Annotated in this window: 34 protein-coding genes; 23 read left to right on the top strand and 11 right to left on the bottom strand. The window is 71.2% G+C overall.

Annotated features, from left to right (window positions below; all coding sequences use genetic code 11):
- The coding region (locus IBX62_03505) for a serine/threonine-protein phosphatase (protein MBE0476148.1) at positions 1 to 638 on the top strand (638 nt) is incomplete at its 5' end.
- Positions 639 to 821: 183 nt separating this feature from the next.
- Here IBX62_03505 and IBX62_03500 read toward each other — a convergent pair.
- On the bottom strand, positions 822 to 2,111 hold the full coding sequence (locus IBX62_03500; protein MBE0476147.1) for a PAS domain S-box protein: 1,290 nt from the start codon (positions 2,109 to 2,111) through the stop codon (positions 822 to 824).
- A gap of 269 nt (positions 2,112 to 2,380) precedes the next feature.
- Between IBX62_03500 and IBX62_03495 the strand changes: the two genes are divergently transcribed.
- The 3 genes from IBX62_03495 to IBX62_03485 all read left to right on the top strand — a co-directional run bounded on the left by IBX62_03495 (position 2,381) and on the right by IBX62_03485 (position 6,584).
- Positions 2,381 to 2,554 carry a hypothetical protein gene (locus tag IBX62_03495; GenBank protein ID MBE0476146.1) on the top strand — a complete coding sequence of 58 codons (174 nt, stop codon included), beginning with the start codon at positions 2,381 to 2,383 and terminating at the stop codon, positions 2,552 to 2,554.
- Between the two features lie 152 nt (positions 2,555 to 2,706).
- Entirely contained in the window at positions 2,707 to 4,236 is a 1,530-nt protein-coding gene (locus tag IBX62_03490; protein MBE0476145.1) for a phenylacetate--CoA ligase family protein, read from the top strand.
- Between the two features lie 62 nt (positions 4,237 to 4,298).
- Entirely contained in the window at positions 4,299 to 6,584 is a 2,286-nt protein-coding gene (locus IBX62_03485) for a SpoIIE family protein phosphatase (protein ID MBE0476144.1), read from the top strand.
- 3 nt (positions 6,585 to 6,587) lie between these two features.
- Here IBX62_03485 and IBX62_03480 read toward each other — a convergent pair whose 3' ends face one another.
- Positions 6,588 to 6,956 carry a ChaB family protein gene (locus IBX62_03480; GenBank protein ID MBE0476143.1) on the bottom strand — a complete coding sequence of 123 codons (369 nt, stop codon included), beginning with the start codon at positions 6,954 to 6,956 and terminating at the stop codon, positions 6,588 to 6,590.
- A gap of 176 nt (positions 6,957 to 7,132) precedes the next feature.
- Between IBX62_03480 and IBX62_03475 the strand changes: the two genes are divergently transcribed.
- Positions 7,133 to 8,026 carry a DMT family transporter gene (locus IBX62_03475; protein MBE0476142.1) on the top strand — a complete coding sequence of 298 codons (894 nt, stop codon included), beginning with the start codon at positions 7,133 to 7,135 and terminating at the stop codon, positions 8,024 to 8,026.
- Positions 8,027 to 8,234: 208 nt separating this feature from the next.
- Here the strand turns inward: IBX62_03475 and IBX62_03470 are convergent, their stop codons facing one another.
- Together IBX62_03470 and IBX62_03465 are read right to left on the bottom strand one after the other, a co-directional pair.
- Positions 8,235 to 8,792 (bottom strand): DUF308 domain-containing protein, encoded by a 558-nt coding sequence (locus tag IBX62_03470; GenBank protein MBE0476141.1) that lies wholly within the window; start codon positions 8,790 to 8,792, stop codon positions 8,235 to 8,237.
- A 93-nt stretch (positions 8,793 to 8,885) separates the two neighbouring features.
- Positions 8,886 to 10,109 (bottom strand): M28 family peptidase, encoded by a 1,224-nt coding sequence (locus tag IBX62_03465; GenBank protein ID MBE0476140.1) that lies wholly within the window; start codon positions 10,107 to 10,109, stop codon positions 8,886 to 8,888.
- Positions 10,110 to 10,276: 167 nt separating this feature from the next.
- Between IBX62_03465 and IBX62_03460 the strand changes: the two genes are divergently transcribed.
- The 6 genes from IBX62_03460 to IBX62_03435 all read left to right on the top strand — a co-directional run bounded on the left by IBX62_03460 (position 10,277) and on the right by IBX62_03435 (position 23,735).
- Positions 10,277 to 11,680 carry an ATP-binding protein gene (locus IBX62_03460; protein MBE0476139.1) on the top strand — a complete coding sequence of 468 codons (1,404 nt, stop codon included), beginning with the start codon at positions 10,277 to 10,279 and terminating at the stop codon, positions 11,678 to 11,680.
- A 63-nt stretch (positions 11,681 to 11,743) separates the two neighbouring features.
- A complete protein-coding gene (locus IBX62_03455; GenBank protein MBE0476138.1) occupies positions 11,744 to 18,682 on the top strand; it encodes a GAF domain-containing protein in 6,939 nt (2,312 codons plus the stop codon).
- Between the two features lie 200 nt (positions 18,683 to 18,882).
- Positions 18,883 to 20,115 carry a DEAD/DEAH box helicase gene (locus tag IBX62_03450; protein MBE0476137.1) on the top strand — a complete coding sequence of 411 codons (1,233 nt, stop codon included), beginning with the start codon at positions 18,883 to 18,885 and terminating at the stop codon, positions 20,113 to 20,115.
- A gap of 54 nt (positions 20,116 to 20,169) precedes the next feature.
- Positions 20,170 to 21,819 carry an L-lactate permease gene (locus IBX62_03445; protein ID MBE0476136.1) on the top strand — a complete coding sequence of 550 codons (1,650 nt, stop codon included), beginning with the start codon at positions 20,170 to 20,172 and terminating at the stop codon, positions 21,817 to 21,819.
- A gap of 49 nt (positions 21,820 to 21,868) precedes the next feature.
- On the top strand, positions 21,869 to 22,087 hold the full coding sequence (locus IBX62_03440) for a hypothetical protein (GenBank protein MBE0476135.1): 219 nt from the start codon (positions 21,869 to 21,871) through the stop codon (positions 22,085 to 22,087).
- Between the two features lie 40 nt (positions 22,088 to 22,127).
- Entirely contained in the window at positions 22,128 to 23,735 is a 1,608-nt protein-coding gene (locus IBX62_03435) for an L-lactate permease (GenBank protein ID MBE0476134.1), read from the top strand.
- 77 nt (positions 23,736 to 23,812) lie between these two features.
- On the opposite strand, the gene ggt is transcribed toward IBX62_03435, so the two are convergent.
- Positions 23,813 to 25,480 (bottom strand): gamma-glutamyltransferase, encoded by a 1,668-nt coding sequence (gene ggt, locus IBX62_03430; protein ID MBE0476133.1) that lies wholly within the window; start codon positions 25,478 to 25,480, stop codon positions 23,813 to 23,815.
- Positions 25,481 to 25,571: 91 nt separating this feature from the next.
- On the opposite strand from ggt, the gene IBX62_03425 reads away from it, so the two are divergent.
- Positions 25,572 to 27,404: a cation:proton antiporter gene (locus IBX62_03425; protein MBE0476132.1), complete on the top strand. Its 1,833-nt coding sequence runs from the start codon at positions 25,572 to 25,574 to the stop codon at positions 27,402 to 27,404.
- A 12-nt stretch (positions 27,405 to 27,416) separates the two neighbouring features.
- Here the strand turns inward: IBX62_03425 and IBX62_03420 are convergent, their stop codons facing one another.
- The gene (locus IBX62_03420) at positions 27,417 to 28,544 is read right to left on the bottom strand and encodes an AI-2E family transporter (protein MBE0476131.1); all 1,128 of its coding nucleotides are present in this window, start codon (positions 28,542 to 28,544) and stop codon (positions 27,417 to 27,419) included.
- 118 nt (positions 28,545 to 28,662) lie between these two features.
- On the opposite strand from IBX62_03420, the gene IBX62_03415 reads away from it, so the two are divergent.
- Positions 28,663 to 29,772, top strand: coding sequence for a SpoIIE family protein phosphatase (locus IBX62_03415; GenBank protein MBE0476130.1), 1,110 nt, complete (start codon positions 28,663 to 28,665; stop codon positions 29,770 to 29,772).
- Between the two features lie 77 nt (positions 29,773 to 29,849).
- Positions 29,850 to 31,118 (top strand): arginine deiminase, encoded by a 1,269-nt coding sequence (locus IBX62_03410; protein MBE0476129.1) that lies wholly within the window; start codon positions 29,850 to 29,852, stop codon positions 31,116 to 31,118.
- A 153-nt stretch (positions 31,119 to 31,271) separates the two neighbouring features.
- On the opposite strand, the gene IBX62_03405 is transcribed toward IBX62_03410, so the two are convergent.
- Positions 31,272 to 32,513: a TIGR00300 family protein gene (locus tag IBX62_03405; GenBank protein ID MBE0476128.1), complete on the bottom strand. Its 1,242-nt coding sequence runs from the start codon at positions 32,511 to 32,513 to the stop codon at positions 31,272 to 31,274.
- A 187-nt stretch (positions 32,514 to 32,700) separates the two neighbouring features.
- On the opposite strand from IBX62_03405, the gene IBX62_03400 reads away from it, so the two are divergent.
- Complete coding sequence (locus tag IBX62_03400; GenBank protein MBE0476127.1) at positions 32,701 to 33,198, top strand: hypothetical protein; 498 nt, start codon at positions 32,701 to 32,703, stop codon at positions 33,196 to 33,198.
- Positions 33,199 to 33,207: 9 nt separating this feature from the next.
- Here IBX62_03400 and IBX62_03395 read toward each other — a convergent pair whose 3' ends face one another.
- A complete protein-coding gene (locus IBX62_03395; GenBank protein ID MBE0476126.1) occupies positions 33,208 to 33,972 on the bottom strand; it encodes a hypothetical protein in 765 nt (254 codons plus the stop codon).
- A 160-nt stretch (positions 33,973 to 34,132) separates the two neighbouring features.
- Between IBX62_03395 and IBX62_03390 the strand changes: the two genes are divergently transcribed.
- The 7 genes from IBX62_03390 to IBX62_03360 all read left to right on the top strand — a co-directional run bounded on the left by IBX62_03390 (position 34,133) and on the right by IBX62_03360 (position 41,526).
- Positions 34,133 to 34,816 (top strand): PASTA domain-containing protein, encoded by a 684-nt coding sequence (locus tag IBX62_03390; protein ID MBE0476125.1) that lies wholly within the window; start codon positions 34,133 to 34,135, stop codon positions 34,814 to 34,816.
- Positions 34,813 to 35,352 (top strand): L-2-amino-thiazoline-4-carboxylic acid hydrolase, encoded by a 540-nt coding sequence (locus IBX62_03385; GenBank protein ID MBE0476124.1) that lies wholly within the window; start codon positions 34,813 to 34,815, stop codon positions 35,350 to 35,352. Before IBX62_03390 ends, IBX62_03385 begins: the two co-directional genes overlap by 4 nt.
- 176 nt (positions 35,353 to 35,528) lie before the next feature.
- Entirely contained in the window at positions 35,529 to 35,732 is a 204-nt protein-coding gene (locus tag IBX62_03380; GenBank protein ID MBE0476123.1) for a cold-shock protein, read from the top strand.
- A gap of 261 nt (positions 35,733 to 35,993) precedes the next feature.
- On the top strand, positions 35,994 to 36,197 hold the full coding sequence (locus IBX62_03375; protein ID MBE0476122.1) for a hypothetical protein: 204 nt from the start codon (positions 35,994 to 35,996) through the stop codon (positions 36,195 to 36,197).
- Positions 36,197 to 39,637: a hypothetical protein gene (locus IBX62_03370; GenBank protein MBE0476121.1), complete on the top strand. Its 3,441-nt coding sequence runs from the start codon at positions 36,197 to 36,199 to the stop codon at positions 39,635 to 39,637. The genes IBX62_03375 and IBX62_03370 overlap by 1 nt, the downstream gene beginning before the upstream one ends.
- A gap of 79 nt (positions 39,638 to 39,716) precedes the next feature.
- Positions 39,717 to 40,625: a hypothetical protein gene (locus IBX62_03365; GenBank protein ID MBE0476120.1), complete on the top strand. Its 909-nt coding sequence runs from the start codon at positions 39,717 to 39,719 to the stop codon at positions 40,623 to 40,625.
- Between the two features lie 100 nt (positions 40,626 to 40,725).
- Positions 40,726 to 41,526: an amidohydrolase family protein gene (locus IBX62_03360; GenBank protein ID MBE0476119.1), complete on the top strand. Its 801-nt coding sequence runs from the start codon at positions 40,726 to 40,728 to the stop codon at positions 41,524 to 41,526.
- Here IBX62_03360 and IBX62_03355 read toward each other — a convergent pair.
- From IBX62_03355 to IBX62_03345, 3 genes are all read right to left on the bottom strand, one after another.
- The gene (locus tag IBX62_03355) at positions 41,523 to 41,789 is read right to left on the bottom strand and encodes an RNA-binding protein (protein ID MBE0476118.1); all 267 of its coding nucleotides are present in this window, start codon (positions 41,787 to 41,789) and stop codon (positions 41,523 to 41,525) included. The two genes, IBX62_03360 and IBX62_03355, sit on opposite strands and share 4 nt — an antisense overlap.
- Positions 41,790 to 41,890: 101 nt before the next feature.
- A complete protein-coding gene (locus IBX62_03350) occupies positions 41,891 to 42,670 on the bottom strand; it encodes a MerR family transcriptional regulator (protein MBE0476117.1) in 780 nt (259 codons plus the stop codon).
- A gap of 80 nt (positions 42,671 to 42,750) precedes the next feature.
- Entirely contained in the window at positions 42,751 to 43,704 is a 954-nt protein-coding gene (locus IBX62_03345) for an LCP family protein (protein ID MBE0476116.1), read from the bottom strand.
- Positions 43,705 to 43,834: 130 nt separating this feature from the next.
- On the opposite strand from IBX62_03345, the gene IBX62_03340 reads away from it, so the two are divergent.
- On the top strand, positions 43,835 to 44,731 hold an 897-nt coding region (locus tag IBX62_03340; GenBank protein MBE0476115.1), incomplete at its 3' end, for a hypothetical protein.

Genomic DNA, 44,731 nt, shown 5'->3' with positions numbered 1-44,731 from the left:
TCGAACTCGTGCTCGTGGCGTCCGACCTCATCGCCTGGACGAAGCGGCTGGGGCTGCCCCAGGTGATACAGGGAGTCCGCGTCTCCCACGGCTATCGGGCGTCCTCCGAGCTCGCCAGGATAGGAGGCGATTTCTACGACGTCTTCGGTGTCGGCGAACGGCGCATCGCGTTCCTGCTCGGAGACGTCTCCGGCAAAGGGCTCACTGCCGCGGCGACCACAATGCAGGTCAAGAGCACGATCCGGGCGCTCGCCCACGATGGTGCCGATCCTGGGGAGGTGTTGCGGCGGGCGAACGTCGTGCTGAGCCGCGACCTCGAGGAGGGCCAGTTCGTGACGGCCGTGCTCGGGGTGCTGGACACGACAGAAGGCACGGTCGCCCTCGTTTCCGCCGGCCACGAGCTGCCCGTCGTGTGCTCCGCGGGGGCTGCGGACTGGTCGGCTTGCCCGCCAACCTTCCGCTCGGGGTCGAACCGGATACCCTGTTCGACCTCGTCGAGCTACGGCTCGGACACGGGGAGGGGCTCGTTCTCTACACGGACGGCGTCGTCGACGCCACACGTGGCGGCGAGCCCTTCGGCCGGGAACGCCTGCGCCGGCTCGTCGAGCGCTCGGGTGCAGGGGACGCGCGCCGGCTGAGCGACGAGATCATGGCGGCGGTCCTCGAGTACGCCGCAGGACGGCTCGCCGACGACGTGGCGATCCTGGGTCTCGAGTACGTCGGGAGGGCCGAGGACGAGGGGCGCTAGGCTGGCCAGCGGTGGCGCCGGCTGCCCGCGCCGCCGCCGGATCGCCACATCCGGTGCCCCGCGCCTGCCGCGGTCACTCGCGCGCCATCTCCAGGACGACGGTGGTGTTGCCGGGTTGCGTGGTGAGCATCACCCGCTCGCAGAGCTCGAGCATGATCGTGAAGCCCATGCCCAGCGACGGCTTGGTGGAGAACCCCGCCGTCAGGGTCGCCTTCGGAAGGTAGCGGAAGTCGATGCCGGGTCCTTGGTCGAAGATCGAGACCTGGAGGCAGCCGTCCTGCCGGAGCAGACGGTACGTCCCGCCGCCGGCGTGCTTGACCGCGTTGGTGAGCGCCTCGCCGGAAGCCAGCACGACATCGTTCAGGGGGATCCCGGGGAAGGCGTCGCCGACGATCGCCCGTATGACGTGCCTGGACTCGGCGAGCTCCTCGAACGACCTCACTCGCATCCCCGGGGACAGCGGTTCCCCCAAGGAGCGCTCGACCTCGTCGGGCGTCATCAGCACGAGCCGTCCCCCGGTCACCGCCGCGATCACGTCGGTGTACGCGCGCCGGATCGCCCGGTCCTTCTCGCGCAACGCTTCCTCGGCTCGCTTCCTCCCGCTGACGTCGCGCACGGTGGCGACCACCCTGTCGCGCTCACCGAGCGCCACGTGCTTCAGGTTCACCTCGACCCAGAACTGTCGCCCGCTCCTGTCCTTGGCGAGCCACTCGAAGAGTTGCGGCTCGCCCGCGGCCGCCTTCCGGACGCGCTCGACCGCCCGTCCGATCGTGTACGGCGGCACGTCGGCGCTGAGATCCGCAACCGTGCGTTGGCGGGCCTCGTCCGGGGTGTAGCCGTACATCTCCGTCGTCTTCCGGTTCACGTCGAGGATCGCGCCGGTCTCGGCGTCGTGGACGAAGATGGCGTCGTTGACCGCGTTGAACAGAGCGTGGTAGTTCGCCTCGCTGCGCCGCAGCGCCTGCTGCGCGACCCTGTCCCGCGTGATGTCGCTGAACACCACGATCGCGCTCGTCACGACGCCGTCTTCGACGAGCGGCGTCACCACGAGCGACACGGGGAACGTCGAGCCGTCCTTGCGCACGAAGGTCTCGTCGTCGGAGCGGTACGGCGCGCCGCTGCGGGCGACCTCGAGCACCCGGCACTTCTCGAGCGCGGAGGGCACCGGCGGCTCGCCCGACTTGTGGATGACCTCGTGTACGTTCGTCGTGCCGAGGAGGTCGTCCTCCGTCCAGCCCAGCAGCCGCTCGGCGGTGGCGTTCATGAACACGAGCCGGCACGCGCCGTCCACGACGAAGATGCCCTCGTCCAGCGCCGAGGTCACCTCGCGCAGCGTATCCTCGCCGGTCGTGCGCCGATCCATGGGTCCCGCTCCCTCGGTCGGCCGGTCATCTGCCAATACCCCTCTTCGTCGCCGACCAACGGGGCGGTCCGTCGATGCCGGGCAGCTATGCGTGCCGGGTACCCGCACCCGGAGGGTAGGAAGCATCGACGGCATCCGAACCGGGGAGGAGGGCGCATGGCCAAGGACGAGCATCGCCCCAGGCGCGTCGGCGTGCTCGCTGCCGTGCTCGCGGCGCTCGCGTTGGCCGCCCCGCGCTGTGGCTCCGGCAACCTGCCGGCGCGCGGCTGGTGCAGGTCGAGTGCTACCGCTGTCATCGGCCGTCGGAGGTCCACGACGCGCGCAAGGACCGGCGCGGCTGGGAGTCCACCGTGCGCCGAATGGAGGCACACGGCATGGACGTGATGCCCGAGGAGCGGGAGACGATCGTGGAGTGGCTGGCGGAGACCCAGCCGCTCGAGTGAGGACGCGGCCCCGCGCCGCGGCCGATCCGCCGTCCCCGGTCGTGTGACGTCCGTCGCACAGTCTTCGCGCCGGCGTGCCGATTCCGACGTATGCCCGGGTTCGCCTGCGGGCGACTTCGGCATGCACCCACCCCGGGTGCAGGGAGGACGCCATGTCGGTCCGAAGGATCATCGCCTCGAACCCGGCCCTCACGCGCTTCGTCATGTCCCGCGTCTCCCCATCGGTGCATGAGCGCCGGGGGGCGGCCTACGCACGGCGCGTCCTGCGCAGTGCGCTGGAGCGGACTCGAGCCTACCCGGCGTTCCTCACGGACAACGGCGTCGACCCCGAAGCGGCGTCGTGGGAGCGCTTCGGCGACCTGCCGCTCACGACGAAGCGCACGTTCATCGACCGCTACTCCCTGGCGGACCGGTGCGTGGGTGGTCGGATCAGCCGCACGTACGTCATCGAGAGGAGCTCGGGGGTTTCCGGTGGCTGCTACTACTGGCCCAGGCTGCCCGAGCAGGACAGGGACCTCGTGTCCCAGGTGGACATGGGCTTTCGCATGTACTACCGGATCCATGAGGTCCCCACGCTGTTCATCTCGACCTTCGCGCTCGGGACGTGGGTGGGGGGCGTGAAGATGGCGACGATCCTCAGGGACATCGCGCTCTCGGGCAAGTACCCCGTCACGGCCATCACTCCCGGCGTCAACATCGAGGAGATCCTCCAGATCGTGCGAGACCTCGCCCCGGCCTACGAGCAGACGGTCATGTTCGGGTACCCGCCGTTCCTCAAGGAGGTGCTCGACCGGGGAGCGGCCACGGGGATCCGGTGGGAGCGCTACAACGTCCGCCTCGGCACGACCGGCGAAGGCTTTCCCGAGGAGTGGCGGGACCGCGTCGTGAAGATGCTCGGCAGGGACCCCGACACCGACCTCCTCGGGATCATGGGAGGCTACGGAGCGGCGGACCTGGGAGCGAGCGTGGCGCAAGAGTACCCGCTCACGGTGCTCGTCCGGCGGCTGTGCATGCACGACGTCCAGCTGTCCCGCGACTTGTTCGGTTCCGAGTCGCCCCCCGACCTGTTCCAGTACGATCCGGGCTCCGCGTACGTGGAGCGGATCGACGACGAACTGATCTTCACCGTCGACTCGGCGACCCCGCTGGTGCGCTACGCGATCCACGACCTCGGAGGCGTGATCCCGTACGAGAGCGTGACGCAGGTTCTCAGGGAGCACGGCTACGACCCGTGCGCGCTCATGGAGGAGCGTGGCTACTCGCGAGGAGACGTCTGGCGCCTGCCCTTCCTGTACTGCTACGGCCGGGCCGACGGGACGGTGGTCGTAGGCGGGGCGAACGTCTATCCCGAGAACATCATCGCGGTGCTGGCCGAGGTCGGCGACCGTGAGATCCTCGGCCACAAGCTGAGCGTCGTGGACGGGCGCTTCAGGATCGCGTTGGAGCACCGCGCTCCGGGCCTTAAGAAGAATGAAGCCGACGAAGCGGCGAAGGTGTATCATCGCGCAATAGTGGAGGGGCTTCAGCGGGTGAACAGCGAGTATCGCGATCAGTATCTCGCGAACCGGCGGATCGCGGACCCGATCGTGGAGGTCCACCCCGCGGGGAGCGGCCCCTTCGAGGCGGACGTAGGCCGACTGAAGCGGCGTTATACGACCGAGGAGCGGCCGGCCGCGGCGTAGGCATAGCCGGTGCCGGTTCGCGCTCGTCTCGCTCGGCCGCGGAGGGGGAGCGGTCTCTGCCGATGGTGAGCGCGGTCTCTTTGCTGCCGCTCGTCAGCACGGTTCTCAGCGCCGTGCTGGTGGTGGTCGCCGTCGTCGTCCCTGTCCGCCACACCCGGGTCACCGCCTTCTTCATCCTCCTGAACGTATCGGCCGTGGCATGGAGCGCCGGCTACTTCCTTCGTCTCAACGTGAGCCCGCGGCTCGACCCCGCGCTGGCGTCGCCGGGGTCGCAGGCGTACTTCGTTCTCGGCGCGCTGGTCTTAGGCGCCGCGGCGACGCCCACGTACTGGTTCCTGTTCGGGGCGGAGGCGGCGGGGTTGAGGCGCTGGACGCGCGGATGGCGGCTGGTCGCCGCGCACGTGCCGCTCGCGTTCACGTTGGCGGCAGCGCTCACGAACACGTGGCACCGGCTGTTCGTCGTCTCCCAGGCCGACACGGTGATCTACGGCCCGCTCGCCCGGATCCACCACGTGTCGGGTTCGGCGCTGGGCACGGTCGGCTTCCTGCTGTTCCTTTCGGTGCTGTGGAGGAGGCCGGAGGGACGCCAGGCCGACGTCCTCGCCCTCGGGATCACCGCGGCGATCCCGTACGCCGGCAGCGTCTTGTGGATGACGCGCGACGTCACGCATCTGGCTTCGGAGACCGTGGCCCAGGCGCTCGCCGCGCCGGCGCTGCAGCCGATAGGCAACCTCGTGCTCGTGATCCTGGTCTTCCGCACGGGGCTGGCGGACCTCATACCCGTCGGCCTCCTCCGGACCATCATGGAGAACACCGACGCCCACCTCGCCTATCTCGACGCGCGCCTCGACTTCGTCGCGGCGAACTCCACCTTCCAGGCCCGTGTCGGGCTCACCGAGGGACAACTCCGCGGGCGCCACCTGTCCGAGGTGGTCCGCAACGCGGATGTGCTCGCCACCGCCGAACGGGCGAGAGAGCTCAGATCTTCCGCGGAGTATCGGAGCTGGCCCGACGCGCTCGGCTGCGACGACCAGGCCGGCACGTCGTACTGGAACTGGAGCCTGCGGCCCGTCATGAACAAAGGCCGGCTTCGGGGCTTCGTCTTCTCGGTCGCCGACGTGACCGAGGAGGTGCTGCACGGCCGGTACGCCGCGGCACTGAGCAGCCTCACCCGGCGGCTCCATTCCACGTTCGACGCCGAGAGGGTACTGCCGCCGATCATCGCGTCAGCGGCGAAGCTGCTGAAGGCCGACGCCTCGGCGCTCGTCCTGGGCACCGAGCGCCGTTGGTCGTGGGTGCCGCGCTGCGAAGCGCGGCAGCCGGCGTTCGAGCCGTTCGAGCCGGCCGATTGGCCCCACATCCGCATGGCCGTGGAGCTGCGACGCCCGGTGGTGGTTCCCGACGCGCGACGGGACCCCCTCTTCGCCGAAGGAGGGATGGCCGCTCAAGGCATGCGCAGGATGCTGGCCGTCCCGCTGCTCGTGAACGGCTCGCTCGCCGGCGTGATAGCGTTCGCCGGCGCCGCTCCCGGGGACTACTCGCCGGCCCAGCTCGCCTTCGTGCACGAGCTCGCGCGGGCGGCCGCGATCGCCTTCCAGAACTCGAGGCTGTACCACTCGGAGCGGCGGATCGCGGAGACGTTGCAGGACGCGATGCTGCAGCCGCCGCAGCGGATAGAGGGTCTGGACATCGCCCACGGGTATCGCACGGCCAGCGAGCTGGCCCGCGTAGGCGGGGACTTCTACGACGTGTTCGAGACGGACGGGCAGGTGGCGTTGCTCATCGGCGACGTCTCCGGCAAGGGAGTGGAAGCCGCGGCGCTCACCTCGATGGTCAAGAACGTGGTGCGGTCGGAGACGATGGAGGGCGCCTCTCCCTCCCGCATCCTCGCTACCGCCAACGATTCCCTCAGGCGGCGCTTGGAGATCGGCTCCTTCGTCACGGTCTTCCTCGGCATGCTGGAGCTCGAGAGCGGCTCGTTGCGCTACGCCTCCGCCGGTCACCCCGGACCGTTCGTGCTGAGAGGGACGGGCGGCGTGGAGCGTCTCCAGAGGAGCGCCGGCCTGCTCGGGGTCTTCGAGGGGATGGAGTATCCCGGGCGGGAGACCGCCCTCGAGCGCGGTGACCTGCTGCTGATGTACACGGACGGCCTCGTGGAGACGCGCAGGTCCGGCGGTCCCGTCGAGGAGGACCTCGAGCCCCTGCTGGTGACACTGTCCGCGCAGGAACCTCGGGAGGTCGTGGACGCGGTGATGCGCCACGCCATAGACGCGTGCGGCGGTGAGCTCAAAGACGACGTGGCGGTGCTGGCGATCAGGCTCGGTCCCGCCGCGTCAGGACAGCAGTGAGCGTCACTGCCTCTTGGCGACCGCCGCGGCGAGCTGCTTCTTGCTCATGCTCGAGCGCCCCTTGACGCCGAGTTCCTTGGCGCGTTCGTACAGCTCGTCCTTGCTGCTGCCGTAGACGTCCACGCCGCCGTAGGTCCTGCCTCGGCCGCGCTTGCCCGCCGCTCCCGGGTCCGAGGGGCCCTTGCGCCCCTTGGGCTCCCACCTGTCGCCCACCTTCTCGAACGTGTGCTTGAGCGCGGCGTAGGCGGTCTGGTGCGCCCGCCGCCCCTCGCCGTAGGTCTCCACGGCGCTGTCGTGGGCCTTGCCCCACGTGTCCTGCGCCTTCTTGGACGAACGTTTGATCGTGTCCGGCATCTCCCGTCTCGCAGGCATCTTCCGTCCTCCCTCCGTCCTGGACGTGCGCGAGGTTCCTACCCAGGCTGGGGGCTGCGTTCGGTCCCCGCGCCTCGGTCGCCCCCGCGCTCGGTCGCCCGTCGCGAGTCCGGCGCTGGCAGCGGCGGTCCGTGTATCATTCGGTGTCGCCCCCGAGGAAGGACCTCCCCTTGCCGCTGCGGTCCCACGGATGGAGGCCGCTCGCCGCGGTCGCGTTCACGACGGTCGTCTGGGCGTCGGCCTTCGCGGGCATCCGGGCAGGGCTGGAGGCGTACGGCTGGGGCGAGCTGGCGCTCTTGCGCTTCACGGTGGCCGTGGCGCTGCTGCTCACCTACGCGGCACTCTCGCGGATCCGTCTGCCCGACGCGCGCGACCTGGGAGCGATCGCATTGGCCGGGTTCCTCGGCATCGACGTGTACCACCTGGGGCTGAACTTCGGGGAGACGCGCGTGGCCGCGGGCCCGGCGAGCCTGCTCATCTCGGCGGTGCCCGTGGTGACCGCCCTGCTCGCGTGGGTCTTCCTGAAGGAGCGGCTAGGCGCGTGGGGGTGGGCGGGCATGCTCGTCGGGTTCGCCGGCGTCGCGGTGATCTCGCTGTCGGCCTCCGGCGGAGTCCGGTTCGAGCCCGCGGCGCTCGCCATCATGGCGGCCGCCGTGGGCGAGAGCGTCTACTTCATCATGATCAAGCCGATGATGCGCCGGTACTCCGTGATGGAGCTGACCGTCTACACGTTCGTGGCCGGGTGGGTCTTCATGCTCCCGTTCCTGCCCGGGCTCGTGCGCGCCGTGCCCCGGGCCCCCGCGCACGCGACGCTGTCCGCGGTCTACCTCGGCGTCTTCCCGGCCGCGCTGGCGTACCTCGCCTGGAACTTCGCGCTCTCGCGCATGCCCACGGGCACGACGATGTCGTTCCTGTACTTCACGCCCGCCCTCGCGATCCTCATCGCCTGGGTATGGCTGGGTGAGCTGCCCGGCGTCCTGCCGGTCCTTGGCGGGGTGGTCGTGACCGTCGGCGTCGTGCTCGTGAACACGTTCGGAAGCGCGGCGACGCAGCTGACCGAGGAGCTCTGAGCGCGCCGGTGCGCGGGCGCTCGACCGCCTGCCGGGGAGCTGTTCGAGCCGATGGGGAGCGCCCGCGTCGAGGAGCGCATGTCCCCGACCCGCGAAGAGATCGGGGTGGCGGTGGCCATGGGGCCGAGCGCGGGGCATACCGAGGAGGCGGCGGGCCGCTAGGCGAGTGGCGTTCCCGGCGCCGGTCGTCCTCGGTCCGTCCCCGGCGCTAGATCGCCCTCACTCCCGGCGGATAACCGTGACGGGCCTGGAGGCCGGCCGCGATGAGCGCCACTCCCACGAAGAGCACGTCGATCCCGATGAAGATGCCGATGAGCACGAGCGTGGTGACGAACGGCTGCGTCAGCAGCAGTATCCCGAGGATGATGCTGATCACGCCGGAGACGCCTACCCATACCCGGCCGTCGACTCCCGGGACGAACGACACCACCAGCTTGACGAGTCCGGTCACGAGCAGGTAGGCGATCAGCACGATCGGCAGCGTCACGATGGCCGCGACCGGCTGGAACAGCAGCAGGAAGCCGGCCAGTATCGACAGCACGCCGACTATCAGCCGCCAGGTGATCGCGCCGGTGGACGGTGCCCTGGTGAGCGAGACCAGTTCCGAGGCGCCCTTGACGAACAGCGCGATGGGCAGGACCAGGGCCGCGGTCGCGGCGGCGACCAGCGGCGCGCCGATCGCCAGGATCCCGACGATCACGAGCACGACGCCGGCTGCGATCGCCCATCCGTCGGCCCTCGTGTCCCCCTCGTGATATGCGGACATCTCCGCCCCCTTCCGTCTGCGGCGTCTAGGCGCGGCGAGCACGCGCGCTCGCTGGCGAGGTACCTACCCAGGAGGCGGAAGGCAGTTGCGCGTTCACGGGACGATCATCGTGAGCAACTCCGCGACGAAACGCGCGGTCTCGGCAAGCAGCGCCGGGTCGGCGAGCCCCGGTAGGTCCTCGCGGGTGTGGGCGATCTCCTCGAGCACGCGCTGCGCCTCGGCCGAGGTAAGCGCGACCGCGGGCACTCCGCGCATCGCGAAGATCATGTGGTCGCTCTGCGGCCACGGGCGCCCCTCGGTCAGCAGCTCGCGCCGCGAGGCCGCGCGCGCGACGCCCTCGCGCAGCTCGTCGGGGCACTCGTAGGTGGACACGGCGGTGGGACCGCCGCGGAAGCCGGCGGCGTCGATGTTGACGGCGAGGCGGATCTCGCCGAACCGCCCCTCGTTCGCCCGTACGTACTCGACCTGGCCGGGGGAGGCGTAGTGGTCCTCGCCGTTGAACGGCAGCAGCTCCACGGCATGCGGCAGCGGCATGCCGTGGAGCAGCTCCGCCACGGCGAGCAGGCATGCGACCCCCGTGGCGTTGTCCAGCGCGCCGGGCGTGGCCGGTTTCGTGTCGATGTGCGCCGCCGCCACCACGCGCCCGGCACCGCCGGGCCGCCTTGCCACGAGCTGCTCGCAGCGCGCGGGTGCGCGCCTCGAGCCGATCCGCAGCCTCACCGTCCCTCCCGCGTGCTTCCGCAGCCGCTCGCCGTCCACGTCCCTCATGTACGCCGAGGGGATCCCCACGTCCCCGTCCTCGATGAGCGGGAACGGGTAGAGCGCGCCGGCCATCGGGTCCCTGCCCGTTGCGGCGATCACCGCCTCGGGCGCCGCGTGCTCTGTCGCCTCCAGGATCCGCGTGTGCTCCTCGAAGCGGTACCAGGGGTAGTCCCTCGGCGTGAGCTGCGAGGATGCGACGCTCCCGGTGAGCAGCAGCACGCGTCCGCGAGCGTCGAGGCTCTCGAGCTCCTCGACCGTGGATGCCGCGACGAGCTCGGCGACGCCCTCGTACGGGTTCGAGTACGGCCCCGGGAAGGCCTCGAACGCCTCGCCGCCCGCGGACAGCGCGACCTCGCCCGGCTCCCAGTCGATGCAGGGGAACCCCGTGCGCTCCACCTCGAACCCGTGGATGCGGACCGACTCGGCGAAGTACTCGTTGGCGGCTCGGTTCCCCTCGCTGCCGACGTGCCTGTCGGGGTGGCGGAGGCACAACGCCTCGACGTGCACTGCGATGCGTTCCGCCAGTGCGTCCTTCACGGGCTCACGCGCGGGCACTCGTTCACCTCCATGGGGTGGAGGGATGCGGACGGACGGAGTCCGGCGGGCCGGTACCTGCCGAGTCTAGCGCTCCGCTCCGACATCGGGCAGCGCCGCACGGGTACATAGAGGCGTCGGCGAGTCGGCCGCGCCGGCCGCACGCCCCGGACAGCGACGGTGACGACATGCCCCCTGCGACCGAGCAACGCAGGCGCAGCCCTAGCGAGATCGCACTGCGGATCGCGCTGTTCTACGCGCTCGCGGCCGCGCTGTGGATCCTGCTCTCGGACTGGGCGCTCGTCGCCCTGGAGCTCCCTTCGCAGGTGGAGCGGGTGCTCAACTCCGCCAAGGGTCTGCTCTTCGTGCTCGTGACTGCCACCGCGCTCTACACCCTCACTTTGCGCGCGACACGGCGCCTCTACCGCTCGGAGCTACGGTACAGGCGGCTGTTCGAGAACGCCCCCACCGACATCCTGCTCTACCGCGTCCTGACCGATGTGGAAGGGCGCCCGGGCGGCGTGGTCATCGAAGGCGCGAATCCCGCCCAACTCGAGCACGCGCGCGCCTCGCCCGAGGCCTTCATGGGAAGGATGGCCTCCTCGGAACGGCTGCCCGAGCAGCTTCGGCCCTACGGCGCCGAAGTGCTCGAGGCCATCGCCGAGGACCGTCCGGGCGGCTTCGAGATCGCCGTGGACGCCACGGACTCGCACTACCTGGTCTCGGTCTTCCCGCTGGAACCGGGCCTATGGGCCTCGGCCGCGGTGGACGTCAGCGAGCTGCGTCGTGCCCAGAGAGCGCTGGAGGGCCAGAAGGACGCGATCCGCCGTGCCTACATGGACGTGCTCGACGCGGTGAGCGGCGGCAAGCTCGTGCTGATGACAAGGGAGGAGATCGAGGCTGCGCTCGGGGAGGCGACGGGCCCCCCGCGGCCCATGGAGTCCTACCTGGACGTCTCGGAGGCTCGCCCGCGGCTGGCCGAGGAGCTCCTGCGCCTCGGTCTGGCGGTCGACGCCGACCTGTTCCTGCACCCCTTCGCCGAGGCCGCGACCAACGCCGTGAAGCACGCGGGTCGCGGCGAGTGGTCCGTGCGGGTCAAGGACCGCGCGGTGCAGGTGGTGGTGGCCGACCACGGAGGCGGGATCGACTTCCGCACCCTGCCCGCGGCCACCCTCGTGCCCGGCTACTCCACCGTGCCCACCCTCGGTATGGGGTTCACGATCATGCTCCAGTACGCCGACCGCGTCCTGCTCACGACCGAGTCGGGCCGGACCGTGGTCGCGCTGGAGGTGGCCGACGCCGTGGCGCCGGAGCGCGGCGCCGGGCCGGTCCCCGGAGAGCGAGCGCGTCAGCCGTCTCCGTCCGCCGGAGCGCCGGTGGCGCGGATGCCGCCGAAGGGCAGCTCTCCCGCATGCGCCACGAGCGAGAAGTGGCAGGCGTCGGTCGCGGGAGCGGCGCGTTCCTTTCAGTCATGCGTAGGGGCGCGCGACCAGCGCCCGGGCGCCGCCGTCCGGCGGCCACGACGCATGCGGACGGCAGAACCGAGGGGCGAAGCCGCGAGCCGCGGGCGGAGACAGCATCCCCGCCCCTAGCACTACGCCCCGCCTCTTCTCGTATACTCGGGGGAGCCCGTAACGCGCGCAACGGAAGGGCCCGTGAGCGGCAGCCGCCCATCCCGGAAGAGATCCCGGGCGAGAGACCGGCTCTCGTCCTGTCCGATCGTGGGCGTAGGGGCGTCGGCCGGCGGCCTCGACGCGTTCCGGCGCCTGCTGGGCGCGGTCCGGGCCGAGTCCCCGTTCTCGTTCGTGCTCGTGCAGCACCTCGACCCCGACCGGCCGACGCACCTCGTCGACCTGCTGGCCGACGTCATCGCATTGCCGGTGCGGTTCGCCGAGGACGGCCTCGCACCCGCCTCGGGGAACGTCTACATCATCCCCGAGGGCCGGCTGGCGACGATGGAGGAGGGCGTCTTCCATCTGCGCTCGAGGGACGACGAGTGCGCCGTTCAGCCGATCGACACGTTCTTCACCTCGCTGGCGCTGCACGAGCAGTCGGGGGCGTGCGCGGTCCTGCTCTCCGGCATGGGCTCCGACGGCGTCCAGGGCCTGCGGGAGGTGGCGGCCGCAGGCGGCCTCACCTTCGTGCAGCTTCCCGATACCGCCGAGTTCGACCCGATGCCGCGAGCGGCGATCGCGGCGCGCGCGGCGGACTTCGTCGGCTCGCCCGAGGAGATCGCCGAGCAGCTCCACGCGCGCTCGGCGCACCCGCACCTGCGCGACGTCATGGAGCAAGCCGAGGACGAGCGGGCCTTCACCGAGGTGCTGACCCTGGTGTTGCGCGAGGCGGGGATGGACTTCTCGCAGTACAAGCCCTCGACGGTGCGAAGGCGCATGGGGCGGCGTGCGATGCTGCGGAACGTGGAGAGTCTCGAAGCCTACCTCGACGTCCTGCGCGCGGAGCCCGCCGAGCTGGACGCGCTCGTCCGCGACCTGCTGATCAACGTCACCCAGTTCTTCCGCGATCCCGAGGTGTTCGAGCTGTTGCGCGAGCGCGTCTTCCCGGAGGTGCTGAGAGCCAAGGCTTCGGGCGACGCCGTCCGCGTCTGGGTGCCCGGCTGCTCCACCGGCGAAGAGGTCTACAGCATCCTCATCACGCTCCTGGAGGCGCTCGATGAGGCCGAGGCGGAGCCGAAGGTCACGGTCTTCGGCACCGACGCGAGCGAGACCGCCATACGCGCGGCGCGCGAGGGCGTGTACCCGGACAGCATCTGCGCTTCCGTGTCGCCGGAGAGGGCGGCGCGCTTCTTCGAGCGCGTCGAAGGCGGCCTGCGGGTGGTCAGGCCCTTGCGCGAGATGTGCATCTTCGCCCGGCAGGACATCACGCGCGACACGCCGTTCTCGCGGCTGGACCTCGTCAGCATGCGCAACCTCCTCATCTACTTCGAGCCCGCGCTGCAGAAGAAGGTGCTCGCCATCGCGCACTTCGCGTTGGCGCCGCAGGGGTTCCTCGTGCTCGGTACCTCCGAGACGCCGGACAGCCAGCGCGGGTTGTTCTCCAGCTTCGACAAGCAGCGCCACGTCTACCGGCGCAAGGACGTGCCGCCCCACCTGCCGATCGACGTGATGAGCCCGCTGCGGGTCTCCTTGGACGCGTTGAGCGCGGCGGAGGCGATCGGGGAACGCCCGCCCGGCCTCGACGTCGTCGCGGAGGCGGACGAGCTGACCCTGGCGGCGTTCGGCCCTCCGCGGGCGGTGGTGGACGCCGAGGGCCACATCCTGCACTTCTTCGGCGACACGGCGCCCTTCATGACCCTCGCTGAGGGGCGGGCCACGCTCGACCTCCTCCAGATGGCGCGGCTCGAGCTCGCGCTGGAGGTCAAAGACGCGTTCGAGGCCGCTCGCGAGACGAACGCCCCGGCGAGAAGGGAGGCCTCGTTCACCGTGGAGGGCCGGCAGCGCCGCGTCGCCATCCAGGTGCTGCCGCTCGCGTCGGTCGCGGGTTCGACGCACTTCCTCGTCGCGTTCCTGGAGCTGCCGCCCACAGCCGCCGGGATGGAACCGGCCGAGGTCGGCGCCGAGATCGCGAACCTCTACGAGGCGAGAGAGGAGCGCCTGAGGCGAGAGCTGGCCGCTCTGCGCGCACGCACGCGCTCGATCTCGGAGGAGAAGGACAACGCGAACCACGCGCTGCGGGCCGCGAACGAGGAGGTGCGCTCGAGCAACGAGGAGCTCCAGAGCATCAACGAGGAGCTCGAGACCGCCAAGGAGGAGCTCCAGTCCGCCAACGAGGAGCTGTCGACCGTCAACGAGGAGCTCCGCAACCGCAACTCGGATCTCGCCCGGCTCAACGACGACCTGACCAACTTCGCGGCGAGCACGGACATCCCCGTCGTGATGGTCGACTCGGAGCTGCGCGTACGCCGCTTCACGTCCCAGGCGGTCCGCGTCATGCACGTCGCCTCCTCCGACGAGGGACGCCTCCTGCACCACCTGCGCATGCGCGTGGACATGCCGGACATGGAGCAGGTCGTGCGGAGGGTGATCCAGGGCGGTTTCCCCGAGACGCGCGAGATACGCGACGACGCCGGGCGCTGGTACTCGCTGCGCATCCTGCCCTACCGGTCTTCGGCAGGGAACGTGAAGGGGGCCGTCCTCGGTTTCATCGACGTCGACGAGCTCAGACGCAGCCTGGACCGGGTCGAGTACCGCGCCCGCCTCGCCGCGGCACTGAACGACATCGACGCCGACATCTCCTCCAAGCTCCAGTTCGACGAGATCATGCGGCACGCGCTGGACGACGGGGTGCGCGCACTGGGCATGGACGTCGGGGCGATCGAGATCCGTGACGGCGGGGAGTGGGTCGTCCGGTACCAGAACGGGTTGCGCTCGAAGGACGTCGGGAGGCGTCTGGCAGACTCCGAGGCGCCGGTCGCGGCCCGGACCGCCCGGACGAGGGAGCCGGTGGCGGTTGGCGACATCGCCGCCGACGACGAGGTGAACGCGGGCTACCTGCGTTCCCGCGAGATCCGCGCGGTGCTGGCGGCTCCACTGGTCGTGCGCGCCGACGTCACGGGGTGCATCCTCCTGCTGTCCACGAGGGGCCCGCGCCGCTTCAACGCCGCGGAGGTCGACTTCATCCGGAGGCTGGCCGCGTCGGTCTCGCTCGCGCTGGAGAACGCGCGGCTGCTGGAGGACGAGCGCCGGGCGGCGCGCACCGCCAGGGCGCTCAACAAGGTGAACGAGATCCTGATGGCCGCCCTCACCCCCGACGACGTGCTCGCCCGCCTCGTCGGCGAGGTGTCCGAGGTGGCCGGGGCGGACAAGTGCCTGGTCATCGGAATCGCGGGCGACACGTTCACGGTCACCCACGCGCGCAACGTCGCCGACGGCCTTCTCGGCCGGTCCAAGCCCGCTTCGTTCTTCCCGGCGTTCGCGCTGGCGGCTCGCGAGCGGCGCCCGGTGCTCATCGAGGACAACTGGAGCGATCCGCGGACGAACAAGGACTTCGTCGTCCCCTACGAGCTCCGGGCGTTCCAGCTCATGCCGTTGAGGGTCGGCGAGGAGGTCGTCGGCGTGCTCGCGTTCGCCTACGACGCTCCTCGGCGGTTCCATGCCGAGGACGCCCGGTTCTGCGAGCAGATGGCCCGGGCGATGTCGCTGGCCCTCACGAACGCGCGGCTCTATGAGGCCGTGCGCGAGAGCGAGGCGAAGTACCGCTACCTCTTCACCAACCTCATCGACGGCTTCGCGCTGCACGAGGTCGTGCTGGACGAGGACGGGGAGCCCGTGGACTACATCTTCCTCGAGGTCAACGAGGCGTTCGAGAAACTCACAGGCCTGAAGGCGGCCGACATCGCCGGCAAGCGGGTGACCGAGGTCATGCCCGGGATCGCAGACGACCCCGCCGACTGGATCGGCACCTACGGGCGTGTCGCGCTCACCGGCGAGCCGATCCGGTTCGAGCGGTACTCGCAGGCGCTCGACAAGTGGTACTCGGTCTCGGTCTACAGGCCCGAGGAGAGGCGGTTCGTGACCGTCTTCGACGACATCACGGAGCGCAAGCGCGCCGAAGAGGCCCTCGCCGATACGACGGTCCGGATCCGGCTCCTGGCGGAGTCAGCACGCCTGCTGCTGATGACGGAGGCGCCGGAGAGCATGGTGCAGGCGATCGCCGAGGAAGTGATGCGATCGCTGGACTGCGACGTCTTCTTCAACTACGTGATCGAAGACGGTGACGGGCGGTTGCACCTCAACGCCTACGCCGGGGTGCCGGAGGAGGTCGCGGAGGAGATCGCGTACCTCGACCTCGGCGTGGGCGTATGCGGCTGCGTCGCCAAGGACGGGGTGCGCATCGTCGCGGAGGACGTCCAGAACAGTCAGGACGAGAGAACGGAACTGGTGAGATCGCTCGGTGTCCAGGCCTACGCCTGCCACCCTCTCGTCCACCACGGCAAGACGATCGGGACGCTCTCCTTCGGCAGCCGCGACCGCACCAGTCTCGGCAACGAAGAGCTCGGATTGATGCGGGTGGTGGCCGATCAGACTGCCACTGCGATGTCCCGCAAGAAGGCGGAAGACAGGCTGAGAGAGGCGCAGAAGGAGCTCCGGGGGGCCGTCGAGGACCTGAACCGGGCGCAGGCCGTCGCGAAGGTCGGGAGCTGGCGACTGGACACCCGCCGCGACGAGCTGACGTGGTCCGAGGAGACGCACCGAATGTTCGGCATCCCCCTCGGCACGCCCATGACCTACGAGAAGTTCCTCTCGACCGTCCACCCGGAGGACCGGCAGCTGGTCGACGAGAGGTGGGAGGCGGCGCTGAAGGGCGAGCCCTACGACGTGGAGCACCGCATCGTCGTCGGCGGCGCCGTCAAGTGGGTCCGCGAGCAGGCCGAGCTCGAGTTGGACGAGGCCGGCGAGCTGCTCGGCGGGTTCGGCACCGTGCAGGACGTCACCGAGCGGAAGGATGCCGAGGCGCAGCGGGAGGAGTATCTGTTCCGCCTCGTCACGCTGCTGGAGGTGTCGACCGACGTGCTGGCCGCCGGCGACACGGAGGACATGCTCCGGCGGGTGGCCGACGCCGCCCGGCAACTCGTGGGAGCGAGGCTCGCCGTGGCGGGGCACGGTTACGAGCAGGACGATTTCCGCCTGGGCGTGGTGTCGCGCGCCGAGGACGCGCCCCCCTGCATGGAGGGCGCCGAGTTCGCCGTGGAGCGGGGCGGGACGTACCTGGAGCTGGTCGAGAGCGTCGAGTCCCTCCGCCTGACCGAGGAGCGGCTGCGAGCGCACCCGCGCTGGCGGGGGCTGCCCGAAGGGCACGTCCCGCTGCGCGGGCTCCTGGGCGCGCGACTCTCCGACACGGAAGGACGCCCCGTCGGCATGATCATGCTCTCGGACAAGGAAGGCGACTTCACGCCCGAGGACGAGGTCCTGCTGCGGCAGCTCGCCTCCATCGCCTCCCTCGGGCTGCAGCACATCGAGTCCAGGAACGAAGCGGAGTCCGAGCGTTCACGCCTTCGCACGATCATCGACACGATCCCCATCGGCTTCAGCCTGCTGGGACCGGACGGCGCCGTGCTCGACATCAACGAGGCGACGAACCGGATCTGGGCCGGGGAACTGCCCAAGGCCGCCGACATCGAAGGCTATCGCGTCTACAAGGGCTTCCACCGGGACACGGGCGAGCCCGTCCTGGCGCACGAGTGGCCCGCCCCGCGGGTGGTCGCGACGGGGGAGCGCGTGGAGGAAGTGATCGACATCGAGCGGTTCGACGGCAGCCGCGCGACGGTGCGCGTGGACGCCATCCCGCTGGCCGACGACGCGGGCCGGGTCGGGCAGATCGTCGTGGTCACGGAGGACGTGACCGAACAGGTCCGCCGGCAGGAGCTGAACGAGGAGCTCAACGGCCTACAGGCGGCTATGTCCGCCACACTGGACACCGGGGAGATCCTGCGCGCGATGATCGAGCGGGCCCGGCGCGCGGTGCGGGCCGAGTGCGGGTGCGTGGCCGTGCGACGGCCGGACGGGTGGGTCGTCCACGCGGTGTCGGGGGACGGAGGGCCCGCCGTCGGTACGGTCCTCGGCGAGGAAGGGGTGCCGGTTGTGGAGCTGGCGGTCCGGGAGCGCCGTCCGGTCGCCGTAGGCGACGTGGAGAAGCCCCCGCTCGGGGGCAGCCGGCCGGCCGAGCCGCCCGGCCTGCGGTCGCTGATGGCCGTCCCGCTCATCGCCCAGGGCGACGTCGTCGGCGTGGCGTGGTTCGGGCACCGAGGGTCGCCCGCGACCTTCACCGACCCGGAGACGGAGTTCGCGTCGCGGCTCGCCGACGTCGTCTCGCTGGCCCTGGACAACGCGCTGCTGTACGAGCGCGAGCGTACGATCGCCGACACGCTGCAGGAAGCCGTCCTGACACCCCCCGAACAGGCGGAGGGGATCGAGGTCTCCTACCTCTACCGGCCGGCTTCGAGCACCGCGAACGTCGGGGGTGACCTCTACGACGTGTTCCCCATCGACGCCGATCGCGTCGGCATCGTGATCGGCGACGTCTCGGGCAAGGGGCTCGAGGCGGCTCGCCTCACGTCTCTCGTGCGCGACGGGATCAGGGCCTACTCGTACCAGCGGCCGGACCCCGGCGAGGTCCTCGAGCAGCTCAACCGCCTCCTCTATCGCTCCTCCCCTGTGGAGGCCTTCGCGACCGTCTTCCTCGTCGTGCTCGACAGGCACTCGGGGCGGCTCCGCTACTGCGGAGCGGCCCACCCCTCCGGGATCGTGCTCGGCGCGGAGCGGCTCGAGGTCCTGGAGGAGTCGGGCGCCGGGCCGGTGGGGGCGTTCGGCGAGACGCGCTACGCCTCCAGCGACTCCGAGCTGATTCCCGGCGAGACGCTCGTGCTCTACACGGACGGCATCACCGAGGCGCGGCGAGACGGAGAGATGTTCGGCGAGGACCGCCTGGTGACCGCCCTGGACGAGCTGCGGAACGCACCGCTCGAGGACCTGCCCGGGAGGCTCCTGGCCGAGGTCCTCGAGTTCTGCGGGGGCTCGCTTCGCGACGACACCGTCGTGATGTGCGTTCGCTGGACGGGTTCGAAGCCCGACGAGTAGACGGCCCGAGGAGCGAGCCGCGAAGCCTCGCGTGGGGGCCGGCGCCGCCCGCAGCCGCGGCCCCGTGCTACACTGAGCGGGTCCCACCCCTAAGACTCGGTCGTCCTGTGCCGCCGCCGGCACGCTCCGTTCGCGGATCGACTGCGTCTGCCAACGCAGTGCTTCGCGACGAGAGCGGCGCACGGTACAGGAGAACCCATATGTCGTTCCACTCGCTCGGCCTCGAGCCGCGCCTGCTCGCCGGCGTGTCCGCCATGGGCTACGCCGATCCCACCGCTGTCCAGCGCGAGGCGATCCCGCACGTGCTGGCCGGCTCCGACCTCGTCGGCGTCGCACAGACCGGCACCGGCAAGACTGCCGCCTTCGTGCTGCCGATGCTCCAGCGCATACCTCCGCGCCGGGGCGTCCGCGCGCTGATCGTCACGCCCACCCGCGAGCTCGCGCTGCAGATCGCCGAGGTCGTGAGGGCCGCATCGCACCGGACCGGGCACCGCGCCGCCGTCATCATCGGCGGCGTCGGGATGCAACCGCAGGTCGACAGGCTGCGCCGAGGGGTCGACGTCGTCATAGCGTGCCCCGGCCGGCTGCTGGACGTGCACTCCCGCGGCGCCGTCGACCTCTCGCGCGTCGAGACGCTGGTGCTCGACGAGGCCGACCGGATGCTCGACATGGGCTTCTGGCCGGACGTCCGCCGCATCCTCGCGCTTCTGCCGCCCCGCCGCCAGAACCTGCTGTTCTCGGCGACGATGTCGTCCGACGTCCTCGGCGTGGTTCGCGACACGCTGCGTGACCCGGTGCGCGTGCAGGTCGCCCCGCCCGCCACGCCCGTGGAGAGCGTCGAGCAGGTGCTCTACCCGGTCTCGGCCAGGCAGAAGACCGAGCTCCTCGCCGAGATGCTGAAACGCGGCGACCACCGCCGCACGCTCGTGTTCACGCGCACGAAGAGCCGCGCCGACCGGCTGCACCGGCAATTGGAGCGCAGGGGCGTGGCTTCGGCGCCCATCCACGGCGGGCGGTCGCAGGGCCAGCGCCAGCGCGCCCTGGAGGCGTTCAAGGCCGGACGCTCCCGGGTGCTCGTGGCCACCGACGTGCTCGGCCGGGGCATCGACATCGACGACGTGAGCCACGTCGTCAACTACGACCTCCCGCACACTCCCGAGGACTACGTCCATCGCATCGGCCGGACCGCACGGGCGGGCGCGAGCGGCACGGCGATCAGCCTGCTGGCCGCCGAGGAGCTCGAGACGCTGGCGGCCATCGAGAAGGTCCTCGGCGCGGCGCTGGAGTGCCGCGACGTCGACGGCTTCCGTTACGAAGAGCGCGTCGTGCCCGCCGCCGACCGCCGCGTCACCCCCGCGCCGCGCGGCGAGACCCCGCGAAGCCGCACCGGGCGTCGCGGCGGCCGGGGGCGCGCCGGGGCGCGCCGGCGCTAGAGGCGGCCGTCCCGGAGCGCGGATCCGCCCCCTTCCCGGGTTCCCTCGACGGCGATGAGGGAATGTAGCCCCGTCCTCAGCCGATGCCGGGGGGTGGTGACGGTGGACGGCGTGCCGATCACGGTCGGCTACTGGCTCGTCGCGCTCGTACCGCTGGCGACGCTGCTCGTGCTGCTCGTCTGGCTGCGCTGGACGGCGGCGCAGGCGGGAGCGGCGGGGTTCTTCGTGGCCGCCGTGCTCGCGTGGCTCGTGTTCCGCGCGGACTTCCAGACCCTCGCCGTGGCCACCGGCAAGGGCATCTGGGACGCGATCTTCATCCTGGCGGTGGTGTGGCCCGCTCTGCTGCTCTACGAGATGATCGAGCGCGCCGGCGCCTTCGACGTCTTCCGCGACAGCATGGAGAGCTACACCAAGAGCAAGCTGCTGCTCGTGCTCGCCTTCGGTTGGGTGTTCGCCTCGTTCCTCCAGGGTATCGCGGGCTTCGGCGCTCCCATCGCGATCGTGGCTCCGTTGCTGGTCGGGATCGGCGTGAGACCGCTGATGGCGGTCGTGGTGCCGCTCATCGGCCACGCGTGGGCGAACATGTTCGGCACCCTCGCGGTCGGCTGGCTGGCCACGATCCAGGTCATCGAACTGGACGACCCCACCCAGACGGCCGTGGTCACGGCGGTCATGCTGTGGGTGCCCAACCTGCTCTCCGCGCTGACCATCGCGTGGCTCTATGGCCGGGGGAAGGCCCTCGCGCACGCCGCGCCGGTGATCGCCGTCGTGACGCTCATCCACGGCGGGGGGCAGGTCGCCCTGGCCGCCGTCGACCCCATCATCAGCAACTTCATCCCCGCCACCCTGGCGCTGGGCGCGATCTTCCTGCTCGCCAGGATGGGCCGCTACCAGAAGGAGGAGGAGTTCGAGTCCTACATCCTCGCCGAGGAACGGGCCGAGGAGAGGGCAGAGGAAGCGCCGAAGTTCTCCGTCCACCTCGCCATGCTGCCCTACTACATCCTGATCGCGGTGTCGGTGATCGCGCTCGTGATCCCTCCCGTGAACGAGGCGCTCGAGCAGGTGCAGGTCGGTCCCGCCTTCCCCGCGGTCGAGACCGGGTTCGGGGTGGAGCAGGAGGCCGAGGAGGCCTACGGCGAGGTCGAGCCGCTCACGCACCCAGGCCTGATGCTGCTGCTGGCCACCGCGGTCGGCTATGCGGTGTTCCGAGCCAAGGGTCTGTACGAACGCGGTTCCGTCCGACGGATCCTCGCAGGCACCGCAGGCAACGCGCTGCCCGCGAGCGTGGCGATCCTCGGGTTCCTGACGCTGTCCAAGCTCATGGACAACTCGGGGATGGTCACGGTGTTGGCGCTGGGCATCGCGGAGGTCTCCCCGCCGGTCGTCTACGCGTTCCTCGCCAACTTCATCGGTGTGCTGGGCGCGTTCATGACCTCGTCGAACACCGCGTCGAACATCCTGTTCGCGCCGCTGCAGCAGCAGACCGCCGTCGCCACGGCCCTGCAGGAGTCCACGATCATAGGCGCGCAGTCCGTCGGCGGCGCCATCGGCAACGCGATCGCGCCGGCGAACGTCGTGCTCGGCACGGGCACCGCCAAGATCGTCGGCCAGGAGGGCGAGGTGCTCAAGTACACGCTGCCTTACGCGCTGGCGGCTTCCGTCGTCGTCGGCGCGCTCACGATCCTGGTGTTCCTGCTCCTGTGAGCCGCTCGCCTCAGCGAGCCGAGGACCTTACTCCGAGGAGGGCTCTCCCATGGATCGGATCAAGAACCAGACGGTATGGCAGGGGATCGCGTTCCTGCTGGTACTGCTCGCCTTCCCCTTGCTGACGTACGGGACGCGGGAGGCCGAAGGACTCGCGTGGGCGGGCATGGGCATGGTGGTCCTCGGCTTCCTCATCCCCCCGGTCGCGCGCTTCGCGCTGCCCGAGGAGGAGGGCGAGGAGGAGGGCGAGGAGGGCGACGAGGAGTAGCGGCGCGGAGTAGCGGCGCGCCGAGGCCCGAGGGGGGTCCATGGATGCCGACATAGAGGTCAGTGCCCTCAACTGGCTTCTCGCCGCGTTGCCGCTGGCCGCGATCCTGGTGCTGCTGGTCGGCTTGCGCTGGACGGCCGCGCAAGCGGGCGCGGCGGGCTTCTTCATCGCGGCCGGCGTGGCGTGGCTCGTGTTCAGGGCCGGGTTCGAGCCGATCAGCGTCGCCACGGCCAAGGGGCTGTGGGACGCCGTGTTCATCCTGTACGTGGTGTGGACGGCGCTGCTGCTGTACGAGGTGACGGACAAGGCCGGCGCGTTCGATGCGTTCCGGGTCGGAGCCGAGCGCTACACCGACAGCAAGCTGCTGCTCGTGCTCGCGTTCGGCTGGGTGTTCGCGTCGTTCATGCAGGGCATCGCCGGCTTCGGCACGCCGATCGCGATCGTCGCTCCGTTGCTGGTGGGGATCGGGGTGCGGCCGCTGATGGCGGTCGTGATCCCGCTCATCGGCCATGCGTGGGCGAACCTGTTCGGCACGCTGGCGGTGGCATGGCTGGCAGCGCTACGAGTGGCGGAGATAGAGGCCCAGACCGCCACCGCCGTGGGATCCGCGGTGCTGCTGTGGATCCCGAACCTGCTCGCGGGGCTGACCATCGTGTGGCTCTACGGTCGCGGCAAGGCGCTGGCACGCGCCTGGCCCGCCGTCCTGGCCGTCTCGCTGGTCCACGGCGGCGGCCAGGCGCTGCTGGCCGGCCTGAACCCGATCATCGCCAACTTCATCCCCGCGACGCTGGCACTCGGCGTGATCCTCGCGGTCGAGCGGCTGCCGCACTTCCAGGAGGACCCGCTGCGCAGCGACATCCTGCGGGAGGGGTTCGAGACCAAGGACGAGAGGCCGGGCGAGGCGCGGATGAGCCTGCCGGTGGCCCTCACCCCTTACTTCGCGCTCATCGCCCTGACGCTGGCGGGGCTGCTGATCCCGCCGGTCAACGAGCTCCTCGAGCGCGTCCAGGTCGGGTTCGCCTACCCCGAGGTCCGGACGGGGCTCGGGTTCGTCACCGAGGCCGACGAGATGTACGGGGAGTTCGCCGTCTTCAGCCATCCCGGGACGTTCCTGCTGCTCGCCGCCGTCCTCGGCTATCTCTTCTTCAGGTCGCGCGAAGCGTATCGGGACGCCTCGCTGCGCGACATCCTGGCCGGTACCGTCGAGAACGCGCTTCCGGCCAGCATCGCGGTGATGGGCTTCCTCGCGCTGTCGAAGGTCATGGAGCACGCCGGCATGGTCGAGCTGCTGGCGCTGGGGATAGCGGCGATCTCGCCCCCGCTGGTGTACGCCTTCCTCGCCAACCTCATCGGCGTGCTGGGCGCCTTCATGACATCGTCGAACACCGCGTCGAACATCCTGTTCACGCCGCTGCAGCAGCAGACCGCCGCCGCGGCGGGGCTGAGCGAGGCCGCCGTGCTGTCCGGGCAGATGTCCGGCGCGGCGGTGGGCAACTCCATCGCGCCGGCCAACGTCGTGCTCGGGACGAGCACCGCTCAGATAAGCGGCCGGGAGGGAGACGTGCTGAAGTACACACTGGTGTGGGCGATGGCGGTCAGCGTGCTCATAGGAGGGGGCACGCTGCTGTTCCAGCTGTTCGGACTCTAGGTGCCCCTCCCTGCGAAAGGACGCCGACGGCAGCCGGCGCCCTTCGCGGTGGCGCTTCCGGGCAGCGGTCCCTGCCGCTACCACACCATGGCCTGGCCGTCCCCCCGCGGGTCCGCCCCGGCATGGTACGTGCCGGTGTCGGGGTCGATCAGGATCGCCTGCGCGTGGCCCATCGTCTGCGAGAAGTCCTCGAGGTACTCCACCTCGTGCCCGCGGCGCTTCAACTCGGTCCCGACGTGGTCGGGCACGCGCCCCTCGAGCTTGAGCGTCTTGGACTCGGCGCCCCACGTCCGGCCGTAGAGCCATCGGGGCGCCTCGATGGCCTGCTGCACGTCGTAGCCGAAGTCCACGATGCGCGTGACCATCGCGCACTGCGTCTGCGGCTGCCCCTCGCCGCCCATCGCCCCGAACGCCATGAAGGGCTCACCGTCCTTCAGGGCCATGGCGGGGATGATCGTGTGGAAGGGTCGCTTGCCCGGCTCGAGCGCGACCGGATGGTCGGGGTCGAGCTTGAAGAACGAGCCGCGGTTCTGCATCAGGATGCCCGTCCCCGCCGGCATGAACGCCGAGCCGAACTCGTGGTAGACGCTCTCGATGAGTGAGCAGACGTTGCCTTCGCCGTCCACTGCACACATGTACGTCGTGTCGCCGCCCATACCCGCCATCGCCGGCCGGAGCGGCGAGATCTCCTCCTCGGGCCTCGCTCTGCCCATGTCGACGAGCCCCGCCCTGTCCCCCGCGTAGTCCTTGGAGAGCAGCAGGCCGAGGGGCGCGTCGAGGACGTCGGGGTCGCTCACCCACTCGTCGCGGTCCGAGAAGGCCACCTTGGCGGCCTCGGTCATCAGGTGGATGTAGTCCGGCGAGCCGTCGCCGATGCCCGCGACGTCGAACCGCTCGAGCAGGTTGAGCATCAGCAGCGTCGCCACGCCCTGGGTGTTCGGCGGCAGCTCAGTGACGGTGACGCCACGGTAGGTGGCCGACAGCGGCTCCACCCAGTCGGAGCGATGCTCGGCGAAGTCCTCGCGCCTCAGGAGCCCCCCGGCCTCGGCCAGCGCGTCGCAGATGCGGTCCGCGACCTCGCCGCGGTAGAAGGCCTCAGCGCCGCCCTCGGCGATCAGCCGCAGCGAGCGCCCGAGGTCGGGCTGCCGGAGGACCTCGCCGGTCTTGGGCGTCCCGCCTCCGGGCATGTAGGTCCTCGCCGTCTCCTCGAAGCGCGCGATGGTGTCGGAATACGAGGCGATGTAGTCGCGGAACCGCTCGCTCACCGGGAAGCCTTCCTCGGCGTAGGCGATCGCGGCCTCGAACAGCCGCGGCCACTCCAGGTGGCCGTAGCGGTCGTGCAGCGTCTTCCAAGCGTGGACGGCGCCGGGCACCGTGATCGCCGCGAGCGGGCCGCGCTGCGGGATCTCGTCCATGCCCTTGTCCCGGTAGAAGCCCCGGTTCACGTCGCGGCCTGCGCGGCCGGAGCCGTTCAGTGCCTCGACCTCCCCCCTCCCGCGGTCGAAGACCTGGCAGAACATGTCCCCGCCGAGGCCCGCCATGTGCGGGTAGACCACGGCGAGCGTGGCGTTCATCGTGACGGCGGCGTCCACGGCGTGACCGCCGTGCTGCAGCGCCCACAGCCCTGCCTGAGAGGCCAGGTAGTGGGGGCACGCCACCGCTCCCTTCGCACCGATCGCCGGCGGCCGCCCGGTCTCCATGGCCGCGTGCTCGGCTCCGGAGCCTGCGTGTGCGCGGTGAGTCATGCGCGGACCTCCCCTCATCGCCCGGTCCGCCCGTCGCGGCGGCCGGGCCGGTTGGCTCGACCGTTGCCATGTACCCGCCTCGTCCGGTCGCATGCGCTCGGCGGGCACTTCGGCGGTCCCGCTCCGACGAGAGGCGTGTGCACCGGCTGGAGGAAGAGCGTGCTGTCCGGGGTCCGGTGGTAGACGGCGGCCGTGGGGGTACGCCTATGATAGGGAGCCCGCGCGCATCCCCGCTCGAATCCCGCCGAGCTCGACGGACGGACCGCCCGTGACCGCCTTTGCGGACATCTTCGCCCAGCTCGCGGTGGTGCTCGCGTTCTCGGCCGCCGCCGGCGCCGTCGCGCTCGCGCTGCGTCAGCCGTTGATCGTGGCGTTCATCTTCTCCGGCGTGCTGCTCGGGCCCGCGGCGCTCGGCGTCGTGGTGGCCAGCGACGAGATCGACCTGCTCGCCAGGATAGGCATCTCCGTGCTGCTCTTCGTCGTCGGCCTGCGGCTCGACCCGGAGCTGGTGCGCTCGCTCGGACCGGTCGCGCTGGCCACCGGCCTCGGGCAGGTCGCCTTCACCGCGACGATCGGCTACGCCCTGGCGCTTCTGCTCGGGCTGTCCGGGATGCAGGCGCTGTACGTCGCGGTCGCCCTGACCTTCTCGAGCACGATCATCATCGTGAAGCTGCTCTCCGACAAGCGGGAGATCGACTCGCTCCACGGCCGCATCGCGGTGGGCATGCTGATCGTGCAGGACGTCCTGGTCATCATCGCCATGATCGGCCTGAACGCGCTCGCGGCCACGGGCGCCGCGCCCGACGGGGAGCGGCTCGCGGAGGTGCTGCTGGGCGGCGCGGCGTTCGTCGCGGTGCTGTGGGCGGCGGCGAGGTGGGTGCTGCCGCCGCTGACGCACCGGCTGGCCGGCTCGCAGGAGCTCCTGGTGCTGTTCGCCGTCGCCTGGGCGGTCTCGCTGGCGGCCTTGGGCGAGGGAGTGGGCGTCAGCAAGGAGATCGGCGCGTTCCTCGCGGGGATCTCGCTGGCGACCACCCACTACCGGGAGGCCATCGGTGCACGTCTCGTCGGCCTGCGCGACTTCCTGCTGCTGTTCTTCTTCGTCGACCTCGGGGCGCGCATAGAGCTCGGGGTGCTCGGAGCCCAGATCGGTCCCGCGGTCGCGCTGTCGGCCTTCGTGCTGCTGGGCAATCCGCTGATCGTGATCGCCATCATGGGCTTCCTCGGCTACCGGGCGCGCACCAGCTTCCTCGCGGGGCTGACGGTGGCTCAGATCAGCGAGTTCTCGCTCATCCTCGCGGCGCTCGGCCTGGCGCTGGGGCACGTCACCGACGAGACGCTGGGCCTGATCACCCTGGTCGGCATGGTCACCATCGGCGCCTCGACGTACATGATCCTGTACTCGCACGTTCTCTACGAGCGGCTCGCGCCCGTCCTGCACGTCTTCGAGCGGGTGAAGCCGTACCGGGAGCACATGGCCGAGACCACCGGTCCCGCCAGGGTGGACGTGGTGCTGCTGGGGCTGGGCCGCTACGGCGGCAACGTCGGGCGGGCGCTGCGCGAGGAGGGCCTCGTCGTGCTGGGGGTGGACTTCGACCCCCATTCGGTCCGCCGCTGGAGCGAGGGCGGCGGCGCGTCGCAGTACGGCGACGCCGAGGACCCGGAGCTGCCGGCGTCCCTGCCGCTCGGGACGGCGAAGTGGGTCGTGTGCACCGTCCCCGACCCTCACGTCGCCACCGTGCTCGTGCAGTCGCTGCGCCAGCACGGATACGCCGGGCGCATCGCGCTCACGGCGCACTCACGCGCCGCCGCGCGCGGGATGGAGGCCCTCGGCGCGGACCTCGTGCTGTTGCCGTTCGTGGACGCCGCGAACGAGGCCGCCGACGAGCTCGTGGCGCGCCTGCGCGAGCAGGGGGCGGCGCGCTAGCCCGGTCGGGCCTTACCGGTCCGGTGACTCCGGCGTCCCGCCCTCGACGGGCCGCCAGCCGCGGCGCTGCGCGTAGTACTCCCACAGCGTCTTGGCGGTCCCCACCAGGGGCACGGCGAGCAGCAGGCCCGCGATCCCCCATAGCGTCGTGCCCGCTATGACGGCGAGTATGACGATGACGGGATGCAGCCCGAGCTTCGTGCCGAGGATCTTCGGCGAGAGCACCGCGCTCTCGATCTGCTGCACCGCGGTCACGACGACGACGGCCCACACCGCCAGCCAGGGGTCGACGAGCACGCCGATGACCGCGCCGATGATCGCGGCCAGCACGGGGCCCACGATCGGCACGATGTCGCCGACGCCGGCGACGAGCCCGAGCAGGGCCGGGAACGGCAGCCCCGCGATCGCCATCCCGGCCCAGGTCAGCAGCCCCACGAGGAAGGCGATCAGCGCCTGCCCGCGGATGTAGCCCCCCACGACGTCCTCCAGCCGCTCCCCGGCCTGCCGCGCGTCTCCGCGCCACCCCGGCGGCATCGCCGAGAGGATCCCGGGCGCGACGCGCGGCAGGGTGAGCAGCAGGTAGAAGCCGACGACCAGCCCCGCGACCGTGCCGACGAGGACGCCCACGGCCCGCTCCCCGAAGGCGAGGATGCGGGGGGGGATCTCGCGGGAGGCGTCGGCGAGCTGGGCGATCAGGCCCTCGGCGAGGGCGTCGGTGGCACGGAGCGCCCACCGCGGGAGGGCGAGGCCCTCGTAGCGGGACTCCGCCTCGGCGAGCAGCTCCGCTAGGCGGCCGCTGAGGTCCGGAGCGCTAGCGGCGAACTCCTCCGCCTGCGCGGCGAACACCGGCACGAGCAGCGAGACGACGCCTGCGAGCACGGAAGCGAACACGAGGTAGGAGAGGGACACGGCGACCAGGCGCGGGGCGCCTCGGGCGGCCAGCCGCTCCACCAGCGGGCGCAGGAAGACCACGATGACCAGTCCCAGCGCGAGCGGCAGCACGACGGTCCAGAGCCGCTGCGCGAGCCACACGGCTCCCAGCCCGAGGGCGAGCCAACCGATCGCGGTCCAGGTGACCCAGTACGCTCGGCGCCACTGCTCGTTCGACCACGCCCGGCCCTTCCGGCCGCCGTCCGCCATGCCGTCTCCGCTCGTCGGAAGCCGAGTAGTCCTTACCCTTGCCGGGGTATCGGACAATGGGGGTGAGCGGCGGAAGCCGTGACGGTGCCGCATCGGCGGCGGGCGGGGGGAGGACGACGTGCGGGCCGAGGACCGACTCGTATCGCTTCGGGCCGTGCCGCCGTGGGTGCGCTCCCGCACCTGGACGGTCCCGATAGGCGTGCTGCTCGCCCTGGCGGTCGTGCTCGTCGGCTTGGTGGACGCGAGGACGGGCCTCGTGCCCGACCTCACGATCGTGTACCTGGTCCCCGTCCTGTCCGCCACCGTCTGGCGCGGTCTGCGTGGCGGCCTGGCCGTCGCCGTGTTCGCCACCGTCGTCGAGGCGCTCGCAGGCCCAGCGGTGCCGCGGATGGAGCCCGTCGCGTGGGCTGCGGACACGGTGACGCACTTCGCGGTGTTCCTCCTGGCGGTCCTGCTGCTCGACCGCGTGCTGCGGCAGCTGGACCAGCTCGTCGAGAGGGAGGCGGCTCGGCGGCGGGATTTCGAGATCGCGCGGGACGTGCAGCAGTCTCTGCTCTCGGGGAGCGCGGGCCACGTGCCCGGCCTGGACGTGGCCAGCCGGATCACGTACGCGCGCGAGGTCGGAGGCGACTACTACCTGGTGCGCCGGGAAGACGGCCGGCTGGTCTTCGCGGTGGCCGACATCTCCGGGAAGGGCTCGGCGGCCTCGCTGTTCACCGCCGTGCTGCACCAGTCGCTGACCGATTCCGTCTCGGCGGGCCGGGGGCTGAGCGAGACGATGAGTCGCGCCAACGTCACGATGAGCCGCCTGCTCCCGTCGACGATGTTCATCACGGCCTTCTTCGCGACGGTGACGCCCGAGGAGTTGTCGTTCATCGATGCCGGTCACGTCCCCCCGCTGCTCGTGAGGGCCGACGGCCGCAGCGAGCTGCTCGCGAGCGCAGGCGTCCTGCCCCTGGGTATCGAGTCGGACGTCCGCTACGACCCTCGGACGCGCGTGCTCGGGCCGGGCGACGTCGTCCTGGCGGTCACCGACGGTATCACGGACAGGCTCTCGCTCGACGTGGACGAGAGCCTGGACATACTCGCCGAGGTCGTACGGGCCCACATGGACGAGGACGTCGCCGCCATCGCCGACGCGGTCCTCGCCTCGGCGCTCGCGCACCGGCGGGTCGACGACGATGCCGCGTTGGTGTGCGTCAAGGTCACGAGCTCGCGGGCGGGCTGACGCGTCCGGGGGGCGGCGGCGGGCCGAGCCCGAGGGGCGGTACCATACGCGGTGGGTCCCGGACGGAGGGCGGAGACATGGGCGGCGGGTTCGGCGTGCACTCGGAGGCGGGCGTGCTCCGGCGCGTGCTCGTGCACCGGCCCGATCGCAGCCTGCTGCGTCTGACCCCGGCCAACCGCGGCGAGTTCCTCTTCGACGACGTCGTGTGGCTCGAACGCGCGCGGCGCGAGCACGACGCGTTCACAGCCGTGCTCCGCGACGCCGGCGTGGAGGTGCTGTGCGTGCAGGACCTGCTCGCCGAGACGCTGGCCGCCTCCGAGGAGGCCCGTCGGCGGATAGTGGAGAGAGCCGTGTCCTCGTACACCGTGGGCCTCTCCCTGGTCGACGAGTTCCGGGCGTATCTGCTGGCCATGCCGTCCGAGGCGCTCGCGGAGGCCCTCATCGGCGGTCTGCTCATCTCCGAGCTGGAAGGCGTGGACCTCGCGTCGCTGTCGCGCCGCTCTCTCGGGGCCGTGCTCGCCGAGGAGGACACGTTCGTGCTCCCGCCGCTGCCCAACACGCTGTTCACGCGCGACTCGAGCGCATGGGTCTACGGCGGGGTCGTCCTGCCGCCGCTGTTCTGGCATGCGCGGCGCCTCGAGGTGGCCATAGTGTCCATCGTCTACCGCTACCATCCCGTCTTCGCCGGCGGCGGCTTCAGGTTCTGGTATCCCCACGGAGGCGACGACGAGCGCTTCCCCGTGGAGGACGTCACCCCGGGCGCCACGCTGGAGGGCGGCGACGTGATGCCTGTCGGGCGCGGCGCGGTGCTCGTGGGGATGGGGCAGCGCACCACGGGCCGAATGGTCGAGCACACGGCCGACGCGCTGTTCGCCGCCGGAGCCGCCGAGCGCATCGTCGCCTGCAGGATGCGGCAGGACCGCTCGTACATGCACCTCGACACCGTATGCTGCCTCGTGGACCTCGACACGGTCACGATCTACCCGCCCGTCGTCGAGGGCATGAAGGTCTACAGCATGCGCCCCGGCGAGCGCGAGGGCTCCTTCGAGATCACCGAGGAGCGCGGCCTGCTCGAGGCGCTCGCGGACGTCCTGGGCGTTCGCAGGTTGCGCACCGTCCCTACCGGCGGCGACGAGCGCCACGCCGCCCGCGAGCAGTGGTACGACGCGAACAACGTGGTGGCTCTTCGGCCCGGGGTCGTCGTGGCCTACGCGCACAACGAGCAGACCAACGCGGGGTTGCGTGCGGCGGGCGTCGAGGTGATCGAGATCGAAGGCACCGAACTCGGCAAGGGCCGGGGTGGGACGCACTGCATGACCTGCCCTCTGATGCGTGAAGGGCTGTGACCGCAAGTCGCGCCGGGAAGTGCGGGTCCTCCGAACGGCGCGCGACGGGCGGTCCGCCTATGGGGTGCCGCCGGGCTCTGCTCTCGGGCAACCGTCTCCTCCGTCTGCCGGAACGGTGTCCGTCATGACGGCCGGGTCACCCCGACGGGCGTCTCAGGGCATCGGAGACCGACCGCGCAGCTCCTCGGCGAGCTGCTCGAGGAACAGACCGACGTCGGTCACCACCCCCATGGTCTGCCAGGAGCCGCGGTCGGCGAGCTTGGTGACGACCGCCGGGTTGATGTCGACGCATACCGTGTGGACGGAGGCGGGCAGCATGTTGCCCGTCGCGATGGAGTGCAGCATCGTGGAGAGCATGAGGCACGCGCCGGCTTCGCGCGCGTGGCGGCGCATCGCCTCCTGCGCCTCGATGGCGTCGGTGATCACCTCCGGCAGCGGCCCGTCGTCGCGTATCGAGCCGGCGAGCACGAACGGCGTGCCGGTCGCGACGAGCGTGTGCATGAGTCCCTTCGTGAGCACGCCGGCCTCCACGGCCTGCCGGATGCCGCCGTGCCTGCGTATCGTGTTGACGGCCCTCAGGTGGTGCTCGTGCCCTCCGGGTACCGGCAGGCCCTCTTCCAGCAGCACGCCCAGCGACGTCCCGTACAGCGCCCACTCGATGTCGTGGACCGCCACGGCGTTGCCACCGAAGAGCACGCTGACGTAGCCGAGCTCCACCAGGCGGGCGAGGTGCCCGGCGGCGCCGGTGTGCACGACCGCCGGGCCCGCCACGGCGATGACGTCCCGCCCTTCGCCCCGCACGTCGCGCAGCACGCGGGCCACCTCGCGGACGATGTAGGCCTTCGGCTTCTCCGAGGAGACCTCCGACCCCATGAACTCGAACGCCTGGCTCTCGCGCGGTCTCTCGTTGGGCGCCACGCGCAGGCCCTGCCGGCCGACCACGAACAGGTCGCCTGCCCGTACCGCCCCCATCGGCACGCCCTCGGCCATGCCCGCGCCGGTGTCGACGCGTACGCCAAGGTCCATCTCGGGGTACGCGACGCGCACCCACCGGCCGCTGAGGCGTACGAACGTCTCGAGGTTGGTGGTGGAGTAGAAGTCGTCGGGGAAGACGCCGTCGGCAGGCGCCGGCTGAAGCACGGCGTCCCCGGGGTCGAGGGGCACCGCGCCGTGTTCCTGGATGGCGATCAGGATGCCGGCCAGGTGGGTCTCGTCCTTGCCGAAGACCCGCAACTCCGCTACCGAGGTGTCCTCGTTGGTGCGGCCGACGTCGAAGCGCAGCGTCTCGAACTCGCCCTCCAGGTCCATGATGTCGTCCATGATGTGCGAGACGATACCCGAGTCGATCAGGTGCCCCTCGACGCGCACGTCCTCGAACGGACGACCTGCCGGCATCCTTCGCCTCCCGCTCCCCGTCGGTCTCGCGGACCCGATACGGAGCGGATGATACGGCATCCTCCGCCGGGAGTGCCGCCGCTGTCATCCCCAGCCGAGGACGTCCCGGCACGCCATTGGCTGCCGATGCCGTGGAAGCGAGAACACATCCGGCCGTTGGCCGGTGACGTCACCTGGAGTCCTTCCCATGCGTTTCCAGCGGATCGCGGTCGGCGTCGCATCGGCCGCCTTCGCGTTGTCCGTCGGCTACGCCCACACGGGCCTGTCGGCCCGTTCCCCCTCCGCCGACGAGGTTCTTCCAATGCCGGCGGCCGTCCTGCCCGAGGCCGCCGCGGCGTCCTCTCCCGGCCGGGCGGAGGCCGAGCGGCCCTCGGAGGAGCCGGACACCAGGGCGCTCCGGCGGCCCGCCCGGCGCGTGGTGTCGGAGCGGGAGGCGCGTGCGCAACGCCTGCTCGACCGCTACATCGAGCGGTACCCGATACTGGAGGGCGTGACGGTGGAATACGGGCCCACGCCCGGCGGAGCTCAGGCGGTCGCCTTCTACAGACAGGGGCGCATCGTGGTGGACCCGGGCCACGTCGCGAGCATCGAGCGGATCATGGCGCACGAGATCTGGCACGTCATCGACTGGCGCGACAACGGCCGGATCGACTGGGGCGAGAACGTCCCGCCCCGCGCCCGGTAGCGTCTCCGGCTAGGAGGCCTCCTCCGCCGGCGGGGCCGCGCGCCGCTCGCGGGCGTGCTCGACGGCCGCCTTCGCACCCTTCTCCAGGGTGCCGGCGAGCAGGAAGCCGGCGAGCAGGATCGCCGAGGCGACCATCTCGGCGGCATAGAGTCCGGTCGAGACCCCGGCGCGGGCCATCGAGCCCGCCGCCGCTATGACGATGGTCCCGATCGCGATCAGCACGTTGGCCCACATCCTGTACGCGTACTCGGCCTTGCGCGCGAAGCGCACGATCGACAGCACCGCGCCGCCGAGCAACAGCAGCGTGCCGGTGACGTTGAACGGCAGGGACATGATCCTCGGGAAGGAGCCCGAGGTCCCCAGCGCCTTGCCGCCCACCACGATCCCGGCGACGAGCTGGTCCTCGAGCAGGTCGGCGGTGAGGGCGCCGTAGAGGAAGACCGCGAGGCACACCAGCAGGAAACCGAGGTACAGCCGCGGCCACGTCCTGCCCTTCGAGAGCAGGTAGAGCGTCCCCAGACCGAGGAATCCCACCAGCGAGGCGGCCAGCACGATGTAGACGCGATACACGGCGGGGATCCAGTCGCCCGTGAACTCGGAGTACGCCTCCATCGCCGCAGCCACCGCGTACATCAGCAGGCCTACCGCCCACGCCAGCTGGTGGGGCTTCCGTCGGTCGGCCCACTGGAGCACCACCAGTCCGGTGAAGACGAAGCCGAGAAGCGCCGTCGCCGCCGGCCACCACCAGCCGGACCAGAACTCCTGACCGCCCACGCTCGTCGCCTCCTTCGTCCGGTTCCTCGGCCATCGATGCGCCGCGTCCCCGCCGCCGTCCGCCTACGCCTGGTAGTATATCGGGACGGCGGGGCGGGCGTCCGCGGGAAGGGCGCGCCGCGCGTCGAACCGGGGCTGACCGGGCGCGGAGGGGATACGGATGGCGGCGGCGGAGGGTGAGACGGGTCACCGGCGTGAGACCGACCGAAGGCGGCGGGCGCTCCTCGGCTCGCTCGTGCTCCTCGGCTCCGTCGCGGTCGTCGCCTGGTGGGCCCTCTCCCAGTCCGCGCTCGTGCCCGACGTGGCGGGGCTGACCCGTCCGCAGGCCGCCGAACGCCTCCAGGCATCCGGGTTCAACATGGGCGCGACGACCGTGACCGACGCGTCGGAGGGCGAGGATCCGGGGACGGTGATCGCGCAGGAGCCGCCGGCGGGCACCAGGCTCTTCCGCTCGTCCCGCATCGACGTCACCGTGGCGCGCGAGTTCGCCGAGGCGCCCGGGCGGCGGTCCGGATCGGCCGGCGCCCTCCTGTCGAGCGGATATCTCGATGCGCCGAAGGAGGGCCGCGAGGTCGACGACGTGAGGTCGGCTCCGGACTCTCCGCCCGCCGGCTCCGGCCCTCAGGTCCCGCTCGTCCTGCGGATGAGCGCCTCCGAGGCCCGGCGGGTCCTGGCGGCGGGAGGCTACGGCATCTCCGTCGCTCGACGGCCGTCGAGCACCTCCGTGCCCGCCGGACGCATCCTGCGGCAGGACCCTCCGCCGGGCGCGTTCGAGCCGCGGGGCACGGTCGTGGAGGTCTGGGTCTCGACCGGCCCTCCTCGCAGAGGAGGCTCACAGGGGTGAGAGGAAGGCGCGAGCTGCGCGGATCGGCGGCGCTTCGGTCGGCTCGTGCCGAGACGCGCGCGGCGTTCGAGAACCGCGCCCTGTTCTACCGTCACCTCCTGCAGGAGCTCGGCAGCGAGATCGGACGCGAGCGCGCCGCCGAGCTGATGCGGCGCGCGATCCGGCGGCGCGGCGCCGAGATCGGGGAGAAGTACCGCGCGGCAGCGGCCGAGCGCGACCTGGACGCCGTCGCGCGCATCTTCTGCGAGGAGTCACCGTGCGAGGGAGCGTTGTTCGAACCGGGGGTGGAGGAAGGTCCCGCCGAGGGACGGGTCGTGCTCAGGATGACGGCGTGCCCGCTCGTGGACGCATGGCGCGGGTCGGGGCTGCCGCCGGAAGAGGTCGATCTCCTGTGCGATGTCGCCGCAGCGGTGGATCACGGGACGTTCGAGGAGGCCGGGCTCCGGCTCACCTTCCTCGACCGCAGGGGGAGGCGCGGCTCCTCCCGGTGCCTGCTGGAGCTGCGGCTCCCCGGCCGGGAGGGCGGTGAAGCGTGACCACGGTCACAACGGCCGCCCGTCGCGGATCCGCCGCTCGACAGCATCGCCGTGGCCCGGGTATGATGCGCGACGGGCCGAAGAACGGCCCATCGGTTCGCGGCGTGATGCTCCGCGTACGCAAGCGGCAGAGGTCACGCCTTTGTTTTGCCCTGATGGGCGGAAGGATGAGTGGAATGGCAGAGGGTACGGTCAAGTGGTTCAATCCGGACAAGGGCTACGGGTTCATCTCGCGTGAGGACGGGGACGACCTGTTCGTCCACTTCAGTGAGATCCAGGGCGAGGGCTTCAAGACCCTCGACGAGGGTCAGTCGGTGTCGTTCGACATCACCACGGGCCAGAACGGCAAGCTGCAGGCGAGTAACGTCCACAAGCTCTAGCGTCCTCCCGCGGGCCCGTCCCGCGTACGTCGTTCACGAGAGCCGGCCTCCTTGCGGGGGGCCGGCTCTCGCCTTCCCGAGGACGTCCGAACGAGCAGGGAGAGTCGCCGGTCCTGCGCGGAGTCGTCTCGACACGGACATTGAAGTCCGCCCAAGAGGTTGCCGATAGCCACACTGGGGCAGACGTGAGATTCTTCACGAGGAGGGACGGACCAGGTCGGAGGGAAGGAGCCGCCCTCGCGCGACCGGCAGGGGGCCGCCATGAGCAAGCTCTACGAGTACAGCACACGGATCCAGCGGCATATCGAGCAGAACGGGCTGGACGTATTCCGCACGAGGGGGGAACTGGCGCTCAAGGCCGGCTTCCTCGTCACCTTGATCGAGCCCGACGACCCCGACGAGCCCGAGAAGGTCCAGGCGCTGCGCAAGGCGGCGCTGGACGTCCTCGGCCTGCAGCTGGACTGATGGAGACGCGGCCGCCATCGCCGCCCCGACAGAGGCCTGCGAGCCGCAAGAAGGCGGGTTACGCCCTCTTCGCGCTCTCCGGGGTACTGGCGCTCGGTTTCGCCATGGTGTGGAACCCGCCCACCGCCAAGGTCCACTCCTTCAGCGCGGTCAGCGACTACGACCCCGTCAAGGAGAGCGGCTGCACGAACTCGGGGCAGGGGTGTCACGGCGAGGATCGCGACTACGCCGACTTCAACGCGTACCACCCCGACGCGAAGTGCACGAGATGCCACGACTACCAGGGAGTCGGCTGCATCCCGTGCCATTCGCCGAAAGCCAGCGAGTGCGTCGAGTGCCACGACGGCAGCAGGGAAGGCGTCTCGGACTGCGTCCGCCTGAGCGACCCGTACCCGCGCGGCCACTATGGCGAGACCACGCACACGGCGACGGGAACGGACTTCGACCAAGAGGTCCGCACCGCCGCCGAGGGCGAAGCGGCCGCCACCTGCGGGCAGTGTCACTCCCGCGACCTGCTCGAGGCTCACACCGGAGTCCCCGTGGTGCCCGGAAGCGAGTACGGCCCGGACGTCGGGTGCGGCGAGTGCCACAACGACGTCCGCTCCCGGGGACTGGCCGAGGTGCTCTCGGACTGGAAGGGCAGGCGCTGCGAGGACTGCCATGCCATCGGCACGTCCTCTCCGATGCACGGGGCCGAGGTCGCAGGTTCGGTGGAGGCGACAGGCTCGGAGGGCTGCGCCGCCAGCGGGCCGGGCTGCCACGACTCGGAGGATCTGCACGCAGCTCACCCCGACGCGCCGGAGAGCTGCTCGGGGTCGGCGGCCGACGGGGAGCCGGGCTGCCACGACTTCGAGGTGGAGTCGCACCAGCCGACGGCGCGGTCGTGCGGGTCCGCCGACGCAGGCGCTTGCCACGGCAGCCGCGAGCCGGGCACCTTCAGTCACGAGCACGACCGCGAGGTCCACTCGCCCGAGACGGACGGTCCCTCGGCGGACGCTTCGTCCTTCGGGATACCGTGCGGAAGGTGCCACGTGATGGCGCCCGACGGTCGCAGCCTCGTGGACGAGCACGCGCGGCCCACGTCGGCCAAGAGCACGGCACCCGACGACGTCTGCCGCAACTGTCACAACCACCCGGCCTCGCTGGAGGCGGTCGCCGACGACTGGGAGCTGCGCGACTCGCAGCGGTCCTGCGAGGCTTGTCACGGGCGAGAAGGGCTCGACGCGGCGCACACCGGCGACATGGCGGCGTTGCACGCCGCTGAGCGCAGCGATGGCTGCGCCGACACGGGCCCGGGCTGCCATCCGACCGGCGCGCTGAACGACATCGGTTCGCCTAGGGTGGACGGAGGGCTGCACGAGGGGTGCCTGCGCTGCCACGACCGCACATCGTCGGGGGGCAACCGGTCCTACGACCCCGGCGCGAAGTCGTGCGGGCAGGGACGTGACTGTCACGACGCGGCCGGGGCGTACGATCCGAAGCGATCCGTGCACGACGGGGCCGGCGGGCGCGCCGACGGTTCGGACGACTCCCACCACCGGGCGGGCAGGCGGCAGCGGGACGCGCGGTACCGGGACCCGGAGACGGGCGTCTCCACGGCATGCGGAGCCTGCCACTCGATGCGGCTCGGCGTCGAGCACGCCCGCCCCAACACCGGCTTCCCCGCTGGCGGCACGTGCCGGTGGTGCCACAACCGCAACCTCGCCTCGGCCAGCGTCGTCAAGGGGGACTGGTCGGCACGCTCCACTTCGCGTGCCTGCGCGGCCTGCCATGACGGAACCGCCGCGGCGGCGCCCCATGGCCGAGTCGACTCGGTGCATGGGGGCATCGAACTGCGGCTCGACGGTACTCCGGAGAAGGGGGCATGCGTGCGGTCGGGCTGCCACGACACCGCCGCCCTCAGGCGGGTACACGAGCGCTTCGGCTGCACGGTCCGCGGCTGCCATGCGTCCTCGGGCGACATCCGAGGACGGGGAGTCACCGGATGCGGCGGGATGGACGCGGCCACGAGTTGCCATTCCGGGTACTCCGCCCTCACGGGCCACAAGGACGTCGACGCCATCCATGCCGCCGTCGAGCGCGCGCCCGACGGCGTCGTCGAGAAGGGTGCGTGCGCGGTCTCCGGCTGCCACCCGTACACCGACGTGAGGGAGCTGCACGCCGAGAAGGGATGCGTGATAGCGGGCTGCCACGACGCCGGCGCCACCCGCCTGATGAGCTGCGGCGGCAGCGACGGTGCCGAGGGGTGTCACGCCGGGTACTGGGCGCGCAACCACTTCGTGGACCACTCCGCCGACCGGACGGGCGTCGTCGATGGAGTGACCTACGGGCCCGGCGGCAACGAGGGCTGCTTCGGCTGTCACCAGACGAGTCTCATCTACGAGCACATGCGCCAGCTCGCCGGCGGCACGCTCGAGGGCGGCGGGGTCAACCACTGCCGTGTCTGCCACTACAACGCCGACGACCCCGGCACGGGTCGCTACGCCGGGCTGCCGGCCGTCCGCGCGGCCATCGCGGGCAGCGACGCACGCTGCGTCGCCTGTCACGCCAGCGGTACGGCGGTGGACGGTCCCGGCGCGGTGGCCTCGCCGCACAAGCAGGTCTCCTCGGTCGATCCGCTGCCGTCCGGCAAGGTGTGGGCCGACCCGCTCTCGGAGTGGAGGGCGGCCCTCTCGGGTCCGACCGGCGGCGGACACAACGTGCTGCCCGGCGCGCTCGCGGGGGTGCCGGACACCAAGAGCTTCCCGCTCAGCGAATTCGTGGTGAACGGCTCGGCGTACGTGTGGGCGCTCCCGCCCAACAGCGGCTCGACGACCTGGCTGAGGCCGGAACCCTTCGCGCCGGACGCCGTCTCCAGTCCCGAGTCGATCCGCGGTATCACGATCCGCTGCGACGACTGCCACCTCATGCCCGAGGAGGCGCGCGGCCCGCAGGGCGCGACCGTGCGCGTCTACATCGATCCCGAGTACAGCCAGACCGAGTACGCGAACCCGACGACGGAAGCTCACCAGTTCTACGCTACCGGAACGGAGCGCGTTGTCTGCTTCAAGTGCCACCCGATCCAGGCCGGCGACGGGCTGGTGCCTGGCGGTCACTCGCTGCACGGGCGCCACGCCACCTACAGAGGGCATCCCTACGACGCTCCCGACCCGCGGCACTGGGGCGCCAAATGCATCGACTGCCACGTGCGCATCCCGCACGCGTGGAAGCGGCCGCGCCTGCTCGCGCGCACCGTCGAGACGACCGACGGCGTCGAGCCCGACGAGTACCCCTACGTGCGCGAGGGTCACGACGGGCTCGTAGGCATCGTCCTGCGCAGCTTCAACTCGCACGCGGACCTGCGGTCCGGCTCGTGCGCCACGGGCGGGTGCTACGAGAACCACACCCCGGCGCGGCATCCCGAGCCGCAGGACATTCCGGATGCGGAGTACTGGCCGTAGGGACCGGAAGGGGAGTGCCGGGAGGGGCGATGATGCAGGAGAAGGCGGCCGGCGCGGTTCGGCCGGGAGGAGGTCAGCGATGAAGAACGTATCGATACGGACGAAGATACTCGCAACCCTCGTGCTGGTGAACGTGCTCGGCGCCATCGCCGTCGCGGTGCACCTGCACAACTCGTACTCGGCCGGACTGGACGTCGCAGCCGAGAAGGCGATGCGGCAAGGCTCCGGCGCATGGGACCAGTTCTCCGAGGGGGTCGACCCCACCGACGCGGCGGCGGTCGCGTTGACCCTGAGGAAGATGAGCGCGGTCACGGGGACCCAGTACGGCCTGCTCCTGGACAAGAGCGCCACCGACGCCGAGGCGTACGCCGCGAGCCGCGAGAAGGCCGGACTGGCGGACAACTGGGAGGAGGGCGAAGCCTACGCGCTCATCGCCGCGACGGACGAGAGAGCCGCCGACAGGATGCAGTTCCAGGTGCCCCCCGAGACGGTTCCCGAGATCGGGAGGATCGTCGGGATCGAGAACGGCGCGTGCACCAAGACATGTCACGACAACGTCCACGAGGAGGGGGCGTACTGGGCCGTCTCCTGGAGCGACGACGGCAGGAGCCGCTCGCACGCGGTCTTCCCCATCGCGGAGGAGTCGGGCAAGCCGGTCGGGGTCGTCTACATGGTGGAGGACATCTCAGAGCAGGCGGACCGCGCAGAGGGCACTCTGATCCGGACGATGCTCGTCATCGGCGTCACGCTCCTCGTCGCCACGCTGGTGTTGGGCGCGCTCATCGACGTGCTCATGTTCAAGAGGCTCAACAGCATGGTCGCCTCCGTCCACGAGCTGTCGCTGCGCATGGCCGGCGGCGACTTCGACGCCCACTTCGAGCCCGACGGGACGAACGACGAGATCGGCAAGTTCGAGCAGTTCTTCTCGAACCTGATCGAGGTCATGTCCGGGACGCTGAAGTCGCTGAGCCAGAAGAAGGCCGGCTAGGCGACAGCCCGTCCTTCGTCTCTCGCGGAACCGGGGCCCGCCCGCGTGCCGCCGCGGCCGGGCCCCGTCCGCTTCGTCGGCGGCGCGGTACACTACGCCCGTGATCGTCGACGTGCACACCCACGCGTTCCCTGACGCCGTCGCCGGCCCGGCCATGGCCCGTCTGGCCGCCGAGGGCGGCATCCCCGCCTACGCGGACGGCACCGTGGCAGGACTCGTGAGGGAGATGGACCGCGCCGGCATCGACGTCGCGGTCCTGCAACCCGTCGCCACGAACCCGGCGAGCGTGGCGAGGGTCAACGACTGGGCGGCGTCGACGGCCTCGGAGCGCATCGTGCCGTTCGGCGCCATGCATCCCGATCTGGCCGACGCGCCCGCCGAGATCGAGCGGATGGCTGCTCTGGGGATGCGCGGCTTCAAGCTCCACCCCGAGTACCAGGCGTTCGGACCGGCCGAGCCGCGCCTGGAGCCCGTCCTGCGGGCCGCGGCCGAGCACGGCATGACCGTGCTGTTCCATGCGGGGGCGGACCACGCTTTCGATACCGTGAGGGGCGCGCCGGAGGCCTTCGCGGCCATGCTCGACGCCCACCCCGGTCTCGTAGCGGTCCTCGCGCATATGGGCGGCTTCCGGGAGTGGGAGGGCGTCAGCCGGCACCTTGTGGGACGCGACGTGTACTTCGACACCGCGTTCACCCTCGGACATCTGCCCGACGAGGAGTTCGTGCGGATCGTGCGGGCCCACGGCGTGGGCCGCGTGCTGTTCGGGACGGACGGGCCGTGGACGCGGATGGCCGAGGAGCTCCGCCGGCTGCGCTCGCTTCCGCTGTCCGCCGAGGAACTCGACGCGATCCTGGGAGGCAACGCCGCCGGGCTGCTCGGTCTGTCCCCTCGCGGTGACTAGAAGCGCGGGCCGCCTCTGCGCTCCTGCGGCATGGCCTCGTTGACCCGCAGCGAGCGCCCGTCGACCTCGGCGCCGTCGAGGGCTCGGATGGCCTCGTTCGCCTGGTTGTCGTCGGGCATCTCCACGAACCCGAACCCCTTGCTGCGTCCGGTGTCGCGGTCCACGATGACCTTCGCGTCGGTCACGTCCCCGTGCTGGCCGAAGACCTCCGCCAGCCGTTCGTCGGTGGTCGAATACGCTAGGTTGCCCACGTACAGTCTCATGCGCGCCTGCCGCCCTCCGCATTGCTCGACGGACATACAACGCGGTTGATACCCAAAGGGGCGGACGGTCATTGACGCCCGCCCGCTCGCGTGGGCGCCTGCTACGCGGTGCGCCGCGCGTTGGCCTCGATCGCGTCGCGGAACCATCGCGCCAAGCCCTCGCGGTGCTCGTCGTAGTGCGCCGTGAACCGCGCGTCCTCGACGTACATCTCGCCGAGGCAGGCGTGCATCTCGCGGGAGCACGGGTAGAACCACCTGTCGACGTGCAGCCGTGCCTCGTCGGCGACGTCCATCGCGCGGGGGTCCTCCGGCGACACGCCGGCGTCGAAGAGCTCGAGCATGCGGACCATCTGCGCCTCGCCCTCGTCCTTGATGCGCTCCCAGTCTGCCCTCGTGTAGTGCTTCGTGCGGCGCGCCGACTCCTTGTACGCCTCGGTGTCGCCCCAGCGCTCCTCGGCTTCGGCCTCGTACTGCTCGGGGTCGGACTCCCCGAAGACCTCGAACATCTCCTCGTCGCTCATCGGTGTCGCTCCTTCCATGGCCGCCAGTGCCCCGTCGATCGCGGCGAGCATCGCCTCCGCTCGCTCGGCCTTCTCCGCGAGCAGCTCGCGCTGGACCAGCAGCGCCTCGCGCCGGTCGAAGCCCGGATCGGTCATGATCCCTCGGATCTCCTCCAGAGCGAAGCCCAGCTCCTTGAAGAAGAGGGCCTGCTGCAGGCGCCGGAGGTCGGCGCTTCCGTACAGCCGGTAGCCGGCCTCCGTGCGCCCGGAGGGGCACAGGAGCCCTACGGCGTCGTAGTGGTGCAGGGTGCGGACGCTCACCTTGGCCAGCCTCGCCAGCTCGCCCACCGTGTACGTCCTCTGTCCCGCTCGCGGTGCCACCGCCTCCGCCTCCGTTCCGTCCGCACGGGGTGACCATAGACCCTGACGCTACGTCAGGGTCAACCCGTCGAGGATGAAGGTCACCGGCCGACCGGAGCGGTGGCCTCGGTGCCGGAGAAGTGGCGCACCGTCTCGAGGAGCTTCCGGTCCCCGGCGGAGAGCCGCTTCCCGCCGTCCTGACCGCTCGCGGGCAACCGGGACTGGGGCACCTCGGAGTCCGCCGCCTCTCGCATGGCCGTACCGAGGCGCAACATCTCCCCGCCGCCCATGTCGGTCTCCACGGAGCGCGAAGCCGACAGGAGCAGCGACAGGCCCTGAGGGGAGAGCAGCCGCTCCCTCGCCTGGGTCAGGGCGGCGGCCGCGACGAGCGCGCCGGAGCGGGGGTCGGCCCCGCCCCGCGCGTACTCCAAGACGGCCTCGCCGTCGAGCCTCAAGGTCTCGTCGCCGTCGGCGGGTGGTGACTCCGCGGTCCCGTCGGAGTCCGCCATCCGGGCGGCGTCCCCGCCGAGGAGGGCCGGCTCGACCCGCACGCCTCCCATGGTGTCCACGGCGTCGGCCAGCCCCTCGGTCCGGAACGAGACGTAGTGGTGGACGGGCAACCCGGTCAGGCGCTTGACCGCGCGGATGACCCCGGCCGTCCCGGCCGAGGCGTAGGAGTCGCTCACGCTCGCCTCGCCTGGCTCGCCCGCGACCTTCGTCGCAGACGGGACCCACAGCACGGAGACGGCCGCGGAAGCCGGGTCCAGGCGGGCGAGCAGCAGCGTTCTCACGAGCGCCTTCCCGTCCTCACGGTCGGTGCCCATCACGACCACGTATGTCGGGGGGCTGACCGCCGGCCCGCCCGATCGCGGAGCGGGTGGGGGCGGCGGGGTGAGTTCGCGCGACACGGCGTCCGCCGTGCGCGGAGACGGCCGGACGTTCGAGGAGAGCTGCGACAGCAGAGCCATCGCGGCTCCCAGGACCAGCGCGAGGGCTGCGAGCGCGAGGCGCACCTCGGGGCGGGCGAGCAGGCGTGTGTCCGGCTGGTCGGGCATCGGCCTTCGGGCAAGCACCTCGCGTGCCGCCTCCGTCGGTGAGCGGGCTCCTCGGGTAAGCTGATGGTCACACAGGAGGGACGAGGCGCGGGACCGGGAGGTCGATGGCAGGCACCGGAGCGATCGGACCATGAAGGAGATCCGAGGGGGCCTGGCCCATCTCGTCCGCCCCGGGGCGCCCGCGGTCTTCGTGACCGGCGGTCCGCCCGCCCGGCCCTTCCCCGGTCCCGGACCGGTCACCTTCTCGAACCCCGCCTTCGCGCTCCACCACGCGCGCTCGTGGGGCTCGCCCTTCGTGCTCGGGTGGATGCCGCCGCTGCACACGCTGGCCCACCCGGGCGACGACGCCCCCCGCTCCGTGATCGAGCGCTGGCTCGAGGGCCTCGCGGAGCTGTCGGCCGGCGGCGTGCCACCGGCGGTGCAGGTGTGGGGCCCGCTGACGCTGGCCGCCGAGCGCGAGGGCACTGCGGAGGTGCTCCGGCTGGCGATCGAGGACGCGCACGCCGCGGAGCAGGCGATCGCCGCGGGCCTGAGAGCGGTCATGGACGTGCTGCCGCGGGCCCTGGCCCGGGCACGGGTCGCGACGCCCCCGGTGCTCGCGTGGGTCGCGGAGCCCATGGTCGCGCTCCTGGACCCCGAGAGGCTGCAGCGCCTGTGGCTGCCGGTTCTGAGGCGGGTGACCGCGACGGCTTCCTCCGCAGGTGCCGAGGTGGTCGTCCATGCCAGCGGACGGGCCCTGCACGCGGTACCCGTCGCAGCGCTCGCGGGGGTCGGCGGCATCTCTGTCGGCTCGGGCACCCCCTTGGCCGCGGCCGGGGACGCGCTCCCCGCAGGGGCCGTCGTCTTCGGGAACCTCGATTCGATGCGGCTGCTCGACTGGGACGAGGCGCGGCTGCGGGAGGCCGGAGCGGCGATGGCACGGGAGATGCCGGGGAGGCGCTGGGTGGGCACCCCGGGTTCGGCGGTCAGCGCGGACACCCCGGTAGGCGCTCTGGAGGCGTTCCGCTCGGGCGTCCTCGGCGCGGGG

This window comes from Coriobacteriia bacterium (assembly GCA_014859305.1).
In the GTDB taxonomy this organism is placed as follows: domain Bacteria; phylum Actinomycetota; class Coriobacteriia; order Anaerosomatales; family Kmv31; genus Kmv31.
The sequence above is the reverse complement of the archived record's forward strand: the minus strand, read 5'-3'. Positions and strand labels throughout refer to the sequence as shown.

Coding starts and splice junctions, on each gene's coding strand:
- IBX62_03480 (MBE0476143.1), bottom strand. CDS start 6,956: ATGCCTGCGAGACGGGAGATGCCGGACACGATCAAACGTTCGTCCAAG.
- IBX62_03440 (MBE0476135.1), top strand. CDS start 21,869: ATGGATCGGATCAAGAACCAGACGGTATGGCAGGGGATCGCGTTCCTG.
- IBX62_03390 (MBE0476125.1), top strand. CDS start 34,133: ATGGCGGCGGCGGAGGGTGAGACGGGTCACCGGCGTGAGACCGACCGA.
- IBX62_03400 (MBE0476127.1), top strand. CDS start 32,701: ATGCGTTTCCAGCGGATCGCGGTCGGCGTCGCATCGGCCGCCTTCGCG.
- IBX62_03380 (MBE0476123.1), top strand. CDS start 35,529: ATGGCAGAGGGTACGGTCAAGTGGTTCAATCCGGACAAGGGCTACGGG.
- IBX62_03420 (MBE0476131.1), bottom strand. CDS start 28,544: ATGGCGGACGGCGGCCGGAAGGGCCGGGCGTGGTCGAACGAGCAGTGG.
- IBX62_03365 (MBE0476120.1), top strand. CDS start 39,717: ATGAAGAACGTATCGATACGGACGAAGATACTCGCAACCCTCGTGCTG.
- IBX62_03435 (MBE0476134.1), top strand. CDS start 22,128: ATGGATGCCGACATAGAGGTCAGTGCCCTCAACTGGCTTCTCGCCGCG.
- IBX62_03405 (MBE0476128.1), bottom strand. CDS start 32,513: ATGCCGGCAGGTCGTCCGTTCGAGGACGTGCGCGTCGAGGGGCACCTG.
- IBX62_03375 (MBE0476122.1), top strand. CDS start 35,994: ATGAGCAAGCTCTACGAGTACAGCACACGGATCCAGCGGCATATCGAG.
- IBX62_03370 (MBE0476121.1), top strand. CDS start 36,197: ATGGAGACGCGGCCGCCATCGCCGCCCCGACAGAGGCCTGCGAGCCGC.
- IBX62_03490 (MBE0476145.1), top strand. CDS start 2,707: ATGTCGGTCCGAAGGATCATCGCCTCGAACCCGGCCCTCACGCGCTTC.
- IBX62_03485 (MBE0476144.1), top strand. CDS start 4,299: ATGGTGAGCGCGGTCTCTTTGCTGCCGCTCGTCAGCACGGTTCTCAGC.
- IBX62_03410 (MBE0476129.1), top strand. CDS start 29,850: ATGGGCGGCGGGTTCGGCGTGCACTCGGAGGCGGGCGTGCTCCGGCGC.
- IBX62_03355 (MBE0476118.1), bottom strand. CDS start 41,789: ATGAGACTGTACGTGGGCAACCTAGCGTATTCGACCACCGACGAACGG.
- IBX62_03460 (MBE0476139.1), top strand. CDS start 10,277: ATGCCCCCTGCGACCGAGCAACGCAGGCGCAGCCCTAGCGAGATCGCA.
- IBX62_03445 (MBE0476136.1), top strand. CDS start 20,170: ATGAGGGAATGTAGCCCCGTCCTCAGCCGATGCCGGGGGGTGGTGACG.
- IBX62_03345 (MBE0476116.1), bottom strand. CDS start 43,704: ATGCCCGACCAGCCGGACACACGCCTGCTCGCCCGCCCCGAGGTGCGC.
- IBX62_03450 (MBE0476137.1), top strand. CDS start 18,883: ATGTCGTTCCACTCGCTCGGCCTCGAGCCGCGCCTGCTCGCCGGCGTG.
- IBX62_03500 (MBE0476147.1), bottom strand. CDS start 2,111: ATGGATCGGCGCACGACCGGCGAGGATACGCTGCGCGAGGTGACCTCG.
- ggt (MBE0476133.1), bottom strand. CDS start 25,480: ATGACTCACCGCGCACACGCAGGCTCCGGAGCCGAGCACGCGGCCATG.
- IBX62_03470 (MBE0476141.1), bottom strand. CDS start 8,792: ATGTCCGCATATCACGAGGGGGACACGAGGGCCGACGGATGGGCGATC.
- IBX62_03425 (MBE0476132.1), top strand. CDS start 25,572: ATGCGCTCGGCGGGCACTTCGGCGGTCCCGCTCCGACGAGAGGCGTGT.